The sequence below is a fragment of the Winogradskya consettensis genome, assembly GCF_018332715.1.
Classification (GTDB): Bacteria; Actinomycetota; Actinomycetes; order Mycobacteriales; family Micromonosporaceae; genus Actinoplanes; species Actinoplanes consettensis.
In genome coordinates this window covers 113,687-170,664 of record NZ_BOQP01000039.1, presented here as the reverse complement: position 1 = coordinate 170,664, position 56,978 = coordinate 113,687, and the positions used below count along the sequence as shown (strand labels likewise).

The 56,978-nt window shown below is 70.0% G+C and carries 50 protein-coding genes (2 of these 50 running past the window's edge); 14 read left to right on the top strand and 36 right to left on the bottom strand.

Annotated features, from left to right (window positions below):
• From Aco04nite_RS49775 to Aco04nite_RS33030, 8 genes are all read right to left on the bottom strand, one after another.
• Positions 1-392 carry the 5' end (the start) of a galactose-binding domain-containing protein gene (locus Aco04nite_RS49775; RefSeq protein WP_213001161.1) on the bottom strand. The gene continues 1,900 nt to the left of window position 1, outside the view, so the window shows 392 of its 2,292 coding nt (coding positions 1-392); its start codon is at positions 390-392; its stop codon lies off the left edge, out of view.
• Positions 389-1,243 carry a hypothetical protein gene (locus tag Aco04nite_RS33060; RefSeq protein WP_213001160.1) on the bottom strand — a complete coding sequence of 285 codons (855 nt, stop codon included), beginning with the start codon at positions 1,241-1,243 and terminating at the stop codon, positions 389-391. The genes Aco04nite_RS49775 and Aco04nite_RS33060 overlap by 4 nt, the downstream gene beginning before the upstream one ends.
• Complete coding sequence (locus tag Aco04nite_RS33055; protein ID WP_213001159.1) at positions 1,240-2,520, bottom strand: alpha-L-fucosidase; 1,281 nt, start codon at positions 2,518-2,520, stop codon at positions 1,240-1,242. The genes Aco04nite_RS33060 and Aco04nite_RS33055 overlap by 4 nt, the downstream gene beginning before the upstream one ends.
• Positions 2,517-2,681: a DUF6903 family protein gene (locus Aco04nite_RS33050; protein WP_213001158.1), complete on the bottom strand. Its 165-nt coding sequence runs from the start codon at positions 2,679-2,681 to the stop codon at positions 2,517-2,519. Before Aco04nite_RS33050 ends, Aco04nite_RS33055 begins: the two co-directional genes overlap by 4 nt.
• Positions 2,678-3,541, bottom strand: coding sequence for a carbohydrate ABC transporter permease (locus tag Aco04nite_RS33045; protein ID WP_213001157.1), 864 nt, complete (start codon positions 3,539-3,541; stop codon positions 2,678-2,680). Before Aco04nite_RS33045 ends, Aco04nite_RS33050 begins: the two co-directional genes overlap by 4 nt.
• A gap of 8 nt (positions 3,542-3,549) precedes the next feature.
• A complete protein-coding gene (locus Aco04nite_RS33040) occupies positions 3,550-4,455 on the bottom strand; it encodes a carbohydrate ABC transporter permease (RefSeq protein WP_244876466.1) in 906 nt (301 codons plus the stop codon).
• Positions 4,452-5,774 (bottom strand): carbohydrate ABC transporter substrate-binding protein, encoded by a 1,323-nt coding sequence (locus Aco04nite_RS33035; protein ID WP_213001156.1) that lies wholly within the window; start codon positions 5,772-5,774, stop codon positions 4,452-4,454. Before Aco04nite_RS33035 ends, Aco04nite_RS33040 begins: the two co-directional genes overlap by 4 nt.
• Positions 5,775-5,906: 132 nt before the next feature.
• On the bottom strand, positions 5,907-6,884 hold the full coding sequence (locus Aco04nite_RS33030; protein WP_213001155.1) for a LacI family DNA-binding transcriptional regulator: 978 nt from the start codon (positions 6,882-6,884) through the stop codon (positions 5,907-5,909).
• Positions 6,885-7,001: 117 nt separating this feature from the next.
• On the opposite strand from Aco04nite_RS33030, the gene Aco04nite_RS33025 reads away from it, so the two are divergent.
• Positions 7,002-8,783, top strand: a complete 1,782-nt coding sequence (locus Aco04nite_RS33025) for a glycoside hydrolase family 35 protein (protein ID WP_213001154.1) — start codon at positions 7,002-7,004, stop codon at positions 8,781-8,783.
• Here Aco04nite_RS33025 and Aco04nite_RS33020 read toward each other — a convergent pair whose 3' ends face one another.
• Both Aco04nite_RS33020 and Aco04nite_RS33015 read right to left on the bottom strand, forming a co-directional pair.
• Positions 8,784-9,113 carry a hypothetical protein gene (locus Aco04nite_RS33020; RefSeq protein WP_213001153.1) on the bottom strand — a complete coding sequence of 110 codons (330 nt, stop codon included), beginning with the start codon at positions 9,111-9,113 and terminating at the stop codon, positions 8,784-8,786.
• A 9-nt stretch (positions 9,114-9,122) separates the two neighbouring features.
• Positions 9,123-10,598, bottom strand: a complete 1,476-nt coding sequence (locus Aco04nite_RS33015) for an amidase (protein WP_213001152.1) — start codon at positions 10,596-10,598, stop codon at positions 9,123-9,125.
• A gap of 96 nt (positions 10,599-10,694) precedes the next feature.
• Between Aco04nite_RS33015 and Aco04nite_RS33010 the strand changes: the two genes are divergently transcribed.
• Entirely contained in the window at positions 10,695-11,126 is a 432-nt protein-coding gene (locus tag Aco04nite_RS33010) for an alpha/beta fold hydrolase (RefSeq protein ID WP_213001151.1), read from the top strand.
• Here Aco04nite_RS33010 and Aco04nite_RS33005 read toward each other — a convergent pair.
• Positions 11,098-11,868, bottom strand: coding sequence for an SDR family oxidoreductase (locus Aco04nite_RS33005; RefSeq protein ID WP_213001150.1), 771 nt, complete (start codon positions 11,866-11,868; stop codon positions 11,098-11,100). The genes Aco04nite_RS33010 and Aco04nite_RS33005 overlap by 29 nt on opposite strands.
• Positions 11,869-11,937: 69 nt before the next feature.
• On the opposite strand from Aco04nite_RS33005, the gene Aco04nite_RS33000 reads away from it, so the two are divergent.
• On the top strand, positions 11,938-12,549 hold the full coding sequence (locus tag Aco04nite_RS33000) for a helix-turn-helix transcriptional regulator (protein WP_213001149.1): 612 nt from the start codon (positions 11,938-11,940) through the stop codon (positions 12,547-12,549).
• Here Aco04nite_RS33000 and Aco04nite_RS32995 read toward each other — a convergent pair.
• Together Aco04nite_RS32995 and Aco04nite_RS32990 are read right to left on the bottom strand one after the other, a co-directional pair.
• Positions 12,546-13,769, bottom strand: a complete 1,224-nt coding sequence (locus Aco04nite_RS32995; RefSeq protein WP_213001218.1) for an RNA polymerase sigma factor — start codon at positions 13,767-13,769, stop codon at positions 12,546-12,548. The genes Aco04nite_RS33000 and Aco04nite_RS32995 overlap by 4 nt on opposite strands.
• Positions 13,760-14,083: a YciI family protein gene (locus Aco04nite_RS32990; protein ID WP_213001148.1), complete on the bottom strand. Its 324-nt coding sequence runs from the start codon at positions 14,081-14,083 to the stop codon at positions 13,760-13,762. Before Aco04nite_RS32990 ends, Aco04nite_RS32995 begins: the two co-directional genes overlap by 10 nt.
• Positions 14,084-14,235: 152 nt before the next feature.
• Between Aco04nite_RS32990 and Aco04nite_RS32985 the strand changes: the two genes are divergently transcribed.
• Both Aco04nite_RS32985 and Aco04nite_RS32980 read left to right on the top strand, forming a co-directional pair.
• On the top strand, positions 14,236-14,946 hold the full coding sequence (locus tag Aco04nite_RS32985) for a HEAT repeat domain-containing protein (RefSeq protein ID WP_213001147.1): 711 nt from the start codon (positions 14,236-14,238) through the stop codon (positions 14,944-14,946).
• 163 nt (positions 14,947-15,109) lie between these two features.
• Positions 15,110-15,472, top strand: a complete 363-nt coding sequence (locus tag Aco04nite_RS32980; protein ID WP_213001146.1) for a hypothetical protein — start codon at positions 15,110-15,112, stop codon at positions 15,470-15,472.
• Positions 15,473-15,753: 281 nt separating this feature from the next.
• Here Aco04nite_RS32980 and Aco04nite_RS32975 read toward each other — a convergent pair whose 3' ends face one another.
• The 6 genes from Aco04nite_RS32975 to Aco04nite_RS32950 form a co-directional block, all read right to left on the bottom strand.
• Entirely contained in the window at positions 15,754-16,215 is a 462-nt protein-coding gene (locus Aco04nite_RS32975; RefSeq protein ID WP_213001145.1) for an OsmC family protein, read from the bottom strand.
• Between the two features lie 139 nt (positions 16,216-16,354).
• Positions 16,355-17,005, bottom strand: a complete 651-nt coding sequence (locus tag Aco04nite_RS32970) for an ABC transporter ATP-binding protein (protein ID WP_213001144.1) — start codon at positions 17,003-17,005, stop codon at positions 16,355-16,357.
• The gene (locus tag Aco04nite_RS32965; protein WP_213001143.1) at positions 17,002-20,019 is read right to left on the bottom strand and encodes an FtsX-like permease family protein; all 3,018 of its coding nucleotides are present in this window, start codon (positions 20,017-20,019) and stop codon (positions 17,002-17,004) included. Before Aco04nite_RS32965 ends, Aco04nite_RS32970 begins: the two co-directional genes overlap by 4 nt.
• Positions 20,016-23,045, bottom strand: a complete 3,030-nt coding sequence (locus Aco04nite_RS32960) for an FtsX-like permease family protein (RefSeq protein WP_213001142.1) — start codon at positions 23,043-23,045, stop codon at positions 20,016-20,018. Before Aco04nite_RS32960 ends, Aco04nite_RS32965 begins: the two co-directional genes overlap by 4 nt.
• Positions 23,046-23,090: 45 nt before the next feature.
• On the bottom strand, positions 23,091-24,098 hold the full coding sequence (locus Aco04nite_RS32955; protein ID WP_213001141.1) for a magnesium transporter CorA family protein: 1,008 nt from the start codon (positions 24,096-24,098) through the stop codon (positions 23,091-23,093).
• A gap of 32 nt (positions 24,099-24,130) precedes the next feature.
• Complete coding sequence (locus tag Aco04nite_RS32950) at positions 24,131-24,925, bottom strand: polysaccharide lyase family 7 protein (RefSeq protein ID WP_213001140.1); 795 nt, start codon at positions 24,923-24,925, stop codon at positions 24,131-24,133.
• A 160-nt stretch (positions 24,926-25,085) separates the two neighbouring features.
• Here Aco04nite_RS32950 and Aco04nite_RS32945 point away from each other — a divergent pair, with 160 nt between their 5' ends.
• The 3 genes from Aco04nite_RS32945 to Aco04nite_RS32935 all read left to right on the top strand — a co-directional run bounded on the left by Aco04nite_RS32945 (position 25,086) and on the right by Aco04nite_RS32935 (position 27,760).
• Positions 25,086-25,970 (top strand): dioxygenase family protein, encoded by an 885-nt coding sequence (locus tag Aco04nite_RS32945; RefSeq protein WP_244876465.1) that lies wholly within the window; start codon positions 25,086-25,088, stop codon positions 25,968-25,970.
• 111 nt (positions 25,971-26,081) lie between these two features.
• Positions 26,082-27,326 (top strand): COG1361 family protein, encoded by a 1,245-nt coding sequence (locus Aco04nite_RS32940; RefSeq protein WP_213001139.1) that lies wholly within the window; start codon positions 26,082-26,084, stop codon positions 27,324-27,326.
• An 89-nt stretch (positions 27,327-27,415) separates the two neighbouring features.
• Positions 27,416-27,760 carry an effector-associated constant component EACC1 gene (locus Aco04nite_RS32935; RefSeq protein WP_213001138.1) on the top strand — a complete coding sequence of 115 codons (345 nt, stop codon included), beginning with the start codon at positions 27,416-27,418 and terminating at the stop codon, positions 27,758-27,760.
• Here the strand turns inward: Aco04nite_RS32935 and Aco04nite_RS32930 are convergent.
• Together Aco04nite_RS32930 and Aco04nite_RS32925 are read right to left on the bottom strand one after the other, a co-directional pair.
• A complete protein-coding gene (locus Aco04nite_RS32930; protein WP_213001137.1) occupies positions 27,757-28,578 on the bottom strand; it encodes an SDR family oxidoreductase in 822 nt (273 codons plus the stop codon). The genes Aco04nite_RS32935 and Aco04nite_RS32930 overlap by 4 nt on opposite strands.
• A gap of 75 nt (positions 28,579-28,653) precedes the next feature.
• Entirely contained in the window at positions 28,654-30,126 is a 1,473-nt protein-coding gene (locus tag Aco04nite_RS32925) for an amidohydrolase (protein ID WP_213001136.1), read from the bottom strand.
• Between the two features lie 71 nt (positions 30,127-30,197).
• On the opposite strand from Aco04nite_RS32925, the gene Aco04nite_RS32920 reads away from it, so the two are divergent.
• Genes Aco04nite_RS32920 through Aco04nite_RS32910 form a run of 3 tightly spaced genes read left to right on the top strand, consistent with a single transcriptional unit; the run spans position 30,198 to position 32,454 of the window.
• A complete protein-coding gene (locus Aco04nite_RS32920) occupies positions 30,198-30,716 on the top strand; it encodes a SigE family RNA polymerase sigma factor (protein ID WP_203838932.1) in 519 nt (172 codons plus the stop codon).
• Positions 30,713-31,390, top strand: coding sequence for a hypothetical protein (locus Aco04nite_RS32915; protein WP_213001135.1), 678 nt, complete (start codon positions 30,713-30,715; stop codon positions 31,388-31,390). Before Aco04nite_RS32920 ends, Aco04nite_RS32915 begins: the two co-directional genes overlap by 4 nt.
• Entirely contained in the window at positions 31,387-32,454 is a 1,068-nt protein-coding gene (locus Aco04nite_RS32910; protein ID WP_213001134.1) for an amidoligase family protein, read from the top strand. The genes Aco04nite_RS32915 and Aco04nite_RS32910 overlap by 4 nt, the downstream gene beginning before the upstream one ends.
• Positions 32,455-33,565: 1,111 nt before the next feature.
• On the opposite strand, the gene Aco04nite_RS32905 is transcribed toward Aco04nite_RS32910, so the two are convergent.
• The 7 genes from Aco04nite_RS32905 to Aco04nite_RS32875 form a co-directional block, all read right to left on the bottom strand.
• The gene (locus Aco04nite_RS32905; RefSeq protein ID WP_213001133.1) at positions 33,566-35,164 is read right to left on the bottom strand and encodes a rhamnogalacturonan lyase B N-terminal domain-containing protein; all 1,599 of its coding nucleotides are present in this window, start codon (positions 35,162-35,164) and stop codon (positions 33,566-33,568) included.
• Between the two features lie 11 nt (positions 35,165-35,175).
• Entirely contained in the window at positions 35,176-36,618 is a 1,443-nt protein-coding gene (locus Aco04nite_RS32900) for a pectate lyase (protein ID WP_213001132.1), read from the bottom strand.
• A 103-nt stretch (positions 36,619-36,721) separates the two neighbouring features.
• Positions 36,722-37,324, bottom strand: a complete 603-nt coding sequence (locus Aco04nite_RS32895; RefSeq protein ID WP_203838937.1) for an RBBP9/YdeN family alpha/beta hydrolase — start codon at positions 37,322-37,324, stop codon at positions 36,722-36,724.
• Between the two features lie 135 nt (positions 37,325-37,459).
• Positions 37,460-37,807, bottom strand: coding sequence for a winged helix-turn-helix domain-containing protein (locus Aco04nite_RS32890; protein ID WP_244876464.1), 348 nt, complete (start codon positions 37,805-37,807; stop codon positions 37,460-37,462).
• Entirely contained in the window at positions 37,804-38,259 is a 456-nt protein-coding gene (locus tag Aco04nite_RS32885) for a hypothetical protein (RefSeq protein WP_213001131.1), read from the bottom strand. Before Aco04nite_RS32885 ends, Aco04nite_RS32890 begins: the two co-directional genes overlap by 4 nt.
• Before the next feature lie 190 nt (positions 38,260-38,449).
• Positions 38,450-39,478 carry a S66 peptidase family protein gene (locus tag Aco04nite_RS32880; RefSeq protein WP_213001130.1) on the bottom strand — a complete coding sequence of 343 codons (1,029 nt, stop codon included), beginning with the start codon at positions 39,476-39,478 and terminating at the stop codon, positions 38,450-38,452.
• An 81-nt stretch (positions 39,479-39,559) separates the two neighbouring features.
• Complete coding sequence (locus Aco04nite_RS32875; RefSeq protein WP_213001129.1) at positions 39,560-42,466, bottom strand: GH92 family glycosyl hydrolase; 2,907 nt, start codon at positions 42,464-42,466, stop codon at positions 39,560-39,562.
• Between the two features lie 187 nt (positions 42,467-42,653).
• On the opposite strand from Aco04nite_RS32875, the gene Aco04nite_RS32870 reads away from it, so the two are divergent.
• The gene (locus Aco04nite_RS32870; RefSeq protein WP_213001128.1) at positions 42,654-44,261 is read left to right on the top strand and encodes a carboxylesterase/lipase family protein; all 1,608 of its coding nucleotides are present in this window, start codon (positions 42,654-42,656) and stop codon (positions 44,259-44,261) included.
• A gap of 21 nt (positions 44,262-44,282) precedes the next feature.
• Positions 44,283-45,911, top strand: coding sequence for a CocE/NonD family hydrolase (locus Aco04nite_RS32865; RefSeq protein ID WP_213001127.1), 1,629 nt, complete (start codon positions 44,283-44,285; stop codon positions 45,909-45,911).
• Positions 45,912-45,943: 32 nt separating this feature from the next.
• On the opposite strand, the gene Aco04nite_RS32860 is transcribed toward Aco04nite_RS32865, so the two are convergent.
• From Aco04nite_RS32860 to Aco04nite_RS32840, 5 genes are read right to left on the bottom strand one after another with little or no spacing between them, the layout of a single operon-like run.
• Positions 45,944-46,627, bottom strand: coding sequence for a hypothetical protein (locus Aco04nite_RS32860; RefSeq protein ID WP_213001126.1), 684 nt, complete (start codon positions 46,625-46,627; stop codon positions 45,944-45,946).
• A gap of 4 nt (positions 46,628-46,631) precedes the next feature.
• Positions 46,632-47,147: a SigE family RNA polymerase sigma factor gene (locus Aco04nite_RS32855; RefSeq protein WP_213001125.1), complete on the bottom strand. Its 516-nt coding sequence runs from the start codon at positions 47,145-47,147 to the stop codon at positions 46,632-46,634.
• A gap of 19 nt (positions 47,148-47,166) precedes the next feature.
• Positions 47,167-47,949 (bottom strand): biotin/lipoyl attachment domain-containing protein, encoded by a 783-nt coding sequence (locus Aco04nite_RS32850; protein ID WP_213001124.1) that lies wholly within the window; start codon positions 47,947-47,949, stop codon positions 47,167-47,169.
• A gap of 11 nt (positions 47,950-47,960) precedes the next feature.
• Complete coding sequence (locus Aco04nite_RS32845; RefSeq protein ID WP_213001123.1) at positions 47,961-49,631, bottom strand: glycosyltransferase family 2 protein; 1,671 nt, start codon at positions 49,629-49,631, stop codon at positions 47,961-47,963.
• Positions 49,631-50,548, bottom strand: a complete 918-nt coding sequence (locus Aco04nite_RS32840) for a glycoside hydrolase family 16 protein (RefSeq protein ID WP_213001122.1) — start codon at positions 50,546-50,548, stop codon at positions 49,631-49,633. The genes Aco04nite_RS32845 and Aco04nite_RS32840 overlap by 1 nt, the downstream gene beginning before the upstream one ends.
• 208 nt (positions 50,549-50,756) lie before the next feature.
• On the opposite strand from Aco04nite_RS32840, the gene Aco04nite_RS32835 reads away from it, so the two are divergent.
• Positions 50,757-51,911: a dienelactone hydrolase family protein gene (locus Aco04nite_RS32835; RefSeq protein WP_213001121.1), complete on the top strand. Its 1,155-nt coding sequence runs from the start codon at positions 50,757-50,759 to the stop codon at positions 51,909-51,911.
• Between the two features lie 3 nt (positions 51,912-51,914).
• Here Aco04nite_RS32835 and Aco04nite_RS32830 read toward each other — a convergent pair whose 3' ends face one another.
• The 3 genes in view from Aco04nite_RS32830 to Aco04nite_RS32820 are tightly spaced (each overlapping or abutting the next) and all read right to left on the bottom strand, a layout consistent with a single transcriptional unit that may run on beyond the window.
• Entirely contained in the window at positions 51,915-53,939 is a 2,025-nt protein-coding gene (locus tag Aco04nite_RS32830; RefSeq protein ID WP_213001120.1) for a 5'-methylthioadenosine/S-adenosylhomocysteine nucleosidase family protein, read from the bottom strand.
• A complete protein-coding gene (locus tag Aco04nite_RS32825; RefSeq protein ID WP_213001119.1) occupies positions 53,936-56,236 on the bottom strand; it encodes an ATP-binding cassette domain-containing protein in 2,301 nt (766 codons plus the stop codon). The genes Aco04nite_RS32830 and Aco04nite_RS32825 overlap by 4 nt, the downstream gene beginning before the upstream one ends.
• Positions 56,236-56,978, bottom strand: the 3' portion of a protein-coding gene (locus Aco04nite_RS32820; RefSeq protein ID WP_213001118.1) for a hypothetical protein. The gene runs 328 nt beyond the window's last position; 743 of the gene's 1,071 nt are visible here — the last part of the coding sequence; the start codon falls outside the window, past its right edge; it ends in the stop codon at positions 56,236-56,238. The genes Aco04nite_RS32825 and Aco04nite_RS32820 overlap by 1 nt, the downstream gene beginning before the upstream one ends.

Below are 56,978 nucleotides of genomic sequence, written 5' to 3'. Positions count from 1 at the left end.
ATGTACGGCCGCCCCCGCTTCACATCCCCGTACGCCGAGATCGTGATCGGCTGCCGCGTGGTCCCGGAACCCTTCGGCCACAGTTGCTCGTTGTTCCACTGCGATCCGGCCTTGAGCAGGATCCGGTCACCGGGCTTGAACGTCGTCGCGCTCGCCTTGCCCAGCGTCTTCCAGGCGTTCTTCGGCGAGGTCCCGGCTGCGCGGTCGCTACCGAGTGCAGCGTCGATGTAGTAGTCCCGGCCGCCTGTCACGTTCTGGAAATTCCCCGGCCACGACTTCTTGGCGGAGGAAGACGCGGCGGGGGAAGAAGCGGCGGAAGCGGACGCCGGCAATGCGGGGGTGAGCATCACGGCGAGCAATACGGCCAGAGCCGTCCCGACAGGTTTTCTCACTGCACATCCTCTGGGTTGATGTCGACCTCGATGTGGCTGTCCTGCTCCCGGCTCTGGATGTACCGGTCGAACTTCTCCTCGACGAGCGCCGCCCTGATCCGCTGGGAGTAGGTGGCGAACGCCGCACTCTCGTCGACGGTGGTGCCGTCGAGCTCGTAGTACGTGGTCTGCCCGGTGCCGGGAACCGGGGAGGAGATCTGACCCGGGGCGAGCTTCGTGAGCACCGCCATCAGGTCCTGGTCGTGCGTGCTCAGCCCGGTCGTCGCGGCGGCGCCGCCGTACGTCTCCCTGCTGAGCTTCGCGCCGGGAATGCGCACGTCCGCCAGCCGGTCACCGATCGTTGTAGGGGCCGGACCGGGAACGACGAGTTTTGTGTACGCGTACGTGGTGGCGTTCGCGCTCCAGTCCGCCTTCGACGCCTCGAACTTCTGCCGCACCTCGGCGTCGGTGACCAGGAGCGGACCGTCGCCGAGCTTCTTCTCGAGCCCGGTCCGCAATTCGGCGAGCCGGTGCGTGTAGTACTCCTCGGGCGCGAAGTCGGTGACGCCGTAGACGGTCTCGCCCTTGGCGATCGCGTCGGCGCGGCGCTTGTTCTCCCGCTCCACCTCGTCGAGGAAGTCGTCGTAGTCGACGGAATCGGTGAGCCCCTGCTCCTGCGCGAGCACAAAGATCGTCTTGTCGGTCCAGACGTCGGCGAGGGTCCGACCGTTGTCCCGATGGAAGACCAGCTCGTCCCGCGTGACGTCGTGCCCGTCGATCGAGCCGACCACGTCACTGCGGTGCGCGAGGACGGCGCCGGTGATGACAAGCGCGGCTATGACCAGGGCCAGACCGGCCAGGAGCTTCTTCATCGCGCCGCCCGGACTGCCGCGACCCGATCGATGACGGGTTCGGCCCGCGATGCGGTTATGTCGACCCGGATCGCGTCGACCTCGACGGGGTCGAAGAGCAGAATCCGTTGGTAGCCCACCGCGTTCGCCTCGGCCAGAGTCGTCCATTCCCCGTCACGGCGCCCCTGGACCACGACGTGCTCGATGAGTTGACCGTGGGCGATGTCCTCGCGTACGACAACTGCTTCGATGGTTTCGGGGTTGGTGAGCTCAAGCGGGATCTGGCGGGAGTGGAAGTCCGCGATCAGCTCCCCCAGCGCCGAGAGAACGGCCAGGTCCGGTGGCGCGACCAGGCCGTCGCGGGCGGGTGGAACGTTGAGCAGGAACGTGGAGTTGCCGCCGACCGAGCGCAGGTAGATGGCGAACAGCTCGTCGGCGCTGCGAACGCGCGCGTCCTCCAACGGGTGGTGGAACCAGCCGGGGCGGATCGACGTGTTGACCTCGGCCGGATACCAGACGAGATCCTCCTGGCCCGCCAGTGCTGCCCGGCTGCCGAGGTCGCGGTCGTCGCTGCGGACCCGGGTGGCGAACGTCCCGTCGTCGATCTGCTGCGAGAGCGAGGCGATCCGTTCGGCGTCCTGCAGCGACCGCGGAACCACGCTCCACTCGTCGGGGCGGGTCTCGCCGGCCTCGTTGCCGCACCAGCGCACGTCCGGCCCGCAGACGCTGATCACCGCGTCGGGCTGCAGCTCCCGCACCACGGCGTAGTAGCGGTCCCAGTCGTAGACTTGGCGTCTGCCGTCGGGGCCCTCGCCGTTCGCGCCGTCGAGCCACACCGTGAAGAGGGGCCCGTAGCGGGTGAGCAATTCGGTGAGCTGGGCGACGTAGAAGTCGTCGTAACCTGTGCCCGAGCCGTATGAGGCCTCGGTGCGGTCCCACGGTGACAGGTAGATCCCGAACTTGAGCCCGTGCCGGCGCGCGGCCTCGGCGACCTCCGCGACGATGTCCCTCCGGTACGGCGAGGACGCCACCGTGTAGGAGGTGGCGTCGCTGGGCCACAGGCAGAATCCGTCGTGGTGCTTGGCGGTGAGAATGACGCCGGTCATGCCCGCGGACTTGAGCGCGGTCACCCACTGGTCCGCATCGAGCGACGACGGGTCGAACAGGGCCGGGTCGTCGTGACCCTCGCCCCACTCGCGATTCGTCATGGTGTTCATGCCGAAGTGGAGGAAGCCGTAGAACTCCATCCGCTGCCAGGCGAGCTGCCGAGCGCTCGGCCGGATCGTCGCTGCCTTCATCGGTGCCTCCGGTTGTACGCGGCGAGCACGACGAGCAGCACCAGCAGCGCGCCGAGCATGGTGAGCAGGTTCGGCCACCCGACCGTGGTCCGCGCGATCACCACGACGGTGACACAGGCGGCCGCCACCAGTGCGCGCACGAGAATCAGCACGAGGTTCATCCCTTCACCCCGCCCGCGGCCATGCCCTCGATCAGCCTGCGCTGGATCAGCGCGTAGAGGATGAGGACCGGGACGATGACGATGACCATGCCGGCGTAGAGCCGCCCGTAATCGGCCGCGGCCTTCTGCGCCGTCATGAGGTTGAGCAGGCCGACCTGCAGCGTCTTGCCGTCACCGGGGAGCAGCGTCAACGCGATGATGAAGTCGTTCCAGTACGCCAGGAAGTTGAACAGGATCACCGTGGTCACCGCCGGGCGGGCCATCGGCAGCATGATCCGGGTCATGACGAGGAACCGGGATGCGCCGTCCAGTGACGCCGCCTCCTCGTAGTCGACCGGGATCGACCGGAAGTACGCGGTCAGCAGATAGATGCTGAACGGGATCGACGTGGCCGCGTACACCAGGGAGAGCACTGCGGGGTTGTCGATGAAGAACCCGCCGGGCAGGACGTCCGCGAGCGAGCGGTCCCAGCCGACCAGCATCAGGAAGATCGGCACGACGATGTAGTTGACGTTCACGAACAGGCCGGCGAGCAGCAGCACCTCGACGAGACCGCGGCCCCGGAACTCGTAACGGGCGATGACGTACGCCGCTGGGATCGACACGGCCAGGACGAACACCAGCCCGAGTACGGTCACCAGCACCGAGGTCAGGAAGTACTGACCCATGTGCGCGGTGACGAACGCGTCGACGTAGTTCTGGATCCGCAGGCCCGCCGGCAGCGTCCACGGGCTGCCGTAGAACTCGCCCTTCGCCTTGAACGACGCCAGCAGCACCCACGCGACGGGTACGGCGATGGCGAGCGCGATCGCCGCGACGAGCACGTAGGTCAGCGTGCGGCCGAGCCTGGTGATGGTCATGGTGCGTCCTAAAACTGGAGGGGCTCACGCTTCGTCGCCCGGCTCACCAGCAGGGAGACGAGGAACGAGAAAGCGAAGATGACGACGCCGATGGCCATGCCGTAGCCGTACGACGAGTTCGTGTACGCCTGCTTGTACATGTAGCTGAGCAGGACCTCCGAGGCGCCGTCCGGCCCGCCGCCGGTCATCGCGCGGACCAGGACGAAGCTGAGGTTGACGGCGCTCATCACGAAGAACGTCAGCGTCGTGCGCAGGTGTTGCCAGATCAGCGGCAACGTGACCGAGAAGAACTGCTTCCCGGCAGAGGCGCCGTCGAGCGAGGAGGCCTCGTACAGCTCCTCGGGAATGCTCGACATGCTCGACATGTAGAGGACCATGTAGTAGCCGAGCGACTGCCAGACCATCGCGATCGCCACGGAGTAGAGCACGATCCGCTGGTTGCCGAGCCACACCTGCTGCAGCCCGTCCAGCGACAGCAGCCGCAGCGCGCCGTTGAGCAGGCCGTTCTCCTGGTCGTAGACCGCCGAGAAGATGGCCGCGATGACGACGACGGAGAGCACGTTCGGCACGTACAGAACAAAGCGGTAGAGGTTGCGGCCGCTCAGTTTCTGCCGGGTCATGATCGCGGCGAGGAACAGGCCCATGCCCATCGTCACCACGGTCACGACCACCAGCAGCGCCACCGTGTTCTGGAACGCCCGGATGAACTGGTCGTCGTCGAGCAGCCGGCGGAAGTTGTCCAGCCCGACGAAGCGCATGTCCGGGGAGAAGCCGCTCCACGTGTAGAGCGACATCCGGAACACGTTCACCGTCGGCACGATCATGAAGACCGCGAAGAGCACGAGTGCGGGCGCCAAGCAGGCAAGCACGAAGCCGCCGTTGCCGCGCTTGCGCCGCTTGGCCGCCGGGGTCAATTTCCGGCCTGGCGCAGCTTCTCGCTGGCCTCGTCGAGCGCGGTCTGCCACTGCACCTCGGTCTTGTCACCGCTGATGACGCTGTTCGCGGTGTCGAAGAGCGTGCCCTTGATGTCGACGCCCTCGACGGGCGCGGTGCCGGCGAAACCGCCGACCAGCGCGGAGACCGCCGGGTCCTCATACACCTTGTAGAAGTCGGCGTTCTCGCCGGTCAGCTTGGCCGCGATGCCCGCGATCGGCTGGATCGCGTCCGACTTGGCGAAGATCGCCGCGGCCTCGTCGGAGTAGAGGTAGGCGATGAAGTCCTTCGCCGCGTCCTTGTGCTCGGCCGAGCCGGGGATCCACACCGACTCGACGGACGTGGTGATGTACCGCTTACCGCCCGCAGTGACCGCCGGCAACGGCGTGAGGCCCCATTGGAAACCGGCGGCGCGCGGCGCGTCCTTCATCTCGCCGACGATCCAGGTGCCGTTCGGCATGAACAGCGCCTTGTTGTCCAGGATCGACTGCTGGTTCTTGGTGAAGTCCTGCTCGTTGGCGTACCCGACGGTGGTCGGCGCGGCATAGCCGAGCAGCTTCGTGGTGATGTCGAGGACCTGCTTGGCCTGCGGGGTCTGCCACACGCCCTGCTTGTAGGTCATGACATCGGTGTAGAACTGCTCGCCGCCGACATCCGCGAGCAGCGCGAAGAAGTAGGAGTCGAGATAGCCCGCGGTCGGGTAGGTGAACAGCGGCAGCCCCTGGGCCTTCGCCTGGTCACCGAGCGCGAACATCTCGTCCCAGGTCGCCGGGACCTTGTAGCCCTTCGACGCGAAGAGGCCCTTGTTGTAGAACAGCCCGGTCGGCGAGTAGTACATCGGCATCAGGTACGTCTTGTCGTCGCCGTACGGGTCGGTGTTGAGGTTGCCGACGATGCCCCCGGTGAGCTTGTCACCGACGGTCTTCTCCTCGCCCGGCACCTTGGTGGTCAGCAGCGGCGTCAGGTCTTCGAGGGCCTTGTCCTTGACCAGGGTCTCGGTCAGCGCGGCCTTGCGACCCTGCCCGAGCACGACGACGTCGGGGAACTTCCCGGCCTTCATGTTCGGCGTGATCTCGTCCTCGATGCTCTTCGAGATCTGCAGCTGCACGTCGACATCGGGGTTCTTCGCCTTGTACGCGTCGATGACCTGCGTGTACATGTCGCGGCCGTAACCGCCTTCGAGCGCGGCGACCTTGAGGGTGGTCTTGCCGGAGTCCGAGCCGTCCCCGCCGCCCGAGCAACCGGCGACGAGCCCGAGCGCCGTGACCGCGGCACCCACCAGGACGAGTCTTCTACGCATCTTTCTATGTCCTTCCGGGGACAGGAGCCCACACCGATAGGCGTTGAGGGGTCCGGTCGCGCCGGACGATGTTACGGTGGCATCGATAACATGATCACGCAAGAGGTGTTACAAAATTTGAACATCGGCTGATCAGTGCGAGCGCGGTGCGGCGGTCGACGAACGCACAGACAGTGACGCCGGCACCACGGAGGCGTTGGCGCCATCCGGGTCCAGCAGCAACTCGACGGCGGCCTGCCCGGAACGGTAGAAATCCTGCCGCACGGTGGTCAGCGGCGGCGAACAGTACGCGGCCAGCGCGATGTCGTCGACGCTGACGATGGACACGTCCTCGGGCACCGACCGGCCCCGCTCCCGCAGCGCGCGGATGATCCCGAAGGCCATCTCGTCGCTGGCCGCGAACACCGCCGTGACGTCCGGGATCATCGCGATGATCTGCCCCTGGCGGTACCCGGAATCCGGTGACCAGTCCCCCTCGAGGGCCGGCGGCGCCTCGATCCCCGCCGCGGCCAGGCACTCCCGCCAGCCCTGCAGCCGCTGCCGCGCCTCGATCCACTCGTCCGGGCCGGAGACGTGCCACACCTGCCGGTGGCCCAGGTCGAGCAGGTGCTGCGTGGCCAGCCGACCCGCTTCCAGCTGGTCTATCCCCAGCACCCGGGCCCCGGCCGTACGCGACCCGTCCAGCGTCACCGTCGGGATGTCCCGGGTGATGTCCTCCATCTTCTGCGTGACCGAGATGAGCGGGACGGCGATGATGATGCCGTCCACGCCCTGGTCGGCGAGCTTGGACAGGGCCCGTTCCATCAGGCCGGTGTCGAGCCCGGCGATGGTCGCGATGTTGACCGCGTAGCCGGCGTGACCCGCGGCCGCCTCGACGCCGGCGGTCACCGCGGAGCGCGAGTAGTAGCCGCCGGACTGCAGCAGGACCAGCCCGATCGTGAAACTGCGCCCGGAGGAGAGCACCCGGGCCGCATTGTTGAGCCGGTATCCGAGCTGGTCGACGGCGTCGAGCACGCGCCGCCTGGTCTCCGGGTTGACGTTGGGGGAATCCCGCAACGCCCGGGACACGGTCTGGGCCGACACCCCGGCGGTGCGTGCCACGTCAGCCATGCTCGGCTGCCTGACGGATCGCGCGACGGCCTCGGTCATAACGCTCCTTCGAACCTCTTTGAAGGGCAGAGCATACTGCCGTTGTTACGCATGGCATCGATAACATAGGCTCGCGCCGTGATCGAACCACCCGCCCTCTCCTGGAACGACCGCCGGCTCTACCGCCACGGCGTGCCGCACCAGATCCTGTCCGGGGCCCTGCACTACTTCCGCGTCCATCCCCGGCTGTGGCGCGACCGGCTCCAGCGCCTGGGCGACCTCGGGCTCAACACGGTCGACACATACGTGCCGTGGAACTTCCACCAGCCCCGCGAGGACACCGCCCCGCACTTCGACGGCTGGCATGACCTGGAGGAGTTCGTACGCACCGCCGGCGACGAGGGCCTCGACGTGATCGTGCGTCCCGGGCCGTACATCTGCGCGGAATGGTCCAACGGCGGCCTGCCCAGCTGGCTCACCGGCCGTGACGTGGCGTTGCGCAGTTCAGACCCGGCGTTCACGGGCGCGGTCGCCCCCTGGTTCGACGACCTCATCCCCCGCATCGCCGGCTTGCAGGCCGCAGCCGGTGGCCCGGTCGTCGCGGTTCAGGTGGAGAACGAGTTCGGCAGCTACGGCGACGACCAGGCCTACGTACGCTGGAACCACACCGCCCTGGTCGACCGCGGCATCACCGAGCTGCTCTTCACCGCGGACGGCCCCACCGACCTGATGCTCGACGGCGGCACGCTGCCCGGCACCCTCACCGCCGCCACCCTCGGCTCGAAGCCCGGCCCGGCGCGCGAACTGCTCGCCACCCGCCGCCCGGACGAGCCGTTCGTCGTGGCCGAGTTCTGGAACGGCTGGTTCGACCACTGGGGCGAGAAGCACCACGTCCGCGGTGTCGACAGCGCCGTCCGCACCCTCGGCGGCATCATCGAGGACGGCGGCAGCGTCAGCATCTACATGGCCCACGGCGGCACCAACTTCGGCCTCTGGGCGGGCGCCAACGAGCGGGACGGCCGCCTGCAACCCACCGTCACCAGCTACGACTCCGATGCCCCGATCGCCGAGGACGGCTCGCTCACCCCGAAGTTCCATGCCATGCGCGCGGTCCTGGGCGCGACGGCCCCGCTGCGGGTATCGGCGCGCCTTCCGGTTCTGCCCGCCGCGCGGCTGCCGCTCGAGCATCGCTCCGACCTGCTCGCGAGCCTGCGCGCCGTGCCCGCGCCGACCACGAGCGGGCCACGCCCGGCCAGTTTCGAACGGCTGGGGCTGGACGCGGGGATCGCGCTGCTCCGGGCGTACCCGAGAATTCCGACGGGTGACCACCAACTGACCGTGACGGATGTGCGGGACCGGGCTCTGGTCTTTGCCGACGGCACGCCGCTGGGCACGGTCACCCCCGAAAATCCCAGCCTGCGGGTACGCGGAACCGGCGCAATCGTCCGTCTTGACCTGCTCGTGGAAAGCCTGGGCCGGGTCAATTACGGGCCGGCGCTCGGTGGCCACAAGGGAGTCCTCGGCCCGGTCCTGATCGACCGCCGCACGGTCCAGGGCTGGGAGTGCACGCCGGTCGCCCTGCAAGAGTGGTCATCGGAGTCTCTGCAGAGCGCCTTGTCCGCGGGACCGCCGACCACCGGCACCGGCTTCGCAGTCGCCACCTTCTCCGTCGATGAGCCGGCGGACACATTCCTCGCTCTGCCCGGCTCGGGACGCGGCCTGGCCTGGGTCAACGGCTTCCTGCTCGGCCGTTACTGGGACATCGGCCCGCAGCTCACCCTCTACTGCCCCGGCCCGCTGCTCCGCCCCGGCCTCAACACGGTCACCATCCTGGAGCTGGAAAGACTCGGCGGCGTGCTGGAGCTGTGCACTGAGCCCTCCCTCGGCCCGCCCGAGGAGTACATCGAGGAGTTCGACTGATCACCCCACGACCAGGACCAGGTTGCCGGCGTGATCGCTGTACTGGGTGTTGATGGTGAGGCCGGCCTCGCCGAAACGGGCGGCCACGATGCCGAGGCTGCCGGGCAACTCCTGGTCGAGCCGCAGGCTGACGACGTCATGAACGCTGACCGGCCCGATGCCCGCGGCGTGCAGGGCATCCCTGGCCCGGTCGGCGTCCTCGACCAGGAAATGGGCGACGCCCCCGAAGACGCCGCCACCCTCCAGGCTGACTCCCGCCGCGCCGAGCACCCGCCCGAACTCCCCCAGCGCCCCGGGCACATCGTCCAGCACCACCTCGATATCCCTCATGCGCAAAGGCTAGGGCCGCGACACTTCGGCCTCCGCCGAACCACTGCGGCCGAATTCGCGGTCGAGCAGCTCGGCGAAGCGGATCGGGGTGTGGTCCTCGAAGAGCGGGCCGATCAGCTGGACGCCGATGGGCAGGCCCTGCGCCGAGCGGGCGACCGGGACGGCGGTCGACGGGAGTCCGGGCGCCGTGGCGATGCCGCCCCACACCAGTTGGTCGAGGTGGTTGTGCTCCTCGCCGTCGATCGTGATCGTGCGCATCACCATCGGTTCGCCGTGGTCGTGCGGGAACGCCGGGATCGAGAACACCGGCGCGACCACGATGTCGATGTCGGTGAACAGCTCGGCCCACCGTGCCCGCTGGACGGCGCGAACGGTGTCGGCCGCGACCCAGTCGCGATGGCTCAGGACGACACCCCGGGCCCGCTCGGCGGCCAGCGAGGTGTCGTCCGGGTCGAGGGCGGCCGCGGTCGTGAGAGCGGCCGCGTAGACCTCGGGCGGGAAGCCGGCTGACATGCCGGCCTGGAGCAGGCGCAGGTAGGAGCGGGCGCCCTCAGCCAGATCGGGCAGGTGCGGGCTGTGCCGCAGGACCGTCACCCCGGCCGCCTCCAGCCTCTTGGCCAGAACGTCGATCGCGGCACGCACCTCGGACGAGACCGGGACGAGCGGGTGCGCCTCCAGGATCAGGACCCGGAAAGACCCCAGCTCGTCGTGCCGCGCCGGGCGCAACGCCGTCCGGTAGGCGAGGCCCAGGCCGGCCTCGTCGGGATCGGCGAGCAGCCGGACCATCATCGCGAGGTCAGCCGCGCCGCGGGCCATCGGTCCGATGACACCCAGGTCGCCGCCGAGGTCGGGCAGCGGCCGGGTGCCCGGGAACGTGTGCCCGCGCAACGGGAGCAGGCCGATCGAGGGCTTGTGCGCGTACACCCCGCAGAAATGCGCCGGCACCCGCAACGAGCCACCGATGTCCGATCCCATCGACACCGCGCCGAAACCGGCGGCGAGCGCGGCGGCCGAACCGCCGGACGAGCCACCCGGCGTACGCCCGAGGTCCCACGGATTGCTCGTGACGCCGTAGATCGCGTTGTAGGACTGGAAGTCGCCGAGCGCGAGCGGCACATTCGTCTTGCCGAGAATCACCGCCCCGGCCGCCCTGAGCCGGGCCACCGCGACCGCGTCGGCGGCCGCCACATGATCCTTGAACCGCGGAAACCCCCACGTCGTCGCCAGGCCGGCAACATCGATCGAGTCCTTGATGGTCATCGGTACGCCGAGCACGGGCCCGCCCTGGCCCCCAGCCCGCGCAGCATCGGCTTCCTCGGCCGCCACGAGCGCCCGGTCGAAGTCGCGCACGCAAACCGCATTGATGTCACCGTCGAGCCGCTCGATCCGGGCGATCGCAGCGGTAGTGAGCTCAACCGCCGAAACCTCGCCGCCGTCCATCGCCGCCACCAACTCGCCCGCGGTCGAATACGCGTAGTCACCCATGCCCTACACCCTGCCCCACAGCCCCAAACCTCAGAACCGAATTTCGGAGGCGTGGGCGGCGTTGCTGTGGCAGGGTCGCGGGTGCCCGTCGCCCGCGTGTCCCAGGATGTCCAGATCGAACACGCACACGTTGTCGGTTCCTCGATGGGTGGCATGATCGCTCAGCGGATGGCCATCGAGCGCGATCTGGTGTGGGCATCGCGCCGCTACGCGGATGTCGGGGCGCTGCGGGAGTTAGCGGCGGCCGGCTACGACCGCGCGTACTACCCGGCCGGCATTCCACGTCAGCTCGGCGCCATGGTCCTGGCCGGCTCCCGCGCCGCAGATCTCGCAAAACTGCAGGTCCCGACGCTGGTCATCCATGGATTGGACGACACCCTTATCGCACCGAGCGGGGGCGAGCGGACGGCCGAGCTCATCCCCGGCGCGCAGCTCATGCTGGTGCCCGACATGGGGCACGACCGCCCTCGGCAGCTCTGGGACGACCTGGTCACCGCCATCACCAACCATCGGCCGGCACGGAACTGAGCCAGTCCTCGTAGCTGTGTGGCGGGCGGCCCAGCACTTCCTCGACGTCGCCGGTCACCACGGCGTTGTGGCCGGCGCGGGTCCATGCCGCGCCGAGCCGCCACTCCTCCACCTCCGGTTCCCACTCCCGGACGGTCAGGCTGCGGCCCCGGACCTTGCCGATCAACCCGGCCTGGTCGGGCACGCTCAAGGCCCGCGGCCCGGTCAAAGTCAAGATCCGGTGTTCGTACGCCGAAGAGCCCAGCACCACCGCCGCGACAGCAGCCACATCCCGCGGGTCGATCACCGCGCTCCCGGCGTCACCCGTCGCGTTCGGCACCTCGTCACGCCAGTGCAGCGAGTTGGACGCGAACACCGACGGCCGCAGGATCGTCCACCGGGTCCGCTCCCGAACCAGCTGCTCAGCCGCGAGATGCAGCGCCCCGAGCACCGCGGAGCCGACCCGCGCCCCCGTCCCGATCGCGGAGAGCTTGACCACGCGCAGCCCGGCCGCGGCCTCGACCATCGCCGCGTCGTGGCGTACCGAAGACGATGCCGTCACCAGGAAAACAGCGTCGACACCGCGCACTGCCGCCTGCAACGAGCCCGGATCGTCGTAGTCCGCCTCCACGATCTCCAGCCCGGACCGCGGCTCGATCCGCGCCCGGTCCCGGGTCATCGCGCGGACATCGTGGCCATCGGCGAGCAGCAGCGGGACAAGATGGCGGCCGATCGTGCCGGTCGCCCCGGTTACCAGAATCATGGTGATGACGGTGCCAGCGCGGGGAGCACGGGCTCTAGGAAGAATCGGCACAGGCTCTACGGTGGAGGCATGTCGACCTGGTTCAGCGGCCCCGGCGTCATCCGGCACCGTGTCCGCGGCACCACCGCCATGGAGCACCCCGACCCGGGCACGCTGCTCGTCTGGCCGGCCGACGCACCGGGCCCCGTGGTGATGGGCCCCCGCACACGCGCCCGCTACTACTCCACCCGTGCCGACGCTGTGTGCCGGGCGTTGCGTTTCCGGCCCGGAGCAGCAACACGTTTCCTGGGCGTCCCGCTGAACGATCTCACCGACCGGATCGTCCCACTGCGATCGCATGCCCCGGTCCTGCCTCCGCAGCAGTCCCCGCTCCTCCAGAAGGCGACAGCGCTGCTGGAGAACGGCGTGTCCGTCCAGGACACCGCACGGCGTCTGCACCTCAGCGAACGCCACCTGCGCAACCTGTTCACCGCGGCGCTCGGCATGCCCCCACTCCGCTACCTCAGCCTGCGCCGCGTGAACACCGTGCTGGACCACCCCGGCCTGCCACTACCCGAGCTGGCAACCCTGGCCGGGTACTACGACCAGTCCCACATGACCGCGGAGTTCCGCCGCCTGGTCGGCACTCCCCCGGCCGCCTTCCGCGCCGGCAACTGGCCCGCCGCCGAACCCTGCACCTAGCCGAGCTGGTCGCGGCGGCGGGTGAGGTAAGCGGTCTCGGCGGTGTTGCCGGCCAGCTCGATGGCCTTGTCGTACGCCGCCCGCGACTCCTGGCTGCGGCCGAGCCGGCGCAGCAGGTCCGCGCGGGTCGCATGGAAGGCGTGATAGTCGGCCAGCCGGGGTGCGACCCGGTCGACGGCGGCCAGGGCGACGTCGGGGCCGTCCAGCTCCGCGACCGCGACCGCCCGGTTGAGGGTGACGATCGGTGAGGGGTCGATCCGGCCGAGCTGGTCGTAGAGGGCGACGACCTGGGACCAGTCGGTGTCGCGGACGTCGCGGGCCGAGGTGTGGACGGCGTTGATCGCGGCGAGGATCTGGTAGCGGCCCGGGGCGACCCGCGCGGCCAGGCGTTCGCGGACCAGCCGGTGGCCCTCGGCGATCAGCGTCGGGTCCCAGGCGCCGCGGTCCTGCTCGGCGAGGGTCACCAGCTCGCCGCCCGGGGAGACCCGGGCGGTGCGGCGGGCCTCGGTGAGCAGCATCAACGCGAGCAGCCCGGCCGTCTCACCGTCGTCCGGCAGCAGGGCCCGGATCAGGCGGGTGAGCCGGATCGCCTCCGCGGTCAGGTCGTGGCGTACGGGATCGGTGTCGGGCCCGGTCGCCAGGTAGCCCTCGTTGAAGATGAGGAAGAGCACCGCCAGCACGCCCGAGACGCGGCCCGGGAGATCCTCCGCGGCCGGCACCCGGTACGGGATGCGCGCCGCCTTGATCTTCGATTTCGCGCGGGTGATCCGCTGGCCCATCGCGGTCTCCTGCACCAGGAACGCGCGGGCGATCTCGGGCATGCTCAGCCCGCCGACCATGCGCAGCGTCAGCGCGACCCGGGTCTCCATGGCGAGCGCCGGGTGGCAGCACGTGAAGATCAGCCGCAGCCGGTCGTCGTCGATGGCGCCGGTGGGCTCAGGCGGATCGTCGTAGTGAAACACCTGAGCCTCCTTGTGCTTGTCGTCGCGTTTGCTCTCCCGCCGGATCCGGTCGATGGCCTTACGGTTCGCGGTGGTGGTCAGCCAGGCACCGGGATTCGGGGGTACGCCGTCGACCGGCCACCGCTCGACGGCGACCGCGAAGGCCTCGGCGGCGGCCTCCTCGGCGACGTCGAGGTCACCGAAGCGCCTGTTCAGGGCGGCAACGACCCGCGCCCACTCCTCGCGGTGAGCACGGGTGATCGCCGCGTCTAGTGAAATGGCCGGACCTCGAGCTTGCGGTTGCAGGCCTTCGACCCCTCGGTGGCGAGCTTGAGCGCGACGTCGAGGTCGGGCGCCTCCCAGATCCAGAGACCGGCGATGTGCTCCTTCGACTCCACGAACGGACCGTCGGTGAACACCGCCGCGTCGTTCCGGTTGTCGATGACCGTGGCCGAGCTGGGCGCCGCGAGACCCCCGGCGAAGACCCAGTAGCCCTGCTTCTGGAGCTTCTCGTTGAACACGTCGATCGCGGCCATCTCCTCCTCGGTGCCGGAGTTGGTCCTGTCGTCGATCACAGAAATCAGATACTGCATCTCGGCTCGTCTCCTCTGCCCCGGGCCGCCCGCACCGGGCGGCCTCTCACCCCTGCAACGAACTCCCCACCCCGGATCCGACACCGCCCGCCAGAATTCTCTCGAGAACTTTCCGGCGGCACGGATAGCATCGCCGGATTATGGCCGGTCTCATGCATCTCACGCCGCAGCGCAACGCCGCCAGGGTCCTCCGCTCCGGGGTGGCGGCCCGCAGCCGCGGCCGCGGCGTCTACTGCATGGCCGTCCTGCCGTCATTCACCCTCACCCACCAGTGGGTACGCGAACTACGCCGCTGGCACCCCGGAGTCCTGGCAGCCGTCCACATCAAGATCCCCGACGACGAGATGGTCCTGGTCGGCCACTACAACGCGGAGCCCCAACACGTGACGGCCGCCCGCGCGATAGGCATCATCCGCGACGTCGCCGACCCCCGCGGCTACGAGATCTTCGTCCCCCGCGCCATCACGCCCGCCGAGGTCCGCCACGTCCGCCAGGTCCCCCAGGGCCTCGGCTGGCGCTACCAGCCGAACGCCCATGGCACCCGGCCGTGCTCCTGCTGCATCCAGCGGGGCACGCCGGCTGCGGGCCGGGACCGCCGCCGCTACCCCTACGACCCACCACGGCCGACAAAACCCCAGCTCATGGCGAAGCTGCAGGTCGCGCAGACCGCCGAGGAAATCATCGACGTGCTGTGGGACCTGGGCGCGCGGTCCCGGGGCGATGCCGAGAAACTGGCCTACCTGGTCGACCACCCGGACGAGGAGGTCCGCGAGGTTCTCTACGAGGTCCTCAGTTCCTACCGCGGTCAGCTCGCGCGGGATCTGCGTGTGAAGCTCAGCGAATCAATTCCAACGCACCAATAGGGACGGTGCGTCAAAGTGTGACAATGGTCGCCCTCCACCCGCCACCATTTTTCAACCTACTAAATACTCACCATCTGCCATTCACGCCCCTATGATCTATCTCAACCCAGCAATGGCACGCCTACCCCTTCCGATCACGCGACTCCCTGAGAAGAATTAAGGGATGGAATACGCGCAGCTGGAAATTTTTACGGCAGTCGAATTGGCGTGGCTACGTGACCCCACACGGCGCCGGAACTACTCCGCGGCAATCGAAGTGTTCCGCCGTGAGCACCGGGTCCGGCGAGCGTTCGGGAAAGCCTTGGGCCATACCGCCCGGCTGCGACGCGACTCCCCCGAGGCGCGGACACCGGACGGCAACCTCGGGTGGATCGAGGCAGCTCGTGCGTTGTTCCGGACAGCGAACGCCACGCAGGCCGACGCTGACGCCGACACTGAGCGTGACCGCAGGCGTGCCGCCGGTGACCTGTTCGACTGGACCCGTTTTATCAACCGCTGGCAGGTGAGGTACGCAGCCGCCTGCTAGCCCACCAACACCTGACCCGCTCGGGGCACCACACCGAAAATCAGACCGTCCACCTGCGGCGATCTGCAACTCAAGGCAGGTCCTGAATAACCCTCCTTCGACATCAAAATCAGCTGCCGATGGGACAACACCCTTCCCCCGGAGCCGTCGATTCGACTACGCCTTCTCCCCCTTGGGGCGTCTACATGAGCGCGTTTGTTGAGGAGCTCATTGGCCGAGCAGGTCTGCCCAATTGGTGAAGCCCGCAGCGTGACCTTCGCTGCGCTGACACGGCGCTCTGGCTACCCTGCGAACACGATCGTTGGAGTGATGGTGATCGTGGAGTTGAGCGAGTTGGCGATGTAGCACTCGTCGTGGCCCTGTTCGACCAGTTCGCGTACCAAACCCTCGTCTGTGCCTTCGGTGACCGTGATGGTCGGGTTGAGGGTGATCTGTTCGATGGAGGCCTTGCGGAGGTCTTCGCTCAGGTAGCCGGTCGCGTCGTCGGTGTAGGCGACCACGTCGAGGTGCTTGCGGGCGGCCAGCGACAGGAACGACAGCATCTGGCACGAGCTGGCGGCGAGGACGATGAGCTGTTCCGGGTTGAGCAGGGTGGCGTCGCCCTTGAAGTGCGGGTCGGCGCTGAGCTGCAGTGACGCCGAGGCGGGTGCGGCCGTTGCGCTGTGGTTGCGGGAGTAGGCGCGGTAGCCGACCCCGGTGGAGCCTTCCCATTCCAGCCGGGCGTGGTGCGCGAGTCGTTCCATGCCGCAACGATAAGCCCACGTCGGTGCGGCGCCGGCCGAAAGGCCAGCCGGCCGGAACCAGACTCCAACCGAAGGCCAGCGGGCCGGGACCAGACGCCGACCCAAGGTCAGTGGGCCGGAACCAGAGGCCGGCTGAAGATCAGCGGACCAGGATCGCGGTGCCGTCGGCGAGGTGGAGTTCGTGGTCGCAGGCGGCTGCGGCTTCTGGGTCGTGGGTGGCGAAGACGACGGCGGCGCCCCGGTCGGCCTCGGCGCGGAGGAGGTCGATCACCCGTTGGCGGTTGGCGGCGTCCAGTTCGCTGGTCACCTCGTCGGCCAGCAGGACGTCGCCATGTAGCGCGAGGCCGCGGGCGATGGCCGTACGCTGCTGCTGGCCGCCGGAGAGCTCCTCGATGAGCTGGCCCGCCTGCCCGGAGAGGCCGAGTTTCTCCAGCGACGTCGACGTGCCGCGGCGGGCCTCGGCGGGGGTGCCGCCGGTCGCGATCATGGCGACCGCGATGTTCTCCTCGGCGGTGAGGATCGCGGCGAGCCCGTTGTCCTGCGGGATGAGCACGACGCCGAGCTTCACGCCCTGGTCGCGGTCCAGCAGCGGGTCCCCGTCGACGAGCACCCGGCCGGCAGCAGGGGGCAGCAGGCCGGCCATGGCCGAGAGCAGCGTGGTCTTGCCGGCGCCCGAGGTGCCGGTGACCGCGAGCAGCTCGCCGGGGCGGGCGGTGACCGTGACCCCGGTCAGCACCGGAACCCCGTCGCCGTAGGCCAGGTCGGCGCCCTCTACCGTCAACGTCCTCACAGGACACTCCTTCGCAGATTCCGGCTCGTCAGGGTCGCCACCCCGCCGAGCACGACCAGGATCGCGAGCGCGACCAGGGCGATCACCCACGCGCGCGGCCAGATCGGCAGCGGCAGCGGGGGCGGCTCCAGCCCGGCGAGGGGCAGGGCCCAGCCGGTCAGTCCATAGCCTGCCAGTCCGGTCCCGGTCCCGGCGAGGACCGCGATCAGAACCATCATGGGGTACGCCCACAGCGTCGCCCGCCCCGCCGACCTGCGATCGAGTCCCTGGGTACGCAGCGCCGAGAGATCCTCCACGCGACGCGCCCGGTCGACAACGGCGGCGAGCACCAGTGCTCCGGCACCGAGCACGATCGCGAGGCAGCCGGCGAGGACGTAGAACCACAGGGCCAGCGCCGGCCCCTGGTTGTCGAGCTGGTCGCGGGCCACCGTCGCGCGGATGTCGCCGGTGATCACGAGCCCCTGCGCGGCGAGCCGGTCGAGCACGTCGGCGGGGGCTGTGGCGGAGAGCCACACCTCGGCGTCGGTCGCCATGCCGGACTGGGTGGCGGCACGGTCGGCGTACTCGAGGTCGACGAGGGTGGCGCGCAGGCCGAGCCGGGGCACCGCCGGGACCTCCGCGACCCGGTCCACCGCGAGGGTCCGCCCGTCGAGGCCGGTGATGACGTCGGCGGGACGGCCCGAGGAGACGATGGGCATCGGATCGGGGGCGTCCACCGGTTGGATCCAGGCGCCGCTGGTGCCCATGCCGCTCGGGGCGTCGATGTCCACGCCCAGGGCGCCGTCGTCCGCGGTGAGTTTGCCGTAGCTGGACATCCGCCACTGCGCGGGGTTGCCGAGGCGTTCCGCGCTGACCGCCGGGACGACCGGGTTGATGCTGCCCAGGGCCGTGATCCGCAGGTGGGCGGCGACGCCGGACGTGGCGTCGGTGGAGTTGACCTGCACACCGTCGACGCGGCAACCCTGGGCGCAGGCGGCGACGCGCTGGGCGTACTCGTTGGAGCCGTTGCCCAGCTGGGTGAGTGAGATCCGGGCCGACCCGCGACCGGTGATCGAGCTGACCGCGAGCGTGAGGTTCAGCGGGATCGTGGCGCGGGCGCCGCTGATCTCGAAGGAGATGTTGACGTCCTGGCCCCGGATGATCACGGCGTCGGGTGCCTTCGGGTGCAGCAGTGCGCCCACGTCGGCGGCGGACGGGCCGCTGCCGGGCCAGTTCGCGACCGCGCCCAGCCGGGGTGCGTCGACGGCCAGGCCGGCCGGTTCGCCGGGGGCGTTGCCGGGCGTACGCGCGACCGCCATGGCGAACGTGCCGTGGGGGTCGACGGTGTGCACCGCGGTCATCAACTGCGAAGGCGTCACGGGCTGGACCGAGACCGCACGGGCGGCGCCGGTGCCGAGCTCCGCGGCCACTTCCCGGTCGCGGGTGCCCGAGTCGACCGCGCAGAACGCGAAGACCGTCACCGCGACTGCCGCGATGAGCAACGAGAACAGCCCCGTGGCCCCGGGGCGCCGGGCGAGCTGCAGACCGGCCAGCGCCACGCCGACGCGGCCGTTGCGCAGCGCCCGGGAGGCGATCCGGGCGACGAGCGGCAGCAGGGCACGCGCCACCACCAGGGCGACGGCGAAGATGATGAGTGCGGGCGCGAACAGCCCGGCCCCGGTCGGGTCGCCGCCGGAGACCGCGAGCTGGACGCCGGTGACGACGGCGAGCAGGATCGCGGCGGCCTCGAGCACCGGTGGGCGCCGGCCCGTGCCGGGCACCCGGCGCAGCAGCGCGGCGACCTGCGCGAAGAGCTGACGCCGCTGGGCGAGCAGCGCGGCGAGGACGGCCGCGACGGCGGCGAGCGGTGCGTAGATCAGGGAGGCGAACCCCGCCGCGGCGCCGACACCGGGGAACAGGGTCGCGGCCATGAGGTTCACGAGCAACTGCCCGGCCACGCAGCCGAGCACCGAGCCGGCCACGATGGCGATCAGGTTCTCGCCGGTGGTCAGCCACCAGCGCTCGTACCAGCGCACGCCGCGCAGGGCGACCACGGCGAGTTCGGGGCGGCGGCCCTCGGCGCCGTAGCCGGCGGCCAGGAAGATGACAAAACAGGAGAGCACGATCAGCGGGACCGCGATGACCGGGACGATCTGGCGGGCGGCGGCCCGGCCGGAGTCGATGCGGTCGAGCAGGTCCGGCAGGCCGGTGCGCACGTCGACCGTGGTGTTCAGCTTGCCGGTCAGGTCGGTCAGGTCGCCCAGAGCCGCGCGCAGCCCGTCGAGCTTGTCCACGTCGAGGGCGCCCGGTCCGGCGGTGCTGTCCACCGACTTCACGGTCGCCCCGTGGTCCATCGTGTTCAGCGTGGCGAAGCCGACGAACAGCGGCTCACCGGGCCGGTCCCCGGTGTCGGCGGAGAAGTAGCCGTGCGCTCCCCAGTACGCCGCGTCCGGATCCGGCACGGTGTAGGTGCCCGCCACCGTGATCCGCTTCTCGGCGCCGTCGGCCAGGAAGATCGGGGTACGCGGGTCCGTGCTGAAATGCGCGTACGCCAGCGTGATCGTGTCACCCGGCGCGAGCTCCAGCCGTTTCGCGGTCTGCTCGCCGATCACCGCGTCGCCCTCGCCGACCAGGCACCGGCCGCTCACCAGCGACAGGTGCGCGCAGACGTCCTGGCGGAAGACGAACCGGGTGCGGTTGGCCGGGTCCGGTTCGATGCCGACGGCCGGGTATTCCGACGCGTACACGCCGGTGAAACCGGGCAGCGAGGCCAGCACCGGGCCGAGCGTGGTGAAGCCGAGCCCGTTGCCCTCGGCGGCCTGCGGGTCGTTGCGGTCGTCCTCGGACTTGCTGAGGGCGAGCCCGCGCTCGACCGGGGTGGCGGTGGCGACCTGCCCGGCGGCGACCGCGCGATCGGCGGCCCGCAGGTAGGCCGGGGCGGCGACCGACGCCGCGACGGCCAGCAGCGACAGCAGCGCGAGGGCGACAGCCTGCCCGCGGCGGACCCAGAGCATCGCGAGGACAAGCGTGGTCATCGGTCGCCTCCCCGCCCACGCGGGCCGCGCCGGCTTCGGGTGCCCTGGCCCTGGTCACGCAGGCCGCGGGCGAGGGAGAGCAGCGAGAGGCGGCCGGTGACGCCGAGCACGACGAGGGTCGCCAGCCCGGTCAGGATCAGGGCGGCGGCGCCCAGCGGCGATGGTGGCGGCACGATGTCCCAGCTGTCGGTGAACACGAACCCGGTGGACCCGGCGATCCGGCCGGCTGTCGCGGCGGCGAGCACTCCGGCCAGCACGGAGGCGACCACGAGCACCGTTCCGGCTGCGTAGCCGATGCTCACGGCAGCGCGTACGGTCAGCCCCTGCACTCGCAACGCACGCAGCTGTTCCAAGTGGGATCTCCGGTCGGCGGCTGTCGCGACAGCGACGGCCGCAGCAGCGAGCAGGACCCCGATCAGGGCCGCGAAAAGAGCGAACGCCGCGGCCCGCGCGGAACCCTGCTCGTCGAGCCGGTCGGCGCGCGCGGAGACCGAGTCGTCACCCACGATCGTCAGCCCTGCCCTGGTCAGCGCGGGCAGCAGCGACGCGGGCGCGTCCTGCGCGAGCCACACCTGCATGGTGCCGCCCTGGTCGGCGTCGGCGGCCACCCGCCGGGCCGCGTCGAGGTCCATGAGTACGCCCGACCGCCCGACCCCGGGCAGCACCGGAGCCGTCCCCACGACCCGGGCGGTCACCGCGGATACGCCCACCGAATACAGCAGCGCGTCGCTGAACTGCCAGTCGGTCGGCGGCGCCCCGGCCAGCAGCACGGGTAACGGCAGCGTCGCGTCGGCGGCGTAGACCCGGGTGCCGACGTTCGCCGCGCCGCTCAGGTTGGGGTTCATCGCCAGGGTCAGGGCACCGGGTCGCGCGGTGATCTCCATGGCCGCCCCGACGAGGTCCGCCCGCCACCGGGAGATGTCGCCGAGCGTGGTGTCGTCCAGCACCGTCCGCCCGGGGTTGCGCTGGCTGAGGCCCGTGACGGTCACCTTGGCTCCGGTGGGCATGCCCTGCGCGGCGGACAGCTCCCAGAGGACCAGCCGGCAACCGGGTGCGGTGGTGCAGCCACCGCCGAGGCGTGCGCTGACCGTGTGGGTGCCCTTCTTCAGCGGTCCGAAGACAGCGCTGGCGATCAGGCCGGTGGCCTCGTTCTGCACGACGGCCGAGACCGTGACCGGTGCCGGGCCGTCGCTGCGGACCCGCAGGTCGAGCCGGTCGCCGGTGATCGGCACCGGTTCGCGGTCCGGGGTGGCCCGCGCCAGGGTGGCGGGATCGCCGTATTCGGGACGCCAGTTCGCGACGGCGGCGAGCCGGGAGCTGTCGACCGCCAGCACCGGCGGGACCTTGCCCAGGTCGGCGACGACCGCCATGGCGTTGTGCCCGTCCGGGTCGGCGGTGCGGACGGCGTGCTCCAGAGTGGTCCGGTTGGGTGCCTCGACGGTCAGCACCCGCGCGGCGCCCAGTTCCACCTCGGCTCGCCCGGTGCGGGCGGTCTGCCCCGCCCACCAGATGCCGGCGGTGGTGGCGAGGATCGCGACCGCGACGGTGACCAGCGTGAAGACCCGGTCGGTGCCGGGCTGCCGGGACACCCGCGCGGCGGTCAGACCCAGCCGCAGCCGCCCGGTACGCAGCGCGGCGGCCCCGGCCCGGTCGGCGATCCGGCCGAGCAGACGCGCCAGCAGCAGGGCCAGCGCCAGCGCCACGAGAGCGGGCGCGACCAGGGCGAGCCCGCGATCCGCGGCGCCCGCGCGGGCCTGGTAGACGGCGGCGACCGCGACGCCGATCAGTACGAGGTCGAGCAGGTCGGCGCGCCATCCGCGGTGGGCCGGTTGCACCCGGCGCAGCAGCGTCGCGACCGGCAGGCGCAGCACGGCGAACTCCACGGCGATGAGCACCAGCAGCCCGCCGAGGAGCACGACCAGTGCCGCCGCCGCGCAGAGCAGCAGTGCCGTGTTCCGGTCGGCGGCCTCCTTGACCGGGCCGGCCAGTCCCCACGCCGCGAGCAGGCCCAGCGGCGAGCCGAGCAGCACCCCCGCGGCCACCGGGACGAGATGCTGGCCGAACGCGAGGCCGAACATGCCCCGGCGGGTGCTGCCCCGCAGCTTCAGCAGCGCGGCGTCGCCCCGCCGCTCCCGGCCGGTGTAGCGCCCCGCGAGTCCGATGGCGAACCAGCTCAGCACCAGCACCTGGCCGAGCGCCACCAGCACGCCGTCGCGGACCAGGTCACGGTCGCGCGCGATCGTCGTCAGCAGCGGCCCGGTCGGGATCACGAGGCGCAGGTCGGCGTCGTCGAACGCCTGCCCGGCGCGGTTCAGCGCGCCGATCAGGTCATAGCCGCCGTCGCCGCGGATCAGCGCCGCGGGCAGGCCGACGTCGTACGTGAGCGTGGGGTCCATCAGGATCGGATTGCTGAACGTGTCCAGCGGGGTGAAGGCCGGCGGCAGGCCGTCGTCGGCGCGGTAGAGCTTGTTGCTCCAGTACTCCCCTGCCGGGTCAGTGGTGCTGTAACGGCCGACGACGCGCATCTCGATCGGCTCGGAGATATCCGTGGCGCCGATCTTCAGGGTGCTCCCGACGTCCAGGCCGAGCCGCTGGGCCGAGTCCAGGCTGATCGCCACGTCACCGGCGCGCGCGGGGCACTCGCCGACCAGCTGCACGTGGTCGCAGAACCCGTCGCGGTAGGCCAGCGCCATCGAGACGCGGGAAGCACCGGCGAACGCCGTCCGGGACAGCGACATGCCGAGCACGGGCTGCAGGTCGGGCAGGGGCAGCAGGCGCCGGACGGTGCTCGCGAAGGCGTCGAGGCCCTGCCGCGGGTCCTCCGCCACCTTGGACGACTGGCGTACGGAGATCACGTGCTCCCCCGCCGGGGCATTGGCCACATCGGAGGCCGCGGCGCGGCTCGCGGCGGCTACGGCGTACCACGGACCGGCGACCGCGACGGCGGCCGCGAGGGCGGTGAGGATGAGCACGGTCAACGCCTGCGCGGATCGCGCGCGGACCGCACCGAGCACCAAACCGATCATTTCGCTCCCCACCCGGCCGAAGATCCCCGGGCAGGGTACGCGAGATCACAACCAGCCGCGTCGTTTCAGGTAGACATAGAGCGAGCCGCCGGACACCAGGATCAGAAACACGCTGGCCACGAAGCCGGAAACCTTCTCGTAACCCCAGAACGGCACGTTCTGGCCGAACCACCCGGTGAGCGCCGTCGGCACGGCGATGATCGCGGCCCACGCGGCGAGCTTGCGGGTGATGTCGTTCAGGGCGTTGCTCTGCTCGTTGAGGTCGGCGTCGAGCAGCCCGATGATCCGGTCCCGGGACGCGTCGAGGGTCTCGGTCGCGCGCCGGGCGTGGTCGTCCACGTCGCGGTAGTAGGGCTTCAACCGGTCGTCGACGAGGCCGACCTCGAGCCGCAGCACTTCTTCGATCAGCGAGGGCATCGGTGCTACCGGGCGGCGCAGGTGGGCGAGGGCCTTGCGGAGGCCGAAGCCGTACATCCGGACCGGGCGCGGGGCGCCGCCGACCTCCAGGATCGCGTCCTCGGTCTTGTCCATCGCCTCGTCCAGCGCGCGGGCCGCGGCGAACTGCCCGTCGACCACCACGTCGAGCAGGCCGTAGACGAGGAACGCGACGCCGCTGTTCTTCGCCAGCTCGGGGTCGGCGTCCCAGCGCTTCAGCACGCCGGTGATGTCGACGTCGGATTTGCGTACGGTGATCAGCGCCCGGTCGGTGATGAACGAGCTGATCTCCCACTTGTCCATCGTCGGGACGGGGCCGCCGGTGGTGACCTGGACGGCGTACACGTTCATGAAGAGGTGGTTGCTGTACCTGTCGAGCTTGGGACGCTGGTGGTCGTGCACCGCGTCCTCGACCGCGAGCGGGTGCAGGGCGAAGGCGGGGGCGATCGCCTGCAGGTCGGCCTCGTCGGGATCGAGCAGGTCCATCCAGAGCACCGCGTCGGGGTGCTCGTCGAGCTTCTTCGCCGCCTCCACGGCACCGAAGCCCTCGGCCACGACACGGCCGCCCTCGTACAGCCGGGTCGTGACCGGGCACTTCGGCAATGCTGGTTCTGTCACAGGTGGGAGCCTATGCGGGCCCCCACGCACGATCAGCTGTGGGAGACGGTCAGGGTGTAGAACTTGACCTTCGCACCGTTGGTGGTGCTCTCCGACGAGCTCTGGTTGTACGAGCCGGCCTTGAAGTACTGCTTGTACGGGTTGAACGACGACGGGATCGTGTACGTCGTCTTCGACCCGTTTACCGTCAGGTTGATCTTGTTGCCGGTCACGTTGATGACGTAGTTCCATCGGGTGCCGAGCGGGACGTTGCCGACCAGGTGCAGCGTCTGTCCACCGTCGGGCGAGTTCTCCGTACCGATGTAGATGTCGCCGTTGGGCCGGTAATAGAGCTCCAGCAGCGGCTTGGTCGACGAGCCGCCCGAGCCCAGGTGCACCTGGCCGACGGCGACGTTCTTGGTCACCGACACGATCCGCAGGTTCGCGGTGAGCGTGTGGTTGCCGGCGAGCGGCCAGTCCGCGGCGCTGCCGTTGGCGTTCATCTCGCGCAGCTCGGACCGCGCGTAGTTGGAGTTGGGCGTGGTCACGCCCTTCTCCGGCGCCCAGAACGTCATCGAGCCGTCGTTCTTGTCGGTCCAGAAGTACGCCGGGTTGCTGTACCCGCTCGCACCCTTGAGCTGCGCCGGCGCGATCGTGGTGGGTGAACCGGGCGAGCCGATCGGCAGCTGGAGCGACCAGACCGAGAGGTTGAAGTTGCCGCCGGGCGCGACGGCCGGGTCGAGCGCCGCCGCGGTCGTGGCCGCGCCGGCGTTCGTGATGCCCAGGACACCGAGGGTGCCCACTACGGCGGTGGAGGTGGCGATGGCGAGGAGTCGTCGTCGATTCATGCCGGGCCTTCCATGGCTTTGGGGGGATGCACCGCTCCGGGGTGGCGGTGGGGGTCCGTCCCGAATCGGCAAGGCAACTAACAATTAACTCGTCTTACTTAAAGCTGTCAACTGTCGGCTATCGTGGTCACTTCAAGCTTCAAGTGTCAGGAGCCCGGTGATGAGTTCGCCCTTCGGATTGAACGTGCCCGCGGGGGCGTACGACGCCTTCCTGCCCGGCGCCCTGGAACGGGCCCGCGCCCAGCGTTCCTGGACCCCGGCCGACGGCCCGATGCCGGCGATGTATCTCAGCCACGGCGCCCCGCCGCTGTTCGACGACGGTCCCTGGCTCGCTCAACTCCTCGACTGGGCGCAGTCGCTGCCCAAGCCCACGAGCATCCTGATCGTCTCGGCCCACTGGGAATCCGCGCCGCTGATGCTGTCGGCCACCGCCGCGAGGACCCCGCTGGTGTACGACTTCGGCGGCTTCGACCGCCGCTACTACGAGATGAAGTACGAGACCCCCGACGCGAGCGCCCTCGCCCGGCGGGTAGCAGCGGTCATGCCGGACTCCGAACCGGTACACCAGCACCCGCGCCGCGGCCTCGACCACGGCGCCTGGGTCCCGCTGATGGCGATGTACCCGCTCGGCGACGTCCCCGTGCTGCAGATGAGCATGCCCACCCACGACCCGGCCCGGCTGATGGAGATCGGTTCCCGGCTGCGGTCGCTGCGCGCGGAGGGCGTACTGGTCATCGGCTCCGGCTTCATGGTCCACGGCCTGCCGTTCCTCACCCGCGCCATGGTCCAGCACGGCGAGATCCCCGCCTGGTCCGCGGACTTCGACGCCTGGGCCGCCGACGCCCTCGGCCGCGGCGACATCGACGAGCTCGCCGCCTACCAGGACCGCGCCCCGGGCATGCCCTACGCCCATCCCACCCCGGACCACTACACCCCGCTCTTCGTCACCCTCGGCGCCTCGGCCGATCCCACGAGCCCGGTGAAGACGGCGATCGAGGGCTACATGCTCGGCTTCTCCAAGCGCTCGTTCCAGACCATCGGCTGATTGCGGTTCGGCCTCGAAAATCGGCCGGCCCCGGTCACGGGACATCTTGCATTGTGTGCGGTCCTTACGCTTCAGGGCAGTAGCTTTTGGATTGCCCCGGAAGGATCCGCCATGCGCCGGTTCATGCTTGCCGCATCGGCATTTCTTGGTTTGACGGCGCCGGTTCTTGGTCTGACGGCGCCGGTTCTTGGTCTGGCAACGCCGGCAAGCGCCGCGGATCCGGTTCTGCTCGCGGGTAGGTCGTGGACGGTCGAGGCCGCCCCGGGCAGCGCATTCTCCGCCCAGGTGACGGTGCGCAACAACGGCACGGAGGTCGTGCACGGCGTCGCGCTCTCGCTGTATACCGACCATCCGATCGAGCCGGCCACCTCGGCGGAGAACTGCCGCTACCACGCCGGGGAGCTGGGCACGGCGGTCGTCGGTGCCTGCCTGTTCGTGCAGGACCTGCTGCCCGGCGGGAGCTACCAGGTGAGCATTCCTTACACGTTGCGCGCCGACACCTATGCGCCTTCGCGCTACGCCGGCCAGTTCTCATGGTCACCCCTCGACGGTTTCGACGCCGACGAGCACGGCACGCCCGGCACCGGTGCCCCGCTCGCGCTCGACGCGTTGCCCTCGGGTGACTTCACCACCAGCGCTGTCAGCGACTTCGACGTCGCCGTCACCGGCAAGCAGAGCGCCGACATCACCGCGATCGGCACCCGGGTCTCCGGCGCCGCCGGCACGACCGTGGACGCGACGGTCAGCCTGCGCAACAACGGCCCGGCGGTCCTCGGCGGCTCCCGCGGCGGCAATTCCGCGAGCGTCGCCGTCATCACGGTTCCCGCCGGGGCCACCGTCGTGACGGTCCCGGACGACTGCGGCAGGGACGACGACAGGAACTACCTCTGCGACACGGGCACCCTCCTCGCGGTGGGCCAGACCGTGAGCTGGACGTTCGGCCTGCGCATCGACAAGCTCACGCCGGACGCGACCGGCTCCGTCGAGGCCAACCCGGCGTGCTCGTGCCAGCGTTTCGCCGCCGACCTCGACAGGTCGAACGACAAAGCCTCGATCGTGCTCAACCCGGGCGCCGCCCCCAGCCCGAGCCCCAGCCCCAGTCCTAGCCCCAGTCCCAGCGAGACCCCCAGCCCGACCCCGCCGACCTCGTCTCCCACCCCGGTCGCCACCGGGACCAGCTCAACTCCGGCCGTGGTGGTCGCCGGAGAACCGGGCGGCACGGGTGGCACGGGCGGTGGCCTGCCCCTCACCGGGCCGGTGGCCGCGCTGATCGGTGGCGGCGGCACCCTGCTCGTCGTGGTCGGCATCCTCGCCTTCCTGGTTGCCCGCCGCCGCCGGACGACGTTCCAGGCCTGACCCCTTTGGGGTAACGCTGCGGTCAGGAAGCCGACTATGGGCGGCCTTCCCCCGCCTGGGCTCGTGTACCCAGGCGAGGGAGGCCATCCATGGCTATGACTTTGCAGATCACGGTCGAGGGCGACGACGGCGACGAACGGGGGACCACGTCGCTGCACCGCTGGTACCAGGACGACCCCACCGTCGTCGCCATCGCCGCCACCACCCTGACCCAGGACGCCCGCGGCCCGGCCGGCGTCGACATCATCGAAGCGACCGTCACCGACGCGATCGCGGCGGGCACCCTGCTCAAGTCGTTCCTGCAGTGGCGCGCCGCCCGCCGCAGCCGCATCCGCACCATGGCTAAAATGCGCCACGGCACCCGCGTCTACCTGGTCCGTGACGACTCCCCCGAGTCAGTCGGCGAAATCGTCCGCGACCTCAATGAGCGCTAACCCTGGGCTTCGATGGAGACCGGCTCCCATTCGCGCCACTCCGCGAGGCGCGATTCGTAGTCGGCCGTGGCGATGCCCAGGGGGCCGTTGCCGAAGAAGACCCGCAGGGGCGGGTTCTCGGCGTCGACGATCTTCAGGATCGCCGACCGGGTGGCCTCCGGGTCGCCAGGGGCGGCGACCCGCTTGGCGCGGCTCTCGGCGGCGAGCTCACGGGTCTTCTCGTACGCCGGGAGCTTCGTCGCGTGCTGAGCCGACGAGCCACCCCAGTCGGTGCTGAACCCACCGGGCTCCACCAGGGTGACCTTGATGTCGAAGAGCCCGACCTCCGCGGCGAGCGCCTGGCTGAAGCCTTCGAGCGCCCACTTGGAGGCGTTGTAGATGCCGATGTTCGCGAAGGCGGAGATGCCGCCGATCGAGGACACCTGGATGATGTTGCCGCCGCCCCCGTCACGCAGGAACGGCAGCGCGGCCTGGGTGACCCAGAGCGCGCCGAAGACGTTCGTCTCGAACTGGGCGCGGGCCTCGGTCTCGCTGATCTCCTCGATCATGCCGAACTGCCCGTAGCCCGCGTTGTTGACGATCACGTCGAGCGTCCCGAAGTGCTCGTGCGCCCGGGCGACCGCGGCGTAGACGGCGTCCCGGTCGGTGACGTCGAGCGCGATCGGGAGAAGCTTGTCGCCGTAGGTCGCGGCGAGGTCGGCGAGCGAGGCGGTGTCGCGGGCGGTCGCGGCGACGCGGTCGCCCCGGTCGAGCGCGGCGATGGCCCACTCGCGGCCGAAGCCGCGCGAGGTGCCGGTGATGAACCAGGTCCTGGCCATCTGCACGTCCTTTCTCGTGAAGTCTCAGTTCCTTCATATCCCGGCGGGGCGCCGTCATGCCCGGATGGCGCAGTGTCAGAGATCTCGCCAGGTCCACCGGCCGCCGAGCAGCGTCCCGGCCACCGGCATCTCCCGGAGCCGCTCCGGGCCCGCTGCCAGCGGATCTTCGTCGAGGATGACCAGGTCCGCGGTCTCTCCCTCTTTTATGTCGGTACGCCCCCGAGCGCTGGCCGCCATGGCGACGTCCACCGGCAGGCACTGCTCCGGGTGCCACGCCTCGCGTCCGTCGCGACTGCGCGCGGTCGCCGCCGCGATGGCCAGCCACGGGTCCAGCGGGGCCACGGGGGCGTCCGAGCCGAGCCGCAGCGTCGCGCCGGCGGCGTGCAGCGAGCCGTACGCGAACGCCCGCCCGGTCCGCCCCGCCCACAGCGCATCGGCGACGTCCCGGTCGTCCATCGCGTGCTCGGGTTGCACGCTCGCGACCAGGCCGAGCCGGGCGAACCGGACGAAATCGTGCTCCCCGACGAGCTGCGCGTGCTCGATCACGCCGGGCAGGCCGAGGCGTTCGAAAACGTCGATGACCTCGCTGTTCGCCCGGTCACCGATGGCGTGCACGGCTGCCGCGATGCCGTAGCGCGCAGCCGTACGCAGCAGGTCCGCCAGCTTCTCCGGGGCGACGGTGGCGACGCCGCACGCGTGCGGGGACAGCGGGTCCACGCCGGGGTACGCCTCCCAGCACAGCGCCGTACGCGTGTTCAGCGACCCGTCCACGATCACCTTCAACCGCCCCATCGTCACCAGGCCGCTCTCGCCGTCGAGCGGAACACCCGTGCGGAGTCCGGCGGCCACTGCGGCGTCGAGCCGTTCGGGCCAGACGGATGCCTCGACGCGCAGGCTCGTGACACCGGCCGCGACCCGAGCGGGCCACTCGGTGGCGTTGTCCGCGTTCTCGAAGTCCACGACCCCGACGACGCCGCGCCGGGCTGCTGCGGATGCGGCTTCGGCGTACGCGTCGAATCCGGGTTTGGTCTCGTCGAAGTCGTGCAGTGCGGCGATCCACGGCCCTTCCCGCAGCACCCCGGACTCGTCGAGCCGCAGGCCGATGCGCGCGGCGGCGCCGGAGCTGACCCATCCGCAGTGCAGGTCGCCGCTCACGAGCACCACTGGCGTGTCCCCCGCGACCGCGTCGAGTTCGCGCAGCGTGGGAGCGTCGGGCCAGAGCGCGTCGCGGAATCCGTACCCGGTCAGCGCGGTCCCGGCGGGCAGCGGCGACTCCCGCAGCGTTCTCGCGACCAGTGCGAGCACGTCGGCGGCGCTACCCGTCCCGGAGAGGTCGAGCCGGCTGCGTTGCGTGACCCATTGGGTGAAATGGACATGCTCGTCCCAGAGCCCGGGGCCGACAAACCGCCCATCCAGGTCGACGATCTCCGCGTCGCCGGGCTCGAGGGTGCCCTTGAGTGCGATGCGTACGATCCGGCCGCCGGTCAGGTACACGTCGTAGCGACGGTCGTCGCCGTAGAAGCGCGCGTCGCGCAGCAGTGTGCTCACCGCTTTACCTTCCCTCAAAAAAACTTGGAGAACCGTTGCACAACGCACGAACGAAGCCCGTCATAGAGGGTGTGACCTTCGAGCAATTCGCGACGGCCCGGTTGCCTGCCCTGCTCAGGTACGCGGTTGTCCTCACGGGCGACCGCGAACTGGCCCAGGACGTCGTCCAGGAGGTGCTGGCCCGTGCCCACGTCAAGTGGCGCCGGATCAGTGATGCGGACTCGCCCGAGGCGTACGTCCGCCGGATGGTGCTCAACGAGTATCTGTCCTGGCGGCGGAGCTGGGCGGCCCGCAACGTGCACGCGGTTGGTGAACGCCTGGCGGACCTGGACGATCTGCGCGGCGGGGTGCACGACCACGCCGACTCCGTCGTCGAGGCCGACGCCCTCTGGAACAAGCTGGCCACGCTCGGGCGAAAGCAGCGAGCGGTCCTCGTGCTGCGTTACTACGAGCAGCTGGAGGACGAGCAGATCGCTGATCTGCTCGGCTGTTCGCAGGCAACGGTACGCAGCCACGCCTCACGGGCGCTCAAGACCCTCCGGCTCTCGTCGGAGCATCAGACCAGGAAATTTGCCGAGGAGAAGTCGTGAACGACCACGGAGACCAGCTTCGCGCGGCCTTCCAGACCCGCGAGAACGAGACGCCCGACCCCGCCGCCGTTTTCCAGCGCGTGACGGAGCTGTCCCGCACCTACAAGCGCCGCCGCCGCGGCCTGCAGGTCACCGGTGGCGCGGTGCTCGGTGCCGGCCTGATCGCCGGCGCCTTCCAGCTCCCGGGGATCATCCCCGCGAGCCACAACAGCAACACCAGCATGGTCGCCCCGGCCGGCCCCGGCCTGTCCCCGGCACCGTCGTTCTCCCCGACCCCGTCTGCGTCCGCGTCGCCCAAGCCGGAGGAGTCCCCGGCGTCGTCCGCCGAGGACAAGGCCCGCGACGCGTTCTTCGACGCCGGTTACGGCTACGACGAGGCGGTCACGCTGGCCAAGCACTGGAAGATCAGCACCGAGGACATCGGCGAGGCCAAGGTCAAGGCCGGCGAGCTGATCCTCGCCCACAAGAAGCTCCCGGCCGGCGTCAAGCCCGACCCCGCGGTCGCCGAGTCGAAGAAGAACGAGAAGTACGCCGAGGCCTTCTTCAACGCCGGCTACGACTTCGACGACGCCGCTAAGCTGGCCGACACATGGAACCTCAAGGACAGCTACGACGCCAAGGTCATGGGCGGCAAGAAGATCCTCGCCGGCGATCCGATGCCCTTCCAGCCGTGATCCCACCGCTGCACCGGCGCATCGGGTTCGAGATCGAGCTGATGGCCCCTCCGGGCGTCAGCCGCCGGACCCTCGCCACGGACCTGGCCGCCCGCCACGGCGGCCAGGCCCTGCCGGTGTGGCATCACGACAGCGAGCTGTCCATGGTCCCCGGCCTGGCCCGGTTCCTGCACGTGACCCAGGGCTTCGAGGTGACCCGCGCCGACGGTTCCCCGCTCTGCACGCTGGTCGACGACATTACCCTGGTCAACGGTCTCGACAACAGTGCGCCCGCCAAGGACGGCTGGTTCCGCATCCTCGGCGACGAGGCCCGCCTGATCCGGCTGGTCGCCGCGCACAGCGACCCCGGCGGCACCCTCGACACCGCCCTGGACAACGCCGCGAAGATCTGGAACCGCCCCGTCGACCTCGTCGACGGCGTCTACCGCCTCGACGACGAGGCCGGCGCGAGCATCGCCATGGCCGCCCCACTGACCGGCGAGCGCGAACGCCCCTGCGAGATCATCACCCCGCCGCTGACCGCCGATCACGCCGTCACACTGGAAGACCTGCTCGGCCCGGCCCGCGAGCTCGGCTTCACGATCCCCCAGGAAGCCGCCGTCCACATGCACCTCGACGGCGCCCCGTTCCACAACCCGGCCACCCTGGCCAACGTCATCCGGCTCTTCGCCTTCTACCGCGAGCCGCTACGCACCGCACTGCAGACCAACACCAACTCCCGGCGCCTCGCCCCACTGCCTCCGCCCCTGGTCAGAGCGGTCTCTTTCGGTACGCCATCCTGGAAGGACCTCAGGTACGCCGCCACCGACGGCGAGCTCACCAAGTTCTTCGACGTGAACATGGTCCAGCTCTTCCGCGAAAACCCCATCCGCGACACCCTCGAGATCCGCATCCTCCCCGGCGCCCTCCACACCGAGGACATCATCAACCGCGCCGCCCTGATCGAGCTCCTCCTGGACCGCTGCGAAGACCCGTCCCCGATCCCCGAGGCCCCCACCGACCCGGCCGAAGCCCTCGAAGCCCTCCTCGAGCTGGCAGCCGAAGCCCTCGCCAACCGGCCCTAGCGTCCGAGCCGGGCCACGCCGGGCCGCGCTTGGCCGAGCCGGGCCACGCCGGGCCGAGCCGAGCCTGCGCCGCCGCGGGGCCTGCGCCGCCGCGGGGCCAAATATTGCGCTGCACAGCTGGATGCGACAACTTCGTGCGGCGTTGTTCGTCAAATCTGGGCAATCGTGTCTGACAGCAGAACGTATGTTTCCTGGCCAGACGTGATAGGCCCGCGCTTGACACCTGTCGCCGCAGGAGGTTGCGGCGTTTGAGGTTTCGACGCAACTTCGTGCCGTGGCTAAATTGTGCCGCCTTGCCGCCTACTGGAACGGATCAAAGGCTCAGGACACCAGGGTCTGTTCAAGCGTTGAGGTCGGAGCGAGGCGCAATCCGGGCCCGCAGCCAACGACGAACGGGCCCTAACCGCGACCGGCTGAGCTCCACTCCCGTGGTGACGAAGCAGGACGGCCAGCTTTCGCGCGACGCCGCGCCCGCGCCCCGATCCAGCCCCACAGTCTAAGCAAGCGGCATACGCAGCTCCGCGCCGAACGCACCCAGTCGGTCCAGGTCGGACGCCACGGCGCGACACCGCCCCATGCGGCCCAGGTCGGACGCCTCGGCGCGGCACCGCCCCGTGCGGTCCACGTTGGACCTCGCCGCGCGGGATGGTCCTGAGGAACCGGCGCGGCCGGGGACGGCCGGTAGACCTCGGCACGTCCCTGTCGACGCAGTTCGGCCCGGACCCGCGAACCGGGCCAACCCGGGGGCAGGAATCCACCCTCGTTGCCAGGCGATCTCACCGGACAGCTCCTTGCGCAGAAAGGCGGAGGCCGGCCGGTCTGGCGAGACCGGCCGGCTCGGTCCCGGCCGCATGGGGTACGGCAGGAACAGGTACTGATCACGCCGGTAGAAGCCGACGCGCGTTACCCCGGGTCAAAAGCATTGTGTGCAATTAAGTTGTGCACAATTAAATTGCACACAACCTAAACCGGCCTCTTACACCGAGTCGACGGCCGGCGCGGCCAACGCCGAGTCGACGGCCGGCGCGGCCAACATCGGGTCGACGGCCGGCGCGGCCAACACCGGGCCGACGGGCAGCGCGACCTACGCCGAGTCGAGGGGCGGCGCGGCCTACGCCGGGTCGAGGGCCAGTGCGTCGAAGACGAAGTTCGGGCTGAGGAAGCTTTCGCCGCTGCTGCCGCTCAGGACCGAGATCGACATGGTGTTGCTGCCGGTCTTCAGGGCGCTCGCCGGGATGGTGAACGTGTAGGTCGCGTTCACGCCGCGCCAGGTGCCCCGGGTGATGCCTCGGGAGTTGAGGTTGACCGGGGCCGGGGAGGCCGAGGACGGCGAGGTGAAGCTGCCTATCGAGACCGCGGGACGGCCGCCGGCGAAACCTCCCGTGGTGGCGATTCGCAGGCGTGCGCCCGAGGAGGGCACCGCGGACAGGTTGAACTTCAGGGCGAGCGGGGAGTTCACCGACTTGAATTCTGCCATCGGCCACGTCGAGGGGGAGGCCACGTCGACGGTGCCCGGTGTCCAGGATGACATCCGTACGTCCGACGGGTGCATGGTCTCGATCTTGTCGGCGTTGCGGAAGCCTGACGGCGTACCGTCGAATGCTCCGACCTGGAACAGGGTGCCCGCCGCCGGCAGGTCGCCGGAGAGTGCGAGTGTTGCCGTTCCTCCGGCCGTCACCGTCACCGACTTGGTGCTGCCCACCGCCAGCTCGCCCGCGTAGAGGGTCGCCGTGTAGGTGCCGGGCCGGACGTGGCCGATCACGAACGCGCCGCTCTTGACCGTGCCCCAGTATTGGCCGTTGGTGCCCGCGAGGGCGACCGTGCCGTCGAGGGTGCCGCGCCAGGAGCCGGTGGCCGTGCCGCTGACGTTGCCGCGCTGGGCATTGGAGAGCAGGCCCGGAATGTACGCCGACAGGAAGTCGAGGCTGTGCAGTTCCGGCTTGGCGCCGTCGGTGAGGGCCATCGCGTACGGTCCGTGCAGGCCGAGACGCAGGGCCTCGGGCTGCTGGTGGCCGCTGAACATGTAGTGCGTGATGTTCACGGCGGTGCCGGTGTCGTTGACCTCGATATCGCGGAAGAACGGGCCGCCGGAGCTCATCTCGTGCGTGCCACCGATGATGAACACGCCGTGGCCGTTGCCGCTCGCGCCGAAGGGTTGCTGCACGATGGTCCGCTGCGAGCTGTAGAACTTCGACGCGGTCTGGCCGTTGTCGAACGAGAAGACGTCCTCGCCCTCGACCTTGGCGGTCGTGCCCGCGGTCCGGGCCGCGGCCGGCGACGAGGTGAGCAGCGACGGCTTGAGGCGGGTGATGAAGCGGGCCTCGCCGGGGTCGAGCGCCTTGGCGATGTTGGTCGCCATGTAGACCGTGTTGTCGCTCTTGCGGGCGAAGTAGTACTGGGTCACGCCGTTGCTCGTGTTCGCGACGGTCACCAGGATCGCGCCGTTGCTGAACGTCTTGCTCGAGACGGAGGCCGACGAGAAGCCCGACTCGAACTGACCGGCGGCCTGCCCGGAGGCGGCAAGCTCGACGCCGTTGTGCTTGAGCGACGTCATGTTACCGTTGGTGGCGTTGACGATGAAGCTCATCCCGGAACCGCTGTCGAAGCTGACGTTCTCGGCGGCCGAGGCGAACTCCTGCCGGCCGATGAGACCCGCACCGGCGACGACGGCCACCGCGGTGAGGGCTACGACCAGTGTTTTTCTGGACATCGTTTCCCTCCCTACTTCAGGGTGATGTTGGTGGCGGTGCAGGTCGCGTTCGGCTTGGTGTCGACCTCGGTCGGCTCGCCGCTGGTCACGCCCTTGAAGCTCGCGCAGATGATGGTCTTGCTGGAGCTGCCGATCACGGTGACATTGTCGATCGCGGCGGTGTCGCCCAGGTTCGGGTTGATGCCGACCAGGACCTTCAGCGGGGCGGTGACCGTCACGTTGGAGACCTTGACCTTGCGGGCGAACTGCTTCGAGCAGTTGCCGCAGGAGCGGTAGAGCTTGCCGATGTCCGAGGCCTGGAAGTTCGAGATGATCATTGTGCCGGGGCCGTTGTGCTGGAACACCTTGTCCGCGGCCTTCATCGCGCCGCCACCGGTGATCGTCATGGTCTGGCTCGCCGAGGTGCCCTTGAACGTCGCGGCGTCCTCGCCCACGTCCTGCCACCACACGTTCTTCAGCGTGCAGGTGCCGAGGCAGTGCACGCCGTCCGCTGCGGGGGTGCCGATGATGACGTTCGACAGGGTCGCGCCGTCGGCGAGGTCGAAGAGCGCGTCCTGGCCCTCCTCCTGGCCGGTGCCGCCGAGGTCACCGGCGCCGATGAAGCGGGTGTTGGCGCCGTCGAACGTACCGGTGACCTTCTTCGTGGCGCTGAGCGTCTCGGTCTTGGTCGGCGTCGGCCAGCTCGTGGCAACCGGAGTGGCGGAGGCCGTCGCGGTCTTGGTGGGCGACGCGGTCGGGGTCGCCGTCGCGGTCTTCGTGGGGGAAGCGGTCGGGGTCGCCGTCGCGGTCTTCGTGGGGGAAGCAGTGGCGGTCGCGGTGGGCGTCGAGGTGGCGACGGCGGTGACCGCTACGTCGTCGAAGGCGGCCGACGCGCCGGTGGTGACCAGGCCCACGCGGCCCTTGGTGAGCTTCGCGCTGACATCGCCGACGAGCACGCTGTCGACGTACCCGCGGACCTTGGCGCCTGTCACGTCGAGGCGCAGGGTGTGCCATCCGGTGGCGGCGGCAGGCAGCGCCAGCGTGCTGAGTACGGTGACCGAATCGGTGCCCTTGACCTCTTCGAGGCGGGCGGCGCCGGGGGCGAGCACGAGCCGCTCGAACTGGCTCGACCCGTTGACCCGTGCCGCGATGCCCGCGGAGCCGGTGCCGGTCAGCGACGACGTCTTGACCTTGGCCGTCAGCGTGTAGTCGGTCCATTCCTGGTCACCGGCGAACTGACGGGCGAGCGCGCTGCCGGCGTCCGCCTGACGCAGCACCTTGCTGCCGTCGGTCGCTACGGACCAGGTGCCACCGGACTTGGTCCAGTTGCTGAGGCTGCCGCTCTCGAAGTTGTCGCTGAACGACGTGCTGTCGGCGAACGCGTTGGCGGTGAGACCACCGGCCGCGACGACGGCGACGACGAAGCCGCCGATCAGGGCAGCGCGCCGCCGGCGTCCAGGCTTTGCGTTTGTCATCCGTCTGCTCTCCAAAGGATCATCGTGGGACGTGATCCTGGTGCTCCGGCGGACGCGAAAGGTTGCCCGGCACACCAGCAAAAATCGCTGTGTGCCAGGACGACTACTTCTTGTTCGTGACCAGGCGTACGCCCGGGTTGTCGCACCACTCGACCATCGACGGCCAGCGCCCGTAGCCCGCAGCCAGGTCCAGGTGCCCGCCGCCGGGGATGTGATCGGTGGAGAACACCCCCGGGTAGACCACATCGGCCGAGGGCCGGCAGACCGGATCGTCGGTGGTGCAGACCAGCCGGGGCTGAGCCACCGAGGTCGCCGTGACGTCGTGGTGCGCACCCGGCGGCGGAACGAACTCGGCGAAGATCGGCTCACCGGCCAGGTACTCCGGGCTCGGCGGCGCGACGAACAGCAGCCGTGCGACCGGGAGGTGCACGCTGCCCCGGCGGCTGAGGTGCAGCCAGGCCGCGCAGGACAGGCTGTGCGCGATGACGACGAGCTCGGAGCCCGCCGCACCGGCCAGCTCGTTCTCGATCGCGGTCAGCCAGTCCTTCAGCACCGGCGCGTCCGACTCCGGCAGCTGCGGGTATCGAACGGGGTGACCGCGACGGGTCAGCTCCTGGGCGAGCAGATACTGCCAGTGCTTGATCGGCCGCTGGTTCTGCCCACCGTGCAAGATCAGGAACTCGGTTCTCTTCGCATCAGCGCTCACCGCGGTATCAACCGCATAACCGCGACCCGGTTACTGCCCGCGCGACCCGAGAGAGTTATCAACCTTGTCCGATACCTGCCACATGTACGGGCGTCCCGGGCCGCACGCCCCTCGGCCGCCCGGCCCGGCACCCCCTCAGAGCAGCTTCGCGATCTCCTGGAGCTTCGCGATGTGGGCGCTCAGCGCGGAGCGCCCCGCCGCCGACAGGTTGAGCCACGTCCGGGGCCGCTTACCCACATAGCCCTTACGCACCTCGACATAACCGGCATCGCTGAGCCCGGAGATCCGTTTCGACAGCGCCGAGTCGGAAAGCTCGACAGCATCCCGCACGAACCCGAACTCGGCCCATTCCGCCCCGGCCAGCACCGACACGATCCCGAGCCGGACGGGATCGGCGAACAGCGGATCGAGCCGCGCCCCGGTCCCGGCCGCCGGCTGCGGGCCGGGACCCGTGAGCGCCACTACGGGTGGATTGTCGGTCACAGCCGGGCGGTCCGGTCGAGCACGTGCCCCTGCCACCAGGGACCGGCGATCGCCAGCACCAGCCCGCCGGCGATGCCGAACCAGGCGGCCAGATGCGGCACCCTGACGTGCATCAGCACCACCTGCAGGGCCACCAGCACGATCACGCCGACCACCACAGCGATGATCCGCACCCGCCGGCTGAGCACCGGGCGCGGGCTCACCTGACGACCGAGCAGCGCGGATCCCCACCGGGAGCTCCAGAGAACGGCCGCGAGGACCAGGACCCAGGTCACCGTGGTGCCCCAACTCCGGCCGAAGGCCGGGACAAAACCCAGCAGCGCACCGTACGCGGCCAGAAACGCACCCCCGCCGATCCACCACCACCGCGACGTGACCGCCGCGGCCGCGGTCCGGCGCTGCCGGTTCTCGATCTCGTTCAGGGTGCGGCGGGCCTCTTCGGGTGTCGCCATGGTTCTCCACCTCCCGGTGCATCAGGAAAGTACTTTCTCACTTGGAAAGTAGCACTCCACTTTCCATCGCGGCAAGTACTTTCCTTCGACGCAGAGAACTGGCTGCCCGACCTCAAGGAGAATCGTCAGCGGCGCGCGTGCTCGATGACAGCCACGCAGCCCCGGGCAGGCCGGGAGGCGACCGAGGGGGTCAGCGCACGCCGGCCTGGACGGTCAGGGTTGCCGCTGCGACGTCGATCGTCGCGGTGGTGCCCAGGGGCACGGTGAGCTGGCCGTTGCCGTGACCGATCCGGAGACCGCCGAGGACGGGTACGCCGAGAGCGCCCACCCTGTCGAGCACTGCCTGCGCCGCCGTCCATTGGCCGGCGGTGACGGGTGCGTTGGTGAACTGGCCGATGGCGATGCCGGCGATGTGCCGCAGTGCGCCGGCGCGCAGCAGGTGGGTGAGCATGCGGTCGTAGCTGTACGGCGACTCGTCGGTGTCCTCGAAGAGCAGGATCGCGCCGCGCAGGTCGGGTAGGTCGGGGGTGCCGATGCTCGTCTGGAGCATGGTCAGGTTGCCACCGAGCAGGGTGCCGGTTGCCGTGCCCGCGACGGTGACCAGGGAGCTGGGCTCGGCCGGGTCGGGGGTCAGGACGATCGGGTCGGTGGTCATGATGGCGGCGCGCAGCGACTCGATCTCGACCGGGCCGGTGCGGGAGTCGGTCCAGTTGATCATCGGACCGTAAAAGCTGACCTGGCGGGCGGCCTGCCAGAGTCGTCCACTCAGGACGGTGAGGTCGCTGAAGCCGACGAAGACCCGGGGGTTTCGGCGCACGGCGCGCAGGTCGAAGCCGTCGATGATGCGCTGGGTGCCGTAGCCGCCGCGGGCCGCGAAGACGCCCTTGATGCCCGGGTCGGTGAACGCGGCGTTGAGGTCGGCGAGGCGGGCCTCGTCGGTGCCGGCCAGGTAGCCGTACTTGTCGTAGAGGTGGGCGCCGGTTTCGACGACGAGGCCGAAGCTCTGCAGGATCTGGATGCCGCGGGCGAGCCGGGTGTCGGGGATGCCGGCGGTCGCGACGACGCGAACCCGGTCTCCCGGCACCAGCCGCGGGGCTTTGACACCGGCCCGGGGCAGGACGGGCTGGGGCGGGGCTGCCTGGGCGGAACTCCCTGCCGCCAGGATCGATCCGGATCCGAGCGCTGCGGCGCCGAGGAGCGAGCGGCGGGAGATCGTCATAGAGGCAGATTTCCGGTACGCGGCCCGTCCGTCAAGTGCATCGACCAAAGTCGACGATGGACTGACGGGCCGCGAGCGGGGTTACGAGACGGCGACGTCGAAGATGTGCATCATGCCCTTGTCGCTGCCCTGCGGGAGGATGACCGCGTCCACGACCTTGGCGGGGTCGAGGGCCACGGGCTGGGTCGCGAAGACCCGGAACGTGCCGTCACCGGCGGTGCCGTTGACGTTGTTGCGGCCGGCGACGGTGACCAGCGCGGTGTTGCCCGCCGGTGCCGTCCCCGCCCAGTCGCCGAAGCTGACCGGGACCTGCTGGGTGGTGCCGTCCGTGTACTGCACGGTGGCGGTGCCCGCGGAGGGACCGTTGGTCGCCAGGCCGAGGAACGACACGGTCGAGGCGGCGGCGTTGTCGAGCTCGACGCGCTGGCCGTGCGGGAGCCAGTTGTCGGGCTTGCCGGGCTCGGCGGCGGGCCAGGTGAAGGCCGTGTCCGTGCCGGCGAGCGGGAGCTGGGCACCGGGCCGGGCGCCGGCGGCGGCGAGCGCAGTGCGGGACAGTGACCAGTCGCTGAGGTCCATCGAGCCGAGGTTGCCCTGACCGTCCGGTGTGGTGCCGACGTTGTTCATCGCGTCGGCGCCGTCGGTGTAGGAGGGCGGGATGTCCGCGGCACTGGTGCCCCAGGTGCCGGCGGTGGACTTCATCGTGAAGTCGAGCGTGCCGCCCTTGCGCACGAAGGAGGTGTCCAGCCACGACGCGGTCCGGCTCCTGCCGTCGACCTCGAGCGCGTTCACGTAACGCGCACCTGTGGCCGTACCCTTCGCATTGATCTTGATCTTGGCACTTCCGCCGATCGGGTCGATGACGATCCTGTCGAACATCGGGGCGCTGATGACCAGGTCACCGGTGCCGTAGATCGCCGGGTAGAGGCCCAGGTTGGCGAAGACGTACCACGCGCTGAGCGAGCCGGTGTCGTCGTTGCCGGGCAGACCGGTCGGGGTCGTGTCGTACATCTCGGAGACCGCGCGGTAGAGCACGTCGGTCGCCTTGGCCGGGGCCTGCAGCCAGTTGTAGACCCACGGCGTGCCGAACGGGGCCTGGTTGGAGAGGTAGTTGCCGGTCTGCGTGTACGCGCCGGCGTCGAGCTGCGCCATCAGCACGTCGAGCTCCGCGGTGGCCTTCGCGACGCCGCCCCGCTTGGCGATCAGCGTCGAGAGGTTCTGCGGGACGTTCCAGCCGTACTGGTAGCCGGTCGACTGGTTGAACTGGCCACGGCCGGCGCTGTCATCGCGTACCCGCAGGTCGAAGCCACGGTCGAAACCGGTCCGCTCGCGGGGGCGGATGTGCTGGGTCTCCGGGTCGAAGACGTTCATCCAGTTCTGCGCGCGGGCCATGAAGAAGTCGTACGCCGGCTTGTCGCCGAGCCGGTCCGCGAGCTGCGCGATCGCGAAGTCGTCGGTCGAGTACTCCAGCGTGCGCGACGTCGCGAAGTCGCCCTTGCGGTTCTCGATCATGCCGGTGGCGAAGTACTGGTAGCCGTCGGTCCGCTTCGTGGTCGTCGCCGGTAGGACCTGCGTCGCCTTCATGGACGCGAGCGCGGCCGCGCGGTCGTAGTCGGTCGCGCCCATGTCGTCGAGCGTCGCGAGGATGACCTGCAGGTTGTCGCCCTGCATACGGGAGACGCCCGGGGCCCAGCCGCCGGTCTGCTGGGTCAGCGCGACGATCGAGCGGTTGATGTCGTTCGCGACCTGCGGGAACGTCAGCGCGACGAGCTGGACCTGGCTGCGGTAGCCGTCCCAGCCCGTGCCGGGGAAGTTGATGTTCTTGTAGAAGTGGTGGCCCTTGGCGAGCGTGTAGAGCTTGTCGTCGTAGCCGACGTACTGCCCGTTGACGTCGTCGCGCGGGGTCGGGTTCAGGAACGCGTGGTAGAGCGCGGTGTAGAACTTCGTGCGCTGCTCAGCCGAGCCGCCGTCCGCGTCGACCGTGCCGAGCGCGTCCTTCCACAGCTTCTTCGCGTCGTTCTTGACGTCGTTGAAGCCGTCGTTGCCGACCTCGGTGTCGCGGTTGAGCGCGGCGTTCTCGACGCTGGTGTAGCTGAAGCCGGTCTTCGCGACGACCTTCGAGCCCTGCTTGAACGTCAGCCACGCGCCGGTGTCGTGGCGGTAGTCCACGCCGACGTCGGTGGTGCTCTTGATCGCGTGCGTCGAGCCCGGGGTCAGCGCCTCGTCGGTCCACGTGCCGTACGACGCGAAGTCATGGTCGTACCTGGTCGAGAAGTACGCCTTGTAGTAGTTGCCGTTGTCGCAGACGTCGACGCCGTACATCCAGCCGGACACCGTACGCGTCTTCGGGTCGATCGTGACCTCGCTGCCGAACGTGCGGTTGTTCGGGCCGGACGTGTCGAGGATCAGCGTCGAGTCGCCGCTCTTCGGGAAGTCGAAACGGCTGACACCCGTACGCGACGAAGCGGTCAGCTCCGCCTTGACATCGTTGTCAAGGTCCACGCCGTAATAGCCGGGCTGCGACACCTCGTCGGCGTGAGCGAACTTGAGGTAGTAGTCCTTGATGTTCGTCGCCGGGCTGGATGGCAGCACACCACCGGTCAGCGCCCCCGCGTACGGAATGGTCGGGAACTCGTAACCGCCGTAGCGCCCGGTGCAACCCGTGCCGTCGTAGCGGGTCATCCCGAAGCCCCGGATCAGGTCGGCGGTGTACTCGTAGCCGCCCTTCTCCCCGACCCCGGCGTTGCCTTCCTTGTACGTCGTCGGGCTCAGCTGCACCATGCCGAACGGCACCGTCGCGCCCGGGAACGTGTTGCCGTACGCGTCGTTGCTCTTGTTCTGGGTCTGGTCCAGTTCCGTGCCGATGAACTGGTTGACGGCGTCGAAGGCCGAGAGCTCACTCGGCGCGGCAAATGCCGCGGTCGACGCCAGCATCGGCACCAGACAGCCGGCTACCAGCGCGGCCCTGCGCCATGCGCGTACGGGAGTCATGCACGTATTCCTCTACGTCGGTGAATGTGAGACGGGGCCAGTCTCCGCTCCACAGGAGACGCGCACACGACCGTGAACCGACTTCTAGATCAACTGCCGGTGCGCAGCAGACCGGACCCGGATAGATTGTTGCTTATATATTTCCGCCGCGATACGTTCCGATGACCCCACCGGGAGGTTCGCCACCATGAGAATCCTGCCCTGGGCCGCCGGCCTCACCGCCGCGGCACTCCTCGCCTCCGCGGTGCCGGCCGCGGCCGGCTTCGTCTCCTCGCACGCGGGCGGTCCGGCCGCCTACGCCGGGCAGTTCCCGGTGGTCAAGACCGACAAGGGCCAGGTCCGCGGGCAGGCGAAGGCGATGGTGACCAGCTTTTTGGGTCTTCCGTACGCCGCACCGCCCACCGGCGGCCTCCGCTGGCGCGCACCCCAGCCCGTCGCCAGATGGCAGGGTGTCCGCGACGCGACCACGTTCGGTGGTTCCTGCGTGCAGGGCAGCGGCTGGGATCCGGGTTACGAGCAGCCCACGCTCACCGAGGACTGCCTCTACCTGAACGTCTACCGGCCGTCGGATGCGAAGAAGAAGGACCTGCCGGTCCTCGTGTGGAACCACGGCGGGGGCAACGTCGGCGGAGCGGGGCGGGACACCAACCCCGACAAGTTCGTCACCCGCGAGGACGTCGTCTACGTGACGATCAACTACCGGCTCGGCGCGATGGGCTGGCTCGACACCCCGGCCCTGGAGCGTTCCGACGCCGGCGCGGGCAATTTCGGCCTGCTCGATCAGCAGGCGGCGCTGAAGTGGGTGCAGCGCAACATCGGGGCCTTCGGCGGCGACGCCGGCAACGTCACGCTCGCCGGGCAGTCCGCCGGAGCGAGCAACACCTGCGCGCAGCTCGCGTCACCGGCGGCGCGCGGGTTGTTCGACCGGGCGATCATGCAGAGCGGGGGCTGCTCGGCGCGTACGCCCGACGCTGCCCGGCAGAGCGGTGAGCAGTTCGCCGCCGAGCTGGGCTGCGCGCCCGGCGCCGGTCAGCCTGCCTGCCTGCGTGGCAAGAGCCCGGCCGACGTCCTCGCCGCGCAGACGAAGGTGCGCCAGTCCGGCCCGGTCGCCGGCCCGGCGGTGCTGCCGGTGGACCCGCTCGTGCTGCTCAAGGCCGGCACGCTGACCGATCTCCCGGTGATCAACGGCGGCACTCGGGACGAGTCCCAGCAGAGCGTCTTCGCCACCTACGACTACGTGGGCAAGCCCCTCACCGGGGCGCAGCTCACGGCGCTGATCACCGCGGCCTACCCGGCGGGTGCCGGGCGGGTGGCGGCGGCGTACCCGGTCTCCGCGTACAAGTCTCCGACCGTGACGTGGGGCGCGATCTCCAGTGATCAGCGCGCGTGCCGCGACCAGACGCTGCGGGACCGGCTCGCCACCACCACGAAGACCTGGGCGTACGAGTTCGCGGAGCGCGACGGACCCCCGTTCACCTCGATCTGGCGGCTCGGCACGGACTACCCGTTCGGCGCCACGCACGTCAACGACCTCGGTTACCTGTGGGACTACCTCGGCACGGCGCTGCCGTTCAGCTCCGCGCAGGTCGACCTGTCCGACCAGATGATCAGCTACTGGGGCGCGTTCGCGCGTACGGGCAACCCGAATGTGAAGTTCGCACCCACCTGGCCGAGGCATACCGCGCAGGGCGACGTCCTGCAGTTCGTCGCACCGAGCGCACAACGTGCCACGCACGCGCGGATCGACGCCGAGCACAACTGCGCACTGTGGAACGGGATCAGTCCCGCGCCGTGACCGTTCTCTACTCTTGATCGCATGAGCAGAGTGCGGGCGCGGTTCTCCCGGTGGATGCAGACGCGGCGGATCAAGGGGCTGACCCCGGGGCCTTACGACGTGGCCATCCAGCGGGACCTGCGGGTGCCCATGGACGACGGCGTGGAGCTGCTGGCCGACCTCATCACGCCGGTGGGTCCGGTCGGCGATGCGCTGCCGACGATCGTGATCCGTGGGCCGTACGGGCGGCGCGGCCCCGTCGCCGGGTGGGCTCGCGCGCTCGCCCGGGAGGGTTTCCCGGTGCTGTTCCAGAGTTGCCGTGGCACCTGGGGTTCCGGCGGTGTCTTCACGCCGCAGGTCGATGAGCAACGAGACGGGATCGCCACGCACCGCTGGGTCCGGCAGCAGCCATGGTTCACGGGGAAGGTCGCGACGTTCGGGCCCAGCTACATGGGGTTCACCCAGTGGGCGGTCGCCGGGAAGCTGCAGCGCGAGGATCCGGTCAACGCCCCGGACGCCCTCTGCCTGGTCGTGACAATGCCCGACTTCGGGCCGATCACCTGGGACAACGGCACGTTCGCGCTGCGTAACGCGCTGGGCTGGACCCAGATGATGGACCGCATGATCCGCCGCGACATGCTCCCGCTGGCGCTGGCGATGATCCGGCCCGACCCCAAGCTGGGCAGGGCGTTCGGGGTGCTGCCGCTGCGGGACGGCGACACCGTCGCGACCGGGCATCAGGTCGACTGGTACCAGGACTGGGTCGCCCACGACCAGCTCACCGACGACTACTGGACCCAGCAGTCACACACCGCCTCGGTTCCCGACGTCACCGCCCCGATCTACATGATCACCGGCTGGTACGACATCTTCCTGCCGGCCCAGCTGCGCAACCATGCCCAGCTCACCGCCGCCGGGCGGCCGCCGCGGCTCACCGTCGGGCCGTGGGGGCACGTCTCCAAGGGGATGGACGCCCCGGCCATCGGTGAGACCACGGCGTTCCTCAAGGAGCACTTCGCCGGGGCGCCGGCCACCCGGGTCGCGCCGGTCCGGGCGTACCGGACCGGCGCCGAGGTGTGGCATGACCTGCAGACCTGGCCGCCCTCCGGGGTCACCGCACAATCGCTGTTCCTGTCCGGATCGGGCCGGCTCGACGCGGCGCAGCCCTCCGACGAAACCACGACATATGTGTACGATCCCGAGCACCCCACGCCGTCCGTCGGCGGCCCGAGCCTGCTACCGGATTCGGGTCCGGTGGACAACGCGGAGCACGAGAAACGGGCCGACGTCGTCGTGTTCCGCGGCGACCCCCTGACCGCACCGGCCACGATCGCGGGCGAGCCCGTGGCCCACATCCGGTTCCGGTCGTCACAGCCCAGCGCGGACGTCTTCGTCCGCATCTGCGACGTGCACCCCGACGGCCGCTCGATGACGGTCTGCGACGGCATCCAGCGCGTCGAGACCTCACCGGACTTTCAGGACGTCGAGGTGGCGTTGTGGCCGACGTTCCACGAGTTCGCCCCGGGTCATCGCATCAGCGTCCAGATCAGCTCGGGCGCCCACCCCCGCTACGCCCGCAACCCCGGCTCCCCCGACACTGCCACCACCCACCGGGCGACCCAGGAGATCGCCCACGACGGCTCCCGGATCGACCTGCCGGTCCTGCCATAGCGAGATCGTCGGGACCGAGTCGGACGACGCTGTCAGCCGCCGATCGACTGGGCCTGCGCGGTGACGGTGATGCCCTTGGCGAAGCTGACGATCTGGTCGTCGCTCAGCCCCACCGACGCCGGGACCTGCACCTGCACGCTGTGGCCCGCGTTGTCGGGGAAGAACAGCCAGCGGGTGTCCGACAGCTTGCCCTCCTCTTCCAGCGGGAATCCGAGTCTGCCGTCCGCCCCGTTGATGTCGACCTTCTTCACCGGCGACTCGGCGGGGAATTTCGACAGTCCCTGCAGCGAGACGGCGATCTGCCCCTCGAGGCTGACAGCCTCGCCGGGCTTCGGCGCGGCGATGTCCGCGCCGGGCGGTGCCACCAGGAACGACGACGTGTCCGAGGAGATCACCTTCCAGTTCTCCGGCACGGTCGTCACTTCGAACCCCACCGGCTGGTTCCCCTGGTACGCGACCAGCTCCAGCCTCGGAGCCGCGGGTGCCGCAACAACCCGCGCGGGGCTGCTCGGTGCCGGGCTGAACTGGCCGGCACCCACGCCCACAGCCGCCGCAGCGACGACGGCGACCGCGCCGGTGACGCCGAAGCGCTGCCAGCGACGCCGAGTGACGGCTCGATGACCGCGGGCCACGTCGGCGGCGACGACATCCGGGCCGGAGCGGCCGGTGGGCACGGCATCCGGCAGGTTCTTCAGGACGTCCATGACATCGGGCATCTCATCATCCTTTCGCAAAATTGGTCAGGTGACCTGCGGGGAGGAGTTCGCGGAGCCGTTGCAGCCCGCGCGCGCTCTGGCTCTTCACGTTGCCTTCGCTGCACCGCATGGCGTCGGCCGCCTCGGCGATGCTGAGGCCTTCGACGTAGCGCAGCACAACGGCCGCGCGCATACTCGCCGGCAACGTGCCCAGCAACGACACGACCGTCGAGTTGTCGTTCCACGGATCGTCGGCGACCGGCGTTTCAGGCAGCTGTGACCGCACCTGTTCGCGACGCCGGAACAGACTCCGGTGCTCGTCGGTGGCCACGTTGACCACGCAGCGCCGGGCGTACGCATCGACGGTTTCCGGCCGAACCCGCGGCCAGGCCAGGTACAGCTTGGTCAGCGCCGTCTGCACGACGTCCTCGGCCTTCGCCAGGTCACCGGAGACCAGCAATGCGGCCACCCGGACCAGCCCGTCGCGGCGTGCCGACACGAACTCGGTGAACTCCCGGTCCCGCTCAGAGTTCCGTCCCACAGATCACCAGCCCTCTCGCCTACCTACAGAACGCCCCTTCTACGGAATTCACGGCGCGAGGGTTGCATGGCAGCGCAATGAGTCTCGGATTGCCGGGCCCGGTGCGGGTGTCGATCTCGCCGGTGAAGCGCAGGCCGGGGACGAGATCGCTGACGTCCGCCGCGCTGGACGGCAGCAGAACCATCCGCAGGAATCCGGGTGCCGCGCCGGCCTCGCTGCCACCGGTCATGCTGGGCACGATCCGCTGGACCGTCGCCTTGAGGGAGCGATTCAGGCCCTTCGCCTTGAGTTTGGCGGTCATTCCCGGGCTGAGGTCGGGGAGGTTCTCCACGGCGACGTCGGTGACGAAGATCAGCTCGGCCGGGTCGTACAGTTCGACGAACGGCTGACCCGGTTGCAGGGTGCTGCCCATGGTGACCGGCTGGTCGACGACGATGCCGGCCCGCGGTGCGACGATCGTGAGCTTCTTCAGGACCGGCTCGCCGTCGGAGTCGGTCGTGGTGACCTCGACGATGCCGAGCTTGGCGCCCGCCGCGACCCGCTGCTCGGCCTTGACCGAGACCTGGATGACCTGGCCCGGGCGCGGGGTCTCGACCGGGACCGGCTGGGCGGTCAGGGTGACGGCACCGAGGTCGACGAGAGCGGCGCTGGTCACCCGGTCGGCGGTGAGCTTGATGAAGACGAAGACCGCGGCGGCCAGCATCAGCAGGACGATGAACCGGGCCCGCCATTTGCGGCCCGACCTGCGGGCCGGCTTCGGTGCGGGTGGCGCGGGTGGCGCGGTGACGGTGGGGGCGGCCATGGCTGATCCCTTCAGCGCGTACGGGTGGCGGGCGGTGGCCCGGAGGCATCGGCCATGGCGGAGCTGACCAGTTCGTCGGTCTCCTCCCAGCGGGCCGGCCAGGGCAGCGCCCGGGACAGCAGCGCTCCGGCCTTACGGCGTTCCAGCCGCTCCTTGATGACCCGGGGCGCGATCACGGCCTCGGCGATGACCCGGCCCAGCACGAGCACGTAGATGGACGCCCACGCGATGGAGAGCGAGACTGCGGCCACGTCGGTGCCCCGCAGCGGGAGCGTGCTGATGCCGACCGCGATGGCCAGCGCGTTCAGCAGGAACAGCGCGACGTGCGGCAGGACCAGCTCGATGCCGGGCAGCCCGCCCGGGCCGGCGTTCGTGACCGTCCACTTGACGTGCCGTTTGAACAGCGCCATGACCAGGGCACGCACGTGGACCGGGGCCGCGCCGATGCTGGTGACGATCGCGGAGATCTTGAAACCGCCCAGCTGCAGGACGGTCACGAGCATGATCAGTACGTAGAACGGCGCGTAGTGCACGACCCAGGTGCTCAGGTCCGCGCGGATCGGGCTCAACCCGAACAGCAGGTACACCGCCGGCAGGCACATCAGGATGAGCGCCGCGAGCGACAGCAAATAGTTGACGCCGGCCAGCAGATACTGGAACCGCTGGTCGATGGTCAGGACGCTGCGTCGCAGCAGGCCACCGCGGAACATGACCTCGAACGCACCGTACGCCCACCTGAATTGCTGTTTGAAGTACGGCAGCAGGCTGTCCGGGGCGAGTCCGCGCGCGAGCACCTCGGGCACGAAGAACGAGCGCCAGCCGCGTTTGTGCAGCTCGATCGAGGTCCAGATGTCCTCGGAGTTGCTGGCGGTGTGCATGCCGACGATCTCCCGCAGCGCCGTACGCCGGAAGATGACGTTGGTGCCGACGCAGAACACCGCGTTGAAGTGGTTACGCCCCGGCAGCACGAGCTCGTAGAAGATCCGCTGCGACTCCGCGGCCCCCTCGGCGACCAGGCCCCGCGCGCTCGGGAAGGCCTGCGGCGTCTGCACGAACGCGACCTTCTCGTCCTGCATGTGCGGCAGCGCGCGCAGCAGGAAGTCGGGACTGGGCACATGATCCGCGTCCAGGATGACCACGAACTCGCCGTCGGTGCGGCGCAGGGCCGCGTTGATGTTGCCCGCTTTCGCGTACACATGCTCGGTGCGCCGCAGGTAACCGACGTTCTCGGTGACGCACGCGTCGCGCAGGGCGTCGCTGTTGCCGTCGTCCAGCACCCAGGTCTTGTGCTCGGCGCGCATGTCGCGGGCAGCCCGGACGGTGACCAGCACGATCTCGAGCGGCTCCCCGTAGACGGTGATGAACACGTCGATCGAGGGCGCGAGGGCACCGGTCGTGAGCCGGCGGCGCCAGGCGAACACCTCCGGCGGGTCCGGGTGCTGGGTGTGCGCCAGCACGGTCCACCACATCGCGAGCGCGTTGAAGATCGTGATCCCCTCGGCGAACAGGACCAGCCCCCAGGTCCAGACGTTCCCCCGGTACGCCGGGTTCAGCAGGAAGATCATGTAGAACACGGTCACGCACAGCGCGACGAGCACGGCGAACCGGGTGGATCGCTGGATCGGCGCCCACGACAACTCGTTGACGGGGCCTATCCGGGTTTCCGTGGGTCTGACACTCATCAGGATTCGCTCCTCAGGACGGCGACCCGGTCCACCAGCATCGGCACGCCCGGCTTGGTCGCGGCGGTCGGACCGCCACCGAACGCGGCCGGGAAACTGCCCCCGATCGCGACGTTCAGGATCACGAAGAAGCCGTGATGGTTGGCCTGCTCCCAGGTCGCGGCGTCCACTCGGTCGGCGGCGACGGTGAAGGTGTTCTTGTCGTCGACGTACCACCGCAGCTGTTCCGGCTTGACGCTGCGGTCGAACTCGATGGCGTACGTGTGGAAGTCGCTCCTGCAGCCCGCGCAGGCCTGCTCACCGCTGCCGATCCCGGTCGGTTCGCCGCACGGACCACCCACCGGCTCGCCGCAGTGCACGGTCTGCCACACCGAGTCGTGCCCGTTGGCCGCTTCCATGACGTCCCACTCACCGACGTGCGGCCAGTTCGTCGACCCCACCGCCCGCGCCGGCGCACCGAGCGCCCAGAACGCCGACCAGTATCCCGCAGCCTCCGGACCGGTCACATCCGGCTGACGCAGCACGGCCTCGATCCGGACCTTGCCACCCTCGGGAGCTGCGAAATCGGTGCGCTTGGTCTCCACCCGTCCCGAGGTCCACGTGCCGACCCCGGCACCGGTACGCAGCGGCACGATCGCCAGGTGCCCGTCCCCGTCGAGGCGCACGTTGTCGGTGGAGTCGGTGGAGGCCTCGAGCTGACCGGTCCCCCACTGCGCGGCCCCGCCGGGATAACCGGTGCCGGTGCTGTAGATCCAATCCGCCTTCGACAACCCACTACCGGCGGGCCCGTCGAAGTCCTCACTCCACACGGGCGTCCAGCCCGCATCGGCCGGCCCGGCGCTCGTGCACCCGGCGGCGGCCACCACGAGCACAACCGGCAGCACCAGCACAACCGGCAGCCGAACCCACAATTTCATGATCAAGAAACAACCCTCGGTTATCGAGGCCCCCGCACTCGGGCGGGCCGGACGACAACCGGGGTCCAGGGCTGCACCCCCGAAGCTAATAGGTACGCCGTGGGCGCGCAGCGAGACAGGTCACGCCTACAGATGGCGCAGATATCGAGTGACATACATCGATCAGTGGCAATCTTCTCCGGAGAAACACATCGACAAGGAGGAATGCATGAACCGGCGTAGCTTCGTATCCCTGCCAGCGGTCACCCTCGCAGCCGGCCAGCTTCCCGCTGGTCCCGCGCCCGTCTTCGAGGGGCCCTCGGTCGTCGAGGGCAACCTGCCGGTCTTCGCCGAGCGGCTCAAGGCGGAGCTCGACTTCCCGCTGTCCTGGGCGAACACCCGTGGGAACTTCGGCGACTGGAAACGGCGGGCCCGCGCCCAGGTGCGTGAGCTGCTGTGGCAACCCGAGGACCGGACTCCGTTCGACGTGGAGATCATCGACGACCAGCCGCGCGACGGCTACCGGCAACGGCAGATCCTGTTCAACGTCACCCGTAACAGCAGGGTCCGCGCGACCATGCTGCTGCCGGAGGGCCCCGGCCCGTTCCCGGCAGCGCTCCTGCTGCACGACCACGGCTCGAAGTTCGACATCGGCAAGGAGAAGCTGATCGAGCCCTGGTACGACGAGACCCGCCGAGCGTCGGCGCAGGCCTGGGCCACGCGTTATTTCGAGGGCGGCTTCGTAGGCAACGCGCTGGTCGCCCGGGGCTACGCGGTCCTCGCCGTGGACGCCCTCGGCTGGGGTGACCGCGGCGGCCTCACCTACGACGGCCAGCAGGCCCTCGCGAGCAACATGTTCAACCTGGGGTCCTCGCTGGCGGGCCTGCTCGCGTACGAGGACATGCGCGCAGCGGCCCTGCTCGCCACCCTGCCCGAAGTGGACCACCGCCGCATCGCCGCCGTCGGTTTCTCCATGGGTTCCTACCGCGCGTGGCAGGTCGCGGCCCTGTCGACCCACATCGCCGCCACCGTGGCCGTCTGCTGGATGACCGCGCTCAAGGACATGATGGTCACCGGAAACAACACCCTTCGCGGCGCATCGGCGTTCCACATGCTCCACCCGGGTCTCGCCCGCTACCTCGACATCCCCGACGTGGCCAGCATCGCCGCGCCCCACCCGATGCTGGTCTTCAACGGCGAACTCGACACCCTGTTCCCCCGGCCCGGCGTCGAGGCCGCCTACGCCACGATGCGTGCCGTCTGGGCCTCGCAGCACGCGAGCAACCGCCTGGCCACCAAACTCTGGCCAGGACTGGGCCACACCTTCAACCTGGCAATGCAGGAGGAAGCCTTCACCTGGCTGGACCGCGCCCTGACCCGGTGACCCTCAGATGGTGCCCCGGGCCGGGGCGTCGTCGAGCAGGCCCTGCTCGGCGGCCCTGACCACGAATGTGGCCGCGTTGGCGGCGGCGAGCTCGTGGAAGTCGTCGGTCTTGCCGAACCCCCAGTCACAGACCGCCTTGACGATGATCCAGTCGACCTTGGCGTGCGCCGACGCGGCATACACGCCGGCGCCCTCCATCTCCCCGCCGACCGCGTCGGGCGCCAGTTTCAGCAGCTCGTCACGCAGCGATCGGGAGTTCACGAGCGTGCCCGCCGACAGCATCGGCCCGAAATGGACGCGCGGCGACTGGTCGTAACCGCGCGCGACCTCCCGCATCCGGGTGAGCAGGGCCGTCGAGGGCGTGACCTGGTCGCCACGGATCAGGACGGTGCGCGGCCCGGGCGGCGGCTCAGTGGTCGCCAGGATCCGGGCCACCTCCGCACCCTCCCGCGGCAGGGGTGGCTGCCCGGTGCCGGCGGGGTCGATCTCCTTGCGGTCGTCGATCGCGCGCAGCTGGGTGCTGACCAGGATGTCGCCGGCCTCCTGCTCCCCCGGCCGCAGCCCGTAACAGATCCCGGCCAGGATCAGAAAGTCCAGATCCAGCGTGGTGACCAGGGCCGCCGCGGCGATCGACGCCGCGCCCGGGCTGACCGTGCCCGGCTCCACCTGGGCCAGCATCAGCTTGGTCCGGCTCACCGCGCCGAGCTCCGTGACGACCTGGTGCGGGAGCACGAGCGGGCGGGGCGCGACGTCGCTGACCGCGGCGACGGCACGCACGACGGCTTCGTACTCGGCCGCGGTGGCGACCATGATCAGCGTACGGGTGTGGTCATGCACGATCTTGAACCCTTCTGCCAGGGCGTTCATCTCGATACGCCGGATGCGCGTGTACTGGTTGATGGCGGCGACGGTGACGAGCAGCCCGGTCAGCGACATCAGGCTCACCAGCCAGCCGATGACCCAGGACTGCCGGCTCGCCGGGCCGAGGCCGTACGGATCGGTGAACAGCAGCCGCTGGGCCAGCCAGGTGAACGCGTCCCAGTAGGTCACCGGGTGCCCGGCGCACTGCGTGGCGCACACCGCGCGCTCCCAGCGGGGAACGTCCCGCGACAACAACGCGACCATCGCGAGCTCCGCCGAGAGATACCAGAAGAGAAAGCCACCACGATCGAAGATCCGGATCGGTGCCCGTACGGGCCGGTGGTCGGACAACAGCACCGTCACGTCACTGTCGGCGGCGAACAGATGCCCCCGGTCCGACCACGCAGCAACCGCGGCACGCATCGGCCCGGTCGTCACCCCCCGCCGCAGGCAGACCAGCGACTCGGTCGTCTGCACGTCCTTCACCCGGACACCGGTGTCGGCGGCGACGCGGTCCAGCTCCGCCCGCAGCAGCCGGTCGAGGCGCTGCTGGACCAGGCGCAGCAGCAGCTCCGGGCGCCCCGCGTCGAGGTGATGGCAGAACGCCAGGGTCCACCGGGTGCCCGGCAGCAGCTCCGCCGCGATCGGGCCGCTGCCCCGGGCCCGCCGGCCGAACTCCCGGAAGAACCAGAGCGAGCCCCAGATCACCAGGCAGCTCAGCATGATGAGGACGTACGACAGGACGGCCACCATCAACAGCAGACCGGCAGTTATCAGCCAGCGCTGTCCGGTTGCCCGGAACAGCACGGCACAGACCGCCGCCACGGCGAAGAGCACGGCGATGGGCGTACAGAACAGGAACAGGTCCCAGCTGCGGACGATCCGGCGCAGCACCGCCTGGCCCAGCCCCGGGCCCGGGGACCGCCGGCGGGCGTCCGCGGGCGGTTGCAGCAGCGCGAACGAGCCGGGACCGCGCCAGACCAGCCGTCCGTCACGGGCCGCCACGTAGATCAGCAGGCTCAGCGGGCCGCGGGTGCGGAACACCCCGAGCGTGCTGCGCGGGCGTACGACCGCCTCGGCTTCCCGTCCGAACTCGGTGTCCCGCACGGACCGGGCGGCGGCCCGGCACAGCGCCCACGAAACCTGGCCGTCCTCAGCGGGGTTCACCGGGTCCACCGGCGGTGCAGGACGAGCACCGACGCCCAGACCGCGACGGCCAGCGTCAGGACCAGGCCGAACACCAGCAGCCAGAACCTGGTAGCGCCGGCGTTCCACAACGCGTCGGTGTACAGGGCCGGACCGCGATAGCTGTTGAAATCGGTGTACGACGCCATCGCCGCCAATCCGAGCCGGGCGGGCAGGATCCGCGTGACGATGCCGAGGACCCCGTCGAGGTGGAACAGGGTGCCGCTGAGCGCGACCTGGAGCACCGCGAGCAGTGTGCTCCACGTGACCGCCCGTTCCAGGCTCGGCGAGCACGCCGAGATGAACAGGCCGGCGCCCATCGACGCGAGCATGGTCAGCAGCACCACGGCGTAGAGCATGCCGAACGGCGGGAGCCCGTACGCGTCGGGCGGCAGATCGCGCAGCAGGGTGAACTCGACGCTGACCACGCCCGCCAGCACGGCGCACACGCCGGTGAACACGAGCGCCTTGGACAGCGCGATCGGCAGCGCCTCGACGCCGACCCGGAAGTCGCGGTGGAGCTTGCCCTCGTCGTTGACGATGTCCGGGTAGGTCAGCGACGCCCCGGTCAGGGCCGCCACGGTGACGAGGATCGAGAGCACCGAGCCGATCGCGGCGCTGGGTCGCAGTCCCCCGTCCGACGCCGCCACGGCGAGCCCGGTGCAGATCAACGGGACCAGGAACAGTACGGCCAGGGTGCCCCGGCCGCGGCGCGCGGTGAGCATCAGCTGACGGTGCAGCAAGGTGGGGAGACCGGTGAGCTTCCAGCGCAGAGGGGGCGCTGAGCGCGTACGTGTGATGCCCGGGGGTGGGGTGTTGCGCTGGTTTCCCGGTTTCGGGTCCTGATCCAGCTCGACCATGAGGTCCGCCCACGTCGGCTGGCGCAGCGTGGCGAGCACCGACCCGGGCGGTCCCGCATCCCGGACCCGGCCGCCCCGGCCGATGGTGACCACCTTGTCCACATAGCCCAGATGCTCCGTCGCGTGGGTCACGATGATCACCGTGCAGTGATAGGTGGCCGCGACCTCGCGCAGGCTCCGCATGATGTCGCGGTCCTTGCCCGGGTCCAGCCCGCTGGTGGGCTCGTCCAGCAGCAGGAGCTGGGGGTCGCCGACCAGTTCGGTGCCGATCGACACCCGGCGTTTCTGGCCTCCGGAGATGTCGTCGACCGGGTGGTCCCCGAGCTGGTCGAGGCCCAGCCGGTCGAGGACCTGGGCGACCCGGTCCTTGACCTCCGCCGCGGAGGTGTCCGCCGCCGCGCGCAACCGGGCGGCATACGTCAGCGTCTCCCGGACGGTCAGCGTGCCGAACAGTCCGTCGTCACCCTGCGGCACGTAACGGACCTGCCTGCGGCGCAATTCGGGATCGGTACGCAGCCCGTTGCCGGGCCCCAGCTGAACGGTCCCCTGCTGCTCGGCGAGCTCGCCCATCAGCACCTTGATGAGCGACGACTTGCCCGCACCCGACGGGCCGACCACCGCGACGACCTGCCCCGGGTCGATGCTGATGGTCACGTTGTCGAGGCGCTTGCGGTTCTGATGGCCGTAGACCGTGACGCCGTCGAGGCGTACCGACAGCCCGGTCTCCGCCGTCGAGGGGCGCCGGGCACCGGGGACGACCTCCCGGACACCGGCGACGGGATCGGGCATCCGGGCGGTGCCGCCGAGGAGTTCCGCGCTGACGGTCACCGCGGTCTGGCCGATGACGAACACCTCGCCTTCGGACAGCGTCGCGGACATCTGGCGTACGCCCCCGACGTAGAGCTCGCCGGAGATCCACCACCGGCCCAGACCGTCGACCCGGACGGTCGCGTGCCGGGCCCTGACCAGCGGGTCGTCGATCGAGATGTCGGCGTGGGTGCCCGTACGCCCGATGACATAGCGCCGGGCACCCCGCGACGGCTTGTCGTCACGGATCTTCGCGGGGAGCCGCGGTGCCTCCACCTCCAGTGGTGTCCGCGGGTGGAACGGACCGGTCGGCGCGCTGGAAAGCAGGCCGATGCTGGTGGGCCGGTCCCGGTCGAGCTTCTGCCGCACATTGGTCACCGGGCCCCCGTCGATGCGCAGCACCCGGGCGGCGGGCACGTTGTCGGCGTGGAAGTACCACCGCCCCAGCATCGGCACGAAATGGCCGAGCCGCTGCCCTGGACCGTCGTCGGCGGTACGCCCGATGCGCAGCAACGGCCCGTCCTGGAACAGGTAGTGGACGTCGTCGGCGGGAAGGGTGATGTCGGCGGCGCCCAGATTGAGCACGAGCACCGGGTCGTTGCGGGTTTCCATCAGAAGTCGCCCATCCGGAGTCCGAGAATGACGGCAAACACGACGCTGGTGATCCCGATCAGAGACATGGCGGTGACGGCGAGCATCGCCACCCTCCCGCGCGCGGTGGACGCCACGTAGCCGGGCAGCAGCCGGGCCGGCAGCACCGGAGGACCGGGGTCGGGCCGGTAGGAATACCCGGGCGGCAGCCACCCCGAGCGCAGGGTCACGGGCGCTTCCCGCTCCCCGGTCAGCCGTGACCATTGCTCGGCCAGCCGGTCCCAGGCCGGGCCGTCCGCGGGGTGATCCACCACGGCGAGCAGCAGGTCGCGGGTGCCGGCGGGTGCGACGGCGGCCAGCACCGCACGGTCGTCTTGTCCGAGCCCGGTGAGGTTGGGGACCTCCAGCAGCACCCGCACCACCGTCCACATGAGCTTCGTCAGGTCGCTCGCGGTCGTGGGGATGCTGACGGTCGGCATGACCTCGTCCATCAGGTCGGGTGCGGCCGGGCTCGCGACCTGCCCCCACTCCCGGCCGGACACCATGGAGTCGCAGTCGACGACGTATACCGCGGGGTGCACCGGGTCCGCGGCGAACAGCACGTTCTCGTTCTGCAGGTCGTTCACCACGACCCCCTGACCGTGCAGCCAGCGCACCGCCAGGATGACGTGGCCGAGGATCGCGAACGTGAGGTGCGGCGCCGGCATCCCGGGACTCGCCCCGGGCAGATCAGAGAGACTGCGAGGGGTACGCAGACCGTGGC

Excerpts from the sequence above, each read along its gene's own strand:
- Aco04nite_RS32885 (WP_213001131.1), bottom strand. The coding sequence starts at position 38,259 with ATGGCGACACCCGAAGAGGCCCGCCGCACCCTGAACGAGATCGAGAAC.
- Aco04nite_RS33005 (WP_213001150.1), bottom strand. The coding sequence starts at position 11,868 with ATGATTCTGGTAACCGGGGCGACCGGCACGATCGGCCGCCATCTTGTC.
- Aco04nite_RS32880 (WP_213001130.1), bottom strand. The coding sequence starts at position 39,478 with ATGACGATCTCCCGCCGCTCGCTCCTCGGCGCCGCAGCGCTCGGATCC.
- Aco04nite_RS32900 (WP_213001132.1), bottom strand. The coding sequence starts at position 36,618 with ATGACAAACGCAAAGCCTGGACGCCGGCGGCGCGCTGCCCTGATCGGC.
- Aco04nite_RS33060 (WP_213001160.1), bottom strand. The coding sequence starts at position 1,243 with ATGAAGAAGCTCCTGGCCGGTCTGGCCCTGGTCATAGCCGCGCTTGTC.
- Aco04nite_RS33055 (WP_213001159.1), bottom strand. The coding sequence starts at position 2,520 with ATGAAGGCAGCGACGATCCGGCCGAGCGCTCGGCAGCTCGCCTGGCAG.
- Aco04nite_RS33030 (WP_213001155.1), bottom strand. The coding sequence starts at position 6,884 with ATGGCTGACGTGGCACGCACCGCCGGGGTGTCGGCCCAGACCGTGTCC.
- Aco04nite_RS33050 (WP_213001158.1), bottom strand. The coding sequence starts at position 2,681 with ATGAACCTCGTGCTGATTCTCGTGCGCGCACTGGTGGCGGCCGCCTGT.
- Aco04nite_RS32950 (WP_213001140.1), bottom strand. The coding sequence starts at position 24,925 with ATGAATCGACGACGACTCCTCGCCATCGCCACCTCCACCGCCGTAGTG.
- Aco04nite_RS32975 (WP_213001145.1), bottom strand. The coding sequence starts at position 16,215 with ATGGAACGACTCGCGCACCACGCCCGGCTGGAATGGGAAGGCTCCACC.
- Aco04nite_RS33000 (WP_213001149.1), top strand. The coding sequence starts at position 11,938 with ATGTCGACCTGGTTCAGCGGCCCCGGCGTCATCCGGCACCGTGTCCGC.
- Aco04nite_RS32985 (WP_213001147.1), top strand. The coding sequence starts at position 14,236 with ATGCATCTCACGCCGCAGCGCAACGCCGCCAGGGTCCTCCGCTCCGGG.
- Aco04nite_RS33020 (WP_213001153.1), bottom strand. The coding sequence starts at position 9,113 with ATGAGGGATATCGAGGTGGTGCTGGACGATGTGCCCGGGGCGCTGGGG.
- Aco04nite_RS32930 (WP_213001137.1), bottom strand. The coding sequence starts at position 28,578 with ATGGCCAGGACCTGGTTCATCACCGGCACCTCGCGCGGCTTCGGCCGC.
- Aco04nite_RS33015 (WP_213001152.1), bottom strand. The coding sequence starts at position 10,598 with ATGGGTGACTACGCGTATTCGACCGCGGGCGAGTTGGTGGCGGCGATG.
- Aco04nite_RS32835 (WP_213001121.1), top strand. The coding sequence starts at position 50,757 with ATGAACCGGCGTAGCTTCGTATCCCTGCCAGCGGTCACCCTCGCAGCC.
- Aco04nite_RS32860 (WP_213001126.1), bottom strand. The coding sequence starts at position 46,627 with ATGCCCGATGTCATGGACGTCCTGAAGAACCTGCCGGATGCCGTGCCC.
- Aco04nite_RS32980 (WP_213001146.1), top strand. The coding sequence starts at position 15,110 with ATGGAATACGCGCAGCTGGAAATTTTTACGGCAGTCGAATTGGCGTGG.
- Aco04nite_RS32905 (WP_213001133.1), bottom strand. The coding sequence starts at position 35,164 with ATGTCCAGAAAAACACTGGTCGTAGCCCTCACCGCGGTGGCCGTCGTC.
- Aco04nite_RS33045 (WP_213001157.1), bottom strand. The coding sequence starts at position 3,541 with ATGACCATCACCAGGCTCGGCCGCACGCTGACCTACGTGCTCGTCGCG.
- Aco04nite_RS32825 (WP_213001119.1), bottom strand. The coding sequence starts at position 56,236 with ATGGAAACCCGCAACGACCCGGTGCTCGTGCTCAATCTGGGCGCCGCC.
- Aco04nite_RS32965 (WP_213001143.1), bottom strand. The coding sequence starts at position 20,019 with ATGACCACGCTTGTCCTCGCGATGCTCTGGGTCCGCCGCGGGCAGGCT.
- Aco04nite_RS32935 (WP_213001138.1), top strand. The coding sequence starts at position 27,416 with ATGGCTATGACTTTGCAGATCACGGTCGAGGGCGACGACGGCGACGAA.
- Aco04nite_RS32870 (WP_213001128.1), top strand. The coding sequence starts at position 42,654 with ATGAGAATCCTGCCCTGGGCCGCCGGCCTCACCGCCGCGGCACTCCTC.
- Aco04nite_RS32940 (WP_213001139.1), top strand. The coding sequence starts at position 26,082 with ATGCGCCGGTTCATGCTTGCCGCATCGGCATTTCTTGGTTTGACGGCG.
- Aco04nite_RS32875 (WP_213001129.1), bottom strand. The coding sequence starts at position 42,466 with ATGACTCCCGTACGCGCATGGCGCAGGGCCGCGCTGGTAGCCGGCTGT.
- Aco04nite_RS32990 (WP_213001148.1), bottom strand. The coding sequence starts at position 14,083 with ATGCAGTATCTGATTTCTGTGATCGACGACAGGACCAACTCCGGCACC.
- Aco04nite_RS32945 (WP_244876465.1), top strand. The coding sequence starts at position 25,086 with ATGAGTTCGCCCTTCGGATTGAACGTGCCCGCGGGGGCGTACGACGCC.
- Aco04nite_RS33035 (WP_213001156.1), bottom strand. The coding sequence starts at position 5,774 with ATGCGTAGAAGACTCGTCCTGGTGGGTGCCGCGGTCACGGCGCTCGGG.
- Aco04nite_RS32850 (WP_213001124.1), bottom strand. The coding sequence starts at position 47,949 with ATGGCCGCCCCCACCGTCACCGCGCCACCCGCGCCACCCGCACCGAAG.
- Aco04nite_RS32960 (WP_213001142.1), bottom strand. The coding sequence starts at position 23,045 with ATGATCGGTTTGGTGCTCGGTGCGGTCCGCGCGCGATCCGCGCAGGCG.
- Aco04nite_RS32865 (WP_213001127.1), top strand. The coding sequence starts at position 44,283 with ATGAGCAGAGTGCGGGCGCGGTTCTCCCGGTGGATGCAGACGCGGCGG.
- Aco04nite_RS32840 (WP_213001122.1), bottom strand. The coding sequence starts at position 50,548 with ATGAAATTGTGGGTTCGGCTGCCGGTTGTGCTGGTGCTGCCGGTTGTG.
- Aco04nite_RS32845 (WP_213001123.1), bottom strand. The coding sequence starts at position 49,631 with ATGAGTGTCAGACCCACGGAAACCCGGATAGGCCCCGTCAACGAGTTG.